This window comes from Psychromonas sp. B3M02, assembly GCF_003318165.1.
In the GTDB taxonomy this organism is placed as follows: Bacteria; Pseudomonadota; Gammaproteobacteria; order Enterobacterales; family Psychromonadaceae; genus Psychromonas.
In genome coordinates this window covers 1-56,247 of the sequence record NZ_QOCB01000021.1, presented here as the reverse complement: position 1 = coordinate 56,247, position 56,247 = coordinate 1, and the positions used below count along the sequence as shown (strand labels likewise).

Genomic DNA, 56,247 nt, shown 5'->3' with positions numbered 1-56,247 from the left:
ACTAAAGTGGGTGAGCATCAGTTACCGTCGTTTAAACTTGTTATATTACGTGACACCCGAATGGATACTAGAAAATGGTGGAAATTTTGAACTATGGGATGCAAAGGTCACTGTTCCTGAGACAATTGTTGCTAAGTTCAATCGTTTATTAGTGATGGAAACGAACGATAGATCATGGCATTCGGTGAGCCCAGTTGTGACTGATACACCACGCTGTTGTGTTTCAAATTATTATTTCTCGGAAATATCTCCTAGTGGTTTAGACTCTTTTCATGTGACCTCCTTTACAGGTCGACCGGGCGAATACTGGAAAAGAAAGGTAGGGGTTATTGATAATTTCCTGCGTAATACCATCTCAAAAACCATTAAAATAGGCCGAGGTAAAAACCTGATCAATAAAACCAAATAGATAGCGCCTATAAAACGGTTAATTTTGCCTTTTTAAGTTAATCGTAAGAGGGCAATATTGATAAGTTACTTGGTTATAGTACGTAATCACTCGCTATCCTGATTTTTATTAACTTATCTAGTGGTGCAAGTCATTCCCCATTTAAGTGCGAATAAGTGCTTATCCAATTTAATTTACTTGGTTAAAAATGATGTCAGTAGTCCCTCCTTATTATCATAGCCTCTAGTTATTACTCGCTTGCAAGTCGTCATAGATTGAATTCACCCCCTAATTTCAGCTTTCACCTTAAGCTGGTATAGATTGTGCTTTTATTTGTCCGATCGGATTAATTGTTTGTGTTCCATGAATAATTGATTTGATTAAATAGGATAAATATTGAAATTGAACATTGGAAAGTTAATTTAAAATAAATATGAGGATAAGTGGGTATGGGGCATTTGAGAGTAATAAAAACGTTGTTAGTGGCAGGGGTAGCGTTATTTGCGGGGTTAGTTTCTTATAATAACATTGTGGATTATGGCTCTAATTATGCCTTTGTAGAACATGTACTTACCATGGATACAACCTTTGAAGGTAATCAGTTGAAATCGCGCGCCATTGAGTCAACATTTTTACATAATCTGTTTTATTGGTTGATTATTGCGAGTGAAGGACTGGTTAGTTTGTTATGCCTTTTAGGCGCAATCAACATGCTTAAAACCTTGACCCAAGATAAAGCTCAATTTAACCAGGCTAAAAAGTTAGCGAATATAGGGTTATTTGTAGGGATTATTTTATGGTTTACTGGTTTTATGACAATTGGTGCGGAATGGTTCTTAATGTGGCAATCACCTATTTGGAATGGGCAAGAGGGAGCATTTCGATTTATTGTTATTTTGTTTCTGACATTAGGGTTTATTAATCAATATGAGGATGCTTCAAACTAAGTGAGATTGCTGCTTAATATTGTAGAAAGGCATCACCTTTACTAGGTTTCGCGCCTAGCAAAGGTGAATGTTCATTTTGCCTTTTTAAATGCTAAAAAGGTGCGTAGCTATCGGCTACACTGTGTACTTCTGTCCAACGTTCACTTGCTGGTATGCTTGGTCTTTCAATATTTGGGTACGGAACTTGTCCTCTATCACCAAATAACCACATTACAAAGTTAGTTCGTTCACCACTTCTGATCGGTTGTGCTGTGTGAACAACAGATCCTCGGTGTAACATCGCGCTACCCGGTGTAAATTTAAGCGGTACTAATTGACGGGTGTTTTGGTCATAAAAGTCCACGCTTGAACCAGTAAACTCTTCTCCTGGTACATTTAAATTTACGTTTAATGTAACAGCTGATGCGTCCGAATGTGGGCGAAGAGAGCTATCAGTCGTTGGTTTATAGTTAATAGAAAAACCAAATGTTTGTGTATCAAACCCGATTATTTCAGGGAATAATAGGCGCGAAATTGGTCGCATATAAACATCTAACACCTCTTGATAAAAAGCTTGGAAGCTCGGTGCTGCAAAGTAACCTTCAGAGCGTTTATCTAACATTGCCCCACCACGGTTTAAAGCAATACCGTAAGGTGGTCGTAATGGAATTTGTGAATTCCACGCGCTTTCTAAATACGCTCTTAATTCCGCTAATTTTGTAGGGTCAAACAATTGTAATTGATACACGTCTGGCGCTACTTCTGTTAGTAGATCTTTAACTGCTAATTCTTTGCTAGGGTCTTGCCAAGCTTGAGTGACTGCTTCACATAACTCTTTATCAAAAAGACTACCGTTTAATAGGAATAAACTTTCCTCTGTTTTTTCCCATTCAGCCCAGGCATCAACTAAGGTTGATTTATTAGTATCCCAGAAATGTTGTACTGAAGATTCTCTGTATAACATTGCTGCTTGAGAAGGTAATCTAAGTTCTTGTGCTCTTTGTAATTGCATTGCAGACATAATATTTACTCCACTATTTAGGTCGCCTTTATTGGCGTTGAAGTTAATTTATTCCAATTGCTTTTGTTGATAAACAGGACTTATAACGAAACAGATTCAAGGTTTTGTATATAATGGCGGGTGTTAAGTGGTTTCTGTTTTTATAACTACAATAAGGCAATATATTTAAAGCATTCATTTAACACTGTATTCTGTACTATGAGCAACATAGTCATATTAATATTAAAGGGTAAACATGGTTCAATTATTTATAGGCGGTGTACGCAGTGGTAAAAGTGACGCTGCAGAAGATCTGTTATTAGAATTGACTAAAAACAATGCATTGAAGCCTGCTTACATCGCCACTAGTATTGCCTTTGGTGAAGAAACTATTGAACGTATCAAACTACATCAACAAAATCGTGAGTTGCGTTTTGGACAACCAATCACCACCCATGAATTGAATTATCAAACATTAGATCTGTTATCGGTTTTAAAATCTTTAGATAAACCCGACAATATTGTTTTAATTGAATGTTTATCCACTTGGGTTGGCTGGTATCTATCATTGGAAAATACACTTCAGGAAAACCTAGCAATCATGGCTGAGCAACAAACGGCCTTATTAGCATTTTTGAAAGATGCAAAATGTCATGTGATTATAGTAACGGGTGAGGTTGGTTGTGGCTTGATTGGCGAAACACCATTACAAAGGCGATATGCGGATCAGTTAGGTAAATTAAATCAGAAAGTAGCTGCGATATCTGAGCAGGTATATTTATTAACCGCGGGCTTAAAACAACAATTAAAATAAAGAATTAAGATAGATTGTCTTTGTTTTTTAAGGGATTTTTAAATTTATTTAAAGAAAATGTATTTTTTTTATGGTTTTCCCTTTAAATCTTATTTTTGTTCCCCATATAATTAGTAACATCGATGGGGAAACCCAAAAATTCAATTATATAAGAGAATAATTATGTCTGAATATACTACTCAAGAGCAACAAGCAAGTTACGGTATCGGTTTACAAATGGGTGAGCAACTTGCTTCTAATCCTTTTGAGGGTTTAGATATCTCTGCTGTTTCTGCTGGTATTGCTGATGCTTTCGCTGGTGCTGAAAGCAAGGTTTCTCAACAAGACCTTCAAGCAGCTTTCCAAGTAATCTCTGAGCGCATGCAAGCAGCTGCTGCTGAGCAAGCTAAAGTATTAGGTGCAGCTGGTGAAGCATTCCTAGCTGAAAACGCTAAAAAAGATGGCGTAACAGTAACTGAATCTGGTCTTCAATACGAAGTTATCGCTGAAGGTGAAGGTGAGAAACCAACTGCTGAATCTACAGTAAGTGTTCATTACCACGGTTCTTTAATCGACGGTACAGTCTTTGATAGCTCTGTTGAACGTGGTCAACCAGCTGAGTTCCCAGTTGGCGGTGTTATCGCTGGTTGGACTGAAGCCCTACAATTAATGTCTCCAGGTGCTAAATACAAACTAGCTATCCCAGCTGGTCTTGCATATGGCGAACGTGGCGCAGGTGCTGCAATCGGTCCTCACGCAACATTAGTATTTGAAGTTGAACTACTAGCAATTAAATAATTTTATTTAATTCGTTTTAGTTTATAAACCTTCTCTGGCGACAGAGAAGGTTTTTTTATGCCTGTTGATTTATCTCAGCCTGCTTGTTTGATTATGTGATTAGAAGCTGACGCCACATCTTTGAAGGGGCGGTGGCTTTAGCCAGCTTGTTTTGATGTTATGTTTTTCAGGGGGAGAGTCGCTTCGCTTTGAAATACTTTTATCGATGAAAAATATGAAACAGGTTTTAGAGGCCTGCTTGTTTGATTATGTGATTAGAAGCTGACGCCACATCTTTGAAGGGGCGGTGGCTTTAGCCTGCTTGTTTTGATGTTATGTTTTTCAGGGGGAGAGTCGCTTCGCTTTGAAATACTTTTATCGATGAAAAAGATGAAACAGGTTTTAGAGGCGTGCTTGTTTTGACTTTGCTTTCACCTTTCACCTTCCCCGCTACTGGCTAAAATGCTCTAAAATCTGCGGAAGAAATTCATAACCACTGATGCAGACCAACCAAAACCAGGCACTTAAACTAATTCGCTGAATCGCTAAGCTTACTTTTTCCGCATTCGGTTGTTGGTCAAACCCGATACTGGCATAAGTTACCTTTTGCGCTTCGTATAAACGCACGCCACCTAATTGAGTTTCTGTGCTCAAACCAAAACTGCTTAATAACAAACCTGATGAAAAGTGATGCCAATCTGCCCCTTGTTTAAATTTCTTAAACAGGTTTTTTATTGGTTTGTCATATAAAGCAAAGGTAAAGCTAACCACAATATGAACAGGAATTTGTAACAAGCTAGTGATTAAAGAGGGTAATTTACCGAGCGCATTATATTTTGGTAATTTGCAATTCCATTGTTGGGCACAAATATGCATTAACTGGTAAAACAGTGCGCCGTATATACCTGTAGCCAAATACCAAAAGACCACGGCAAACCAACCATTAGTTAATTGCAATACCAGTGATTCAATAGCGGCTTTGTGTGTTCCTAACTGCGATAAAGGCTTTGTTTCCCTCAGTGTAAGCTTATCTAATAATAACTTAGCGGTGGCTAAACTTTCATATTGTAAATCATTGTCTATCTGTTTATAGACATGCATTTTATCATGCCAAGATAACAGCAAATAAATGGCGACTAAATCGATGATAAAAGGTTTGAAAGCCACCACGTAAAGTTGGCTAATGATTAATACAATAGGAAAGAAAATTAACGAAAAAGCTAACATGCTAGCGAGGCGTTTATAACCATCATTACGCTCAGGCAGGTTTACTTTAATAGCAATACGTTGAAAAATCAGTGCAAAAGCGGAAAGGGGATTGAGATCCTTGGGTAATGAAAAACAGAACGAGCACAAAGCCGCAGTTAAAAAACTGAAAAAAGCTGCGTGCTGTTCCATTAACATTAAAAGGGTTTGCATTAATTCAGTCTATCGACAATGGCTTCTACTAATACAGACGCATTTTTTGCAGCAACCGGTAAGAACTCATCAAATGATAGCTCTGACTTTTTACCAGCAATATCAGATAAAGAACGAATAATCACAAACGGTACAGAGAATTGGAAACAAACTTGTGCAATCGCAGCGGCTTCCATTTCACATGCAGCCATGGTTGGGAAGTTGTTACGTGCTACTTCTGCTTTTACTGGATCAGCCATAAAAATATCACCGGTACAGATTAATCCTTTGATGATGTTTAAACCCGGTAACATTTTTGCTGCATCTTCTGCAATGTCCACTAAAGAAGCGGTTGCTTCAAAAGCAGGAGGCAGTTGCGCCATTTGACCAATTTCATAACCAAACGCAGTTAGGTCTACATCGTGGAATCTTACTTCCGTTGAAATAACAATATCGCCCACGTTTAATGCTGTGTCGTAACCGCCAGCTGAACCTGTGTTAATAACAACATCTGGAGAAAACTGATCCAGTAATAGCGTTGTTGCAACCGCTGCAGCAACTTTACCTATGCCTGATTTAGTTAAAATCACTTGTTTACCGTTAAGGTCACCTTGGTAAAATTCGCAACCTGCGACTTTGCTTGTAGTAACGTTTTCCATCGCCGCTTTTAAGATGCTAACTTCTTCATCCATTGCACCAATAATGCCTATTTTCATCTGTTTATCTCTTTGTTATACCAATAAAAGTGCAATGCTATCATATTGTTGACAATATCTTCACTCTAAGGTTTTTTTGTGGTCAGTAACTGTGTAAAATCCTAGCCAATTATTGCTAGTAAACCAGGAAAAGTAAATGAATGCCTTAATAGAAGATTTAAAAGCCCGTGGCTTAATCGCTCAAACAACCGCTGATGAAGAGTTACATGAACATTTATCAAGTGGAAGTCGTACTTTATATTGTGGCTTTGATCCGACAGCTGATAGTTTACATATTGGTAGCCTAGTACCCTTATTAATTTTAAAACGTTTCCAAGAAGCAGGTCATAAACCATTGGCATTAGTCGGTGGCGCGACAGGTCTTATCGGCGATCCAAGCTTTAAAGCTGCTGAGCGTAAACTTAACAGTGATGATATCGTTGCTAACTGGGTTGATTCAATTAAAAAGCAGGTAAGTGCTTTTATTGAATTTAATGACCAAGAGAATGCAGCAGAAGTGGTTAATAACCTAGATTGGATCAGTAAAATGGATAGTATTTCATTTTTACGTGATGTAGGTAAGCACTTCAGTGTTAACGCTATGATTCAAAAAGAATCTGTTAAACAACGTATTGACCGTGAAGGCGCGGGTATCTCATTCACAGAGTTCAGCTACATGCTGCTACAGTCTTATGATTTTGCAGCCTTAAATAAAGAGAAAAGCTGTACGTTGCAAATCGGCGGTTCTGATCAGTGGGGTAACATTACGGGTGGTATCGACTTAACGCGCCGTATGAACCAAGAGAAGGTATTTGGGTTAACCATGCCACTAGTAACCAAAGCAGATGGCACTAAGTTTGGTAAAACGGAATCAGGTACTATCTGGTTAGACCCTCAAAAAACATCCCCTTATGCTTTCTTCCAATTCTGGATCACTACACTAGATGCTGATGTTTACAAATTCCTACGCTACTTCACATTCCTAACAGTGGAAGAGATTGCAGAGATTGAAGAAACAGACAAAAACATTAAAGGCCGTCCACAAGGACAAGGTATTTTAGCACGTGAAGTAACCCGTTTAGTGCATGGTGAAGAAGGCTTAGCATCGGCAGAGCGTATTACAGAAGCATTATTCTCAGGGAACTTAAATCATCTAAGTGAGTCTGACCTTGCACAATTAGCACAAGATGGTTTACCAGCGACGGATGTGGCTAATGACAGTGCTTCAATTGTTGAGTTATTAACAAGCTGTGAGTTAGCGGCTTCGAACAAGATGGCTCGTGAATTTGTTAATAATGGCGCGGTAATGGTAAATGGTGAGAAAATAACCGATACTGAAGCAACTATTACAAAAGCTGATGCATTATTCTCACGCTACACGTTAATTAAACGCGGTAAACGTTTATTTAATCTATTTATTTGGAAATAAAAGAGAATCATATGATTTTAAAAAAATGTGTTTTAACCGCTTCGGTTGGTTCATTATTAAGTCTGTCTTCTTTATCGGTATTCGCAGCAGACGAGGATGTTACATTTTCTGACGAAACACCTGCAGTGACTGATTCTGTGCCATTAACGGAAGCTGAAAGCGACCCAAGTACGTGGGTTGATATGAGTGACCCAACGGCTATCTATTCTCACGCAAGTATTGGTGGTGGTAATCAAGGTGTTGATTTATCGGCGACTTATGGTGGCTACTTAAGTGGTGTTTATAAGCATAGCTTTACACTTGCGGCACGTGAAGACTTAGAGCATTACGAAACCAACTACTTTATCTTAAACTCTGCTTCTAACTCAGGTGTGGCATTTGATAACAGCTGGAGTGAAGACATGCGTGTCGATCATACTGATTATGATGACCTAAATGACAACTCAATTGGTTTCTTCGCTAAACTGCCATTTATGGAAGATAAAGTAAGATTCCACCCTAAAGTAAGCGTTGGTTTTATTTGGGGCGATGATTTTAGCGATACTACATACGTTAAATTCGATGCAACAACACGTTACCGTTTTGACCACATGTACTGGGTAGGTGTGACACCAACTTATGCTTACGGCTTCAAAGGTGAAGATCTGAACGAATGGACTGCAACAATTGATGCAGGTGTACAGATTTCTGATGTATTTGGTATCAGTGCTAGTGTTAACGATGATAAAGATTTCCTTGCGAACGTTACTTTCGCATTTTAATCTTATGACTACGTTTAAAGTAATCTTGTCTTGTTAATAGATAGCGATTATTAGAGTAGGCCAGACGCGTTATGCTTCTGGCCTTTTTTGTAACTGAAGGGAGGTATTTTATTGAAATAGAAGTAATTTATAAACATATAAAACCTAATTACGATCGTGTTTATGCTTATCTTTTCTACCGCCATCTTACTTGATGTTGTATCTGCCTTTAATCACTTAAAGAGCAAAAAAATGCACACTTATTTTTAATAAAAAGAAAAAATCATAAGTGCTTAAACATAATTAAATAAAGGGCTCACTACTATTTACTTGACATCGTTTGGTTAAATAAATCACAATACGAATCTAAATTATTATCATTTGACATAATATGTAAGATAATGGTTTTTTACCAATCAATTTTTTTACTTAATACTTTTTGGAACATTATTAATGAAGTTCACCCGTATTTTTTTCCTTTCCTCATTTATTGCTCTCATGACATTTAACTCATTAGCTTTTGCTAGCGAAGCAGAAAATACAGCACAACTAGATGCTGATGGTTTTAGTGTAGAAATGAATGACCCTCGTTATACAAAATTAAAAACTTACCTTGTTGAAATGAAAGATGGTGTTTTAACACCAGCTAAATTAGTGGTACCAGAAAAAACCAAATTTCGTCTGGTAGTACGTAACCTCGGTAATAAACCTGCTGAATTTGAAAGTAACCAATTACGCCAAGAGAAAGTGCTTTTTATGGGCGCAGAAACAACATTAGTGATTATTCCTCTTGATGTGGGTAGTTACGATTACTTCGATGATTTCGCACCAACAACACACGGTAAAATAGTCGTTAAAGCTAAGGATTAAAAGATGGGACAAACAATTTTTGTCGTCTGTAGAGAGAGCATTGAAGCACTCTTAGTGATCGGAATTCTTTATGCTTGGATGGATGGAAGAGCGGATGCAGCAACCGGTAAAAAATGGTTGCTGGCAGGAGTAGTAGCTGGTTTTGGTTTAGCTGCATTATTAACATTAACCTTAATTGGTGTATCAGATTTATTAGGCGGTGAAAGCCGTGCTTGGTTTGAAATCGGCATGTTAACGTTTGCTAGCGCATTGATTGTACAAATGGTGCTGTGGATGCGAGTTCATGGTCGTACATTGAAGAAAGAGTTGGAAGCTGGTTTAGAGAAAAGCTTACAGGGCAAAAAAAGCTGGTGGGGTGTATTTTTCCTCGCCATGATTGCGGTAGGTCGTGAAGGCTCTGAAACTGTGATGTTCCTATATGGCTCATTATTACAGCTGGGTAGCGTTGCTTCTTACGTTAGCTTCTTTTCTGCAGTCGCCATTGGTCTTGCCTTGGCGATGGTACTGTTTTATGCCTTGCAATTAGGTGGCAAGTTCATTTCTTGGAAATGGTTCTTCAAAGTCACTGAAATTATGTTGTTATTCCTTGGCTCTGCGTTGTTCTTAGCAGCTTCGGAAAAATTACTAGGTGGACCACTTGCTGCAACTGATTTACCAGCTTGGTTATATAGCAATGTGTGGGATATGAGCAGTGTATTAAGTGATAGCTCTGTATTTGGTAACTTATTAGCATCACTGTTTGCTTATCGCTCACAGCCAATAGGTTGGGACCTTGCAGTATTAGGGATTTACTGGGTTGCGGTACTCGCCATCTTAAAATGGCAAGCAAGTGAAAAAGCGACTCCCGTTGCTCAGGTAACGGCTGAACACGCTTAACCAGTAACAGATAGTAGAAAATTTAATAATAAATTGCAGAACACAATTTACAGAGTTGCAGGAAGCAATTATCAACTTGAGCTTTATAGATAATAAAGCTCTTAACGTTTTAAACGTAAAACCAGGAGTAAAAAAGTGAAAAAGACAATGTTAAGCACTGTGATTGCAGGCGCACTATTAGTTTCAGCATGTAACACTGAAGCAGAAAAGCCTGTAGCACAAAATGAAACAACTGCAGTGGAAGCAGTTAAAAGTGAAGTAGTTGCAGCAACTGGTTTAGCAGAAAGCAGTCAATTAGCAGCACTAACAACTTACGCAAACATTGCAACAGCTAACTACAATGATGCTGTTAAAGATGCAAAATTGTTACAAGTAGCAATCAGTGCTTTTGTAGCGGCGCCAACTGAAGCGACATTAAAAGCAGCTAAAGATGCATGGTTAGCGTCTCGTGAAAGCTACGGTACAACAGAAATCTTCCGTCTATCTAACGGCCCTATTGATGCTGAAGACGGTTGGATCGCTGACGCTTACGGCGCACGTGAAGGTGAGTTAAACTCTTGGCCACTAGATGAAAACATGATCGATTACACTGTGAACGCAAATAACGAGCGTACAAGCGGTAACATCATCGACACTAAAGGTACATTTACACCAGGCGGTGAAGATGTAACTGCAGTTGACGTTTCTTCATTAACACCTGAAGTATTAGGTGAATTAAACACTAACGGCGGCGACGCAAACGTAGCAGCTGGTTACCATGCCATTGAATTCATGCTTTGGGGTCAAGATCAAGACTACAACAACATGATTGAAGATACGATCACTCATGGTGCAATGACTGCTGGTCAACGTCCATTAACTGACTTCACCACTGATAAACTAGCTGAACGTCGTCTTGCTTACCTTGATGCAGTAGCTGAAAAAATGGTTGAAGATCTAGAAGTAGTTGCAAGTGCTTGGGATGTGCAAGTAAGTGGTAACGATGGTCTTTACCGTGCTGCTTTATTAGAGCAACTAACGGGTGACCAAGCGTCTAAAAATATTGAACTAACAACGGCTCTTAAGCAAATCTTTGCTGGTGTTGGTGTATTCTCTAAATCAGAACTAGCGAATGAACGTATTGCTGTTGCAGTACTAACGCCAAGTGAAGAAGATGAGCACTCATGTTTCTCTGATAACACTCACCGTGATATCGCGCAAAACTACCAAGGTATCAAAAACGTATTACTAGGTGAATACAAAGGTCAAAAAGTAGGTCCTGCATTTATTGATCAACTTTCTGATGCAGAGCAAGCTGTTATTACTGATTTAATGACTGATATCGAAACACGTATAGATACAATCAATACATTAGCAACAACTACTATGCACTTTGATTACCAAATTCACCCAGAAAACGAAGAAAGTGTACAAAACATCGTAACGCTTAAAAACCAATTACGTCGTTTAGGCGATCAAATGGTTGTTGTGTCGAAAGCTTACGGTATTTCACTGACGACAAATGATGTAACGGATGCTGAAGAAACTCAGCTGTAAGTCCTTATATCGCTGTAATACAGCAATGTAGTTCAGCTATGAAATAACAAACGCCACTTACCGTATTCGGTCGGTGGCGTTTTGCGTTATCTGTTTAACTAAAGGCACACCATTCATTTTGAAAGTGATTTATGAAAAGTAATTATTACCAGGCCTCGAAGCACATGCTTTGCGGCGTTTTTTTGTTTTTGGGTTTAAGTAATATTAGCTATGCTGAAAACAGCCAGTTTAATGCAGATGAGTTTACTAATGCCAAAGGCAGTAAGCCTTTTTCACACCCCATTAAAATGGATGATGAAGCCTTTGATCAATACATACTAGGTCGTTCATTCTTTTCCATTCCTTGGGTCGAAGCGCCAAGTGCGACCACCGCACGTGATGGTTTAGGTCCGCATTTTAGTTCTAATACCTGTGTTAGTTGTCACGAAGATAACGGTAGTGCACCGACACTTAGCAGTAAAAACCAACCCTTAAGAGCATTAGTCTTTAAATTAACACAACCGAGCAAACACACGAGCCGTTGGTTAATACATAATATCGATACCCCCATGCACGACAATGTGCCCGATCCTGTTTACGGAACGCAAATATCGATTAGAGGTAATGGTAAAGTTAAACCAGAAGCTCAAACACGTTTGAAGATTGAGTCGATCCCTTTTACGTACCCGGATGGTCAATCGCTTACCTTAACAAAATTTATCCCTTATTTAGATAAACTCGGTTATGGGCCATTAGCCGAAGAGACAACCATCTCTTTGCGACAGCCTCCTACATTAGCGGGTTTAAGATTAATCGAACAAGTCTCTGCTGAAGATATTTTGGCTTGGGAAGATCCCGATGATAAAAATGGCGATGGCATCAGTGGCCGAGCTAACTGGTTAAACTCGCCGGATCAAGGTGAAAAAATACTGGGGCGTCTTAATTGGAAAAGCAGCGCAGCGGACATTGAAAACCAAACCGCTAACGCCGCTGCCCATGATTTAGGCTTAACAAATCCCTTTTTCACCGAAGAACGTTGCCAACCTGCACAAAAAGATTGTTTAGCTGCGCCTAAAGGGGATAATACGCCGCTTGGTAGTTTAGATTTACCTATGTTGCGCTTAAAAGCAATCAGTGCGTTTATTCGTGATCATAAGGCGCCACAAACAGTGCGCTTAGATAAACAAGCACAACAAGGTAAAAAACTATTTGAAGAAACTGGCTGTGTCGCTTGTCATAGGGCAAGCATGAGCACTAGCGAAGGTGTCGAATTCCACCCTTATAGTGATTTATTACTGCATGATATGGGGGATGCATTACAAGATGGACGCCCTGAATTCTTAGCCAGTGAGCGCGAATTCCGAACAGCGCCATTATGGGGTGTTGGCGCAAGAGTTAGAGCGAAACATCGTTTTTTACATGATGCTCGCGCAGCAACACCGGAACAAGCCATTCTTTGGCATGGTGGTGAAGCAGAAACGGCTAAATCAACATTTATTAAATTAGACCAAGATCAACGCTTGGCCTTGCTACACTTTCTGGAGCAATTATGAAAACTATGAAACACTTGTCACTGATTTGTTTACTTAGCACACCGATGTTAAGTCATGCTGTGCAAAAAGACCCTTATGCCTCAATTTATGATAATGTGCTGCAGCAAAACGCTGATAATGCAGTGCAATATTGTGCAGATTTACAAGGTGCGTTAGACAGTGATTCAGGTGAAGTACGCCATCAAGCCTTTGAACAACTGGCAAAAGGGTGGGGACAAGTACAAGCTAGTTACATCCTAGGTGGTTACGACATGAATGCGATGGACTACCCGTTGATGGTGGATTTCTTCCACAGTGGTAATGAGGATATCCATGCCAGCCTTGAACGTTTAATTGGTCGTGACTCAAAACCAGCTTCTGCATTATATAAAAACTCTTATAAAACCATGACTGCCATCGACTCTGTGATGTTTACAGGTGAATGGACCGAGAGAAGAAAAGCCTTTGCTGAAGTGATGGTGGCTAACGTATGTAAACGATTCACACAAATCAGCGATGGTTATAAAGCAAACCGTGATGCATTTTTGTTTGATGTAGACAAAGGGTTGTCATTAGTGGTTAATGCGCAAATCGAACACATTTACAAAACCCGTGATTGGCGTATTGCGCAAGTGAGTGGTTTAACTAAAGCTAACTTAGGAGTAACGAAGCCTGAACTACAGCAGTTTCCATACAGTGAAGCATCATGGGCATTTATTGGTGGTGTTTTAGAAACCAACCAACAACTATTAAGTGAAGATAAACAGCCTAACGTAGCGACTATTGCTTACGAAAAACATGGTAGCGAAGGGATTAAAGCAGTACAAAATGCACTGACTGCATCAGTTGAAGCGTATAACAATACACCGGCAGACCATAACTTTAACCTGAATGACATGATCCCACTCTTTCAAGGTCTATTGGATGTACAAAAAGCCTTTTACAGAGAGTTAGTAAGCCGTATTGGTGTATCAGCGAACTTAATCGATGCCGATGGCGATTGATTCTCCATTAGCGCTGTTTCTTAACGGTAGCCAACGTATATTTTGGGGGTACCTAATTACCAGCGCGGTAATAGCGACAGTGTGGTATGTGTGGCAAGGGCGTAAGCTTTCTGTCGCCAACATGAAAGCGTATTGGTTGAATGCTGATGCGAAGCTCGACTATCGCTATTTTTTGGTCAACTGGCTATTAAAAAAGCTGCTGATCATTCCACTGTTTTTATCAGGGCAAACAGTGGCTCTGTGGGTATTAAACTATTTAAACTCAAACTATGAACCACTGTTCTTATCTTGGTATTATCGCGATATCGTTTTTTCTTATACCCTGTGTTTATTTGTGCTTGGGGATTTAAGTCGATATTGGTTACATAGATTAATGCACACGAATCGTTGGTTGTGGAAGTTTCATGAGGTACATCATAGTGCAGAGTCATTAAACCCGTTAACCTTCTATCGTTTACACCCAGTGGAGATATTACTATTCGCACTACGTAACGCCATTGTGGCAGGTGTAGTGACAGGTGTTTTCATCTTTTGTTTTGGTGCGCGCGTTGATTTATATACTGTGTTAGGTGGCAACCTATTTGTGGTCGCATTATTCTCATTTACTGGGAACTTAAGACACAGTCATATTCGTTTAAGCTATGGGCGTTGGCTAGAGAGATTATTGATCTCGCCAGCACAGCATCAAGTGCATCATCAACAAGAAAGTATGCGAAAAAACTACGGTAGTGTATTAGCTTTATGGGATTGGTTATTTGGATCTTTAAGGCTAACCAAGGATGCAGCTACTGTACAAAAATTTGGTTTAGGGGAAGGCAAAAGACAAGATTTTGATAGTGTTGTCAAAATTATGATTCGGCCTTTTTTTAATGTAATGACAAGTATTAAACGGACACTAAAGTGAAAAAACTTCTTTATATATTATTAATCGGGCTTACCAGCTATCAGGCGAATGCAGCTCAATTGACAGAAGCGCAACTAGGGAAGATTTTGTTTCTTGACCCAAGTTTCTCTGTGAATAGAACTATGTCATGTGCAACCTGTCATGAGCCTTCAACGAGTTTTAGTGATCATCGTGAAAACATAGGGCTTACTATGGTGTCACTGGGCGATGATAGTAAATCTCTTGGGACGCGCAATACGCCAATGGCAGCATATGCGAATACATCGCCTTCATTTCATTTCAATGAAGAGTTAAATGAGTATGTTGGTGGGCAGTTCTGGGATGGTCGTGCCAATACCTTAGCTGACCAAGCAATGGGACCGCCATTAAACCCTGTTGAAATGGGTTTTCCTGATGCTGAAACGGTAGTGCAGCGCATCAAAGAAAATCCATTTTACATTGATAACTTTAAACGTATTTATGGTGAAACAGTCTTTGAGCAGCAAGCTAAAAAAGATGGTGTTTTACCTGCTTTCAATGGTTTTGCTCGTGCTATTCAAGCATTTGAACAAACTGATGAGTTTGCAACTTATGACAGTAAGTATGACCGATTCTTAAAAGGCGAGTATGAGCTAACAGTGTTGGAAGATTTAGGTCGTACTTTATTCTTCTCTAATAACAATGTGAGCTGCAATAGTTGTCACATGTTGAAAACAGAAGATAGTGAAAAAGAACCGTTTACTAACCATCAATACCGTAACATTGGTGTTCCTTCGAATGCTCAATTGATTGCGTTAGGCCACGTACAAGATGACTTTATTGACCATGGTTTATTAGAAAACCCTGCGGTAGACGATCCTAAATACGATGGTAAATTTAAAAATCCATCATTACGTAATGTCGCAGTTACAGCCCCTTATATGCATAATGGTGTATTCAAAGAGCTACGTACAGTGATGGAGTTTTATGATCATTACAATAACCCCAAACGTACGATTAATCCTGAAACAGGTAAACCTTGGCGTACAGCTGAAGTCCCTAACACAATCGATGTTGAAGACCTAAAAGCCCAAGCAATGACGGACCGTAAGATTGATGCATTGATAGCTTTTATGAAAACATTAACCGATAAGCGTTTTGAACCTTTGCTGGAAAAACAAGAAAAGCTGGAAAAAGAGAAAAAAGCAGCCCAGTAACGTATTTACAGTTAGCGAGTTAAAACACATTAATAGAGGATCAGGATTGTAGGGCATTCGTCTATTCAATTCTTTTTCTCTTCAACTTCAAACTTCTCTCACCCACATACACTGTAAGGTGTCGGTTTTATTAACACTTTGTTAGTTTTATTTTTCTATAATTATTTTATTCCTTTATAATCAATGTGTTTTAGTTTTGGTATGATTAGTGCTTAACATGCTTCTTTATAGGTATTTTTGCCTAATTTAATTTTTACAGGAATAGATTCATGAGAAAAATCATCTCAATATTAGTGCCGTTATTATTTTCAATGGCGACACAAGCAACAGTGATTAACCATAGTACAAGTGGCCAGTATACCTCTAGTGTTAACAGCATCGGTAATGTACAAACATTTCAAGATTACACACTGATCTACTCTACTAATGGTAAGAGCGATAGTAAAGTGAGTGCTTTTGCAGGCGTAGATAAAAATGCTTTTGACAATATTTCAACGGGTAATGCCAAATCTGGATCTGCGTATCAAAATAGTGTAACCGTTGATACAGGCTCAGTATTTTCATTTGATTGGTTGTGGTACAGCGCTGAAAATTCAAATTCATACTTTAATGATTTTGCATTTGTTAACTTAAGCCTAGGTGATCTTAGTTGGATTGCCGATACATCAACACCAGACTGGACAACGGGGTCTTTCGAATGGACTGCTACTGAGTCAGGTCTATTAACCTATACGGTAGGGGTGTTCAACGTTAATGATAATTTAGAAAAGTCGAAATTAATTGTAAATAACTTTTCAGTGTCCGCTCCAGTTGCAGTCCCTGCACCTGCTATGTTGGGGCTTTTTGCTTTAGCGGTACTGGGCTTTTCTATTAGCCGTCGTAAAAAGGTCAGCTAATCTTTAAGTAAATAAAACTTAATGCATAAAAAAACCATTCAATTTGAATGGTTTTTTTGTTTTACGCTTATTATTTTTAGTTTAACTAATACGTTTGTACTTCACACGCGTTGGTTCAACTGCAGCTGCACCTAAGGTTTTCTTCAACCATGCTTCGTAATCCGTGTAGTTACCTTCGTAGAAGTTAACTTGGCCTTCATCGCGGTAATCGATGATGTGTGTTGCAATACGGTCTAAGAACCAGCGGTCATGCGAAATAACCATAGCACAACCCGCAAAGCCTAGTAGCGCATCTTCAAGTGCACGTAAGGTTTCAATATCTAAGTCATTGGTCGGCTCATCCAGAAGTAATAGGTTACCGCCAGATTTAAGCAGTTTAGCTAAGTGTAAACGACCACGCTCACCACCAGATAAATCACCAACAATCTTAGATTGGTCAGAACCTTTAAAGTTGAAACGACCTAGGTAAGCACGGCTTGGGATTTCAATGTTACCTACCTGGATAATATCACTGCCGCCAGACACTTCTTCAAATACAGTTAACTTGTCATCCATGTGATCACGGAACTGATCAACACTCGCCATCTTAACTGATTCACCAACAATAATTTCACCTGAGTCAGGTTGTTCTGTGCCACCTAACATTTTAAATAACGTTGATTTACCTGCACCATTGGCACCGATAATACCGACAATCGCGCCTTTAGGGATACTGAAGCTTAAATCGTCAATTAATACACGACCATCAAATGATTTAGTTAAGTTATTAACATCAATGACTTGATCACCTAAACGCTGACCCGTTGGAATGAATAGCTCGTTTGTTTCGTTACGTTTTTGGAAGTCTTGATTATTAAGTTCTTCAAAGCGAGATAAACGTGCCTTACTTTTAGATTGACGACCTTTAGCGTTTGAACGAACCCATTCCAGCTCTTGTTCAATTTGACGTTGGCGCGCTTTCTCTTGTGATGCTTCTTGTTTTAAACGCTCATCTTTTTGCTCCAACCAAGAAGAGTAGTTACCTTCCCATGGAATACCGTAACCACGGTCTAACTCTAAGATCCAACCTGCTACATTATCTAAGAAGTAACGGTCATGAGTGATCGCCACAACAGTGCCTTCATAGTCATGTAAGAAGCGCTCTAACCAAGCCACAGATTCAGCATCCAAGTGGTTAGTCGGTTCGTCGAGTAATAACATATCTGGTTTTTCAAGCAGTAGACGACATAACGCAACACGACGACGTTCACCACCAGACAATACTTTTACAGGTTGATCCCAAGCTGGAAGGCGCAGTGCATCAGCAGCACGCTCTAGTTGGTTATCAAGGTTATGTCCATCATGGGCTTGGATAATATCTTCCAATTGACCCTGGCGTTTTGCTAGTGCATCAAAATCCGCATCTTCTTCAGCGTAAGCAGCGTAAACCGCATCTAACTCAGTTAATGCTGATTTAACTTCAGCAACCGCTTCTTCAACAACTTCACGCACACTCTTTTCAAGGTCTAATACTGGCTCTTGCGGTAAGTAACCGATTTTAGTGCCTGTTAATGCACGCGCTTCACCTTCAAATTCTTGATCAATACCCGCCATAATGCGTAATAAGGTAGATTTACCAGCACCATTTAGACCAAGTACACCAATTTTAGCGCCTGGGAAAAAGCTTAATGAAATATCTTTTAAAATCGTACGCTTAGGTGGAACTACCTTAGAAACGCGCGACATAGAATAAATGAACTTATCAGGCAATGCTTGAGCCATGGGGAATCCTTTATAATGAATAAAATAATTGCCAGCTATTGTAAGTATCTACCGAACAACAAGCAACAGAGTGATATGGCCTAGGTGAGCAAAAATGCGAAAAGAAACAAGCATTGGAATAGAAAAAGAAAAATAACACTTATTTAGAAATTGAATACAGATAATAATTATCGATTGATAGTGTAAGGAATCGGCAGTCATGATTTTCTCTCATGCTGTATAAATGTAGACTTTATTTTTGGAAGGTATTCGACTGAGGCAATAGATATTGATAGAAAATCAAGGTTATTTAATTCTATTAGTTTTTTATCTGCTCCAAGAAAACATTATAAAATTTGTATGTACTTTTACATAAATTCAAAGTCCTTTTGTTAACCAGACATGCAGATGCTTTCTCATCTTTGATACTCAATATCGGCTGCATATTTTGATGGGGGTCAGACAATCTTCTGTAAAAATATATTGCGAGGGCTGTTGATTAATTTCCATCATTATTTTTAATAAAATTCTTCATAACCCCTAAAAAAATTGTGAATAATATGTTATAAAGCAGAATACCATGAATCATCCTCCTACTGGTTGTCAATCACCAGTATCAGCCTGAATCTTCTTCTTAAAAAATCAAAGTATCAAGGGTTAGTAATGAGTACAAAGTCCTATCAGTATGTTAATCGACAACGTTATCGATTAATGCCCGAGGGAGATATTGATGTGTGCTTGAGTGAAGATGTCGTGATCAGTGAAGAGCCGTTAAACATCGTATTACATTGGACGTGTAAAGAAACTCAACAACCATTAGAAAAAACATTTATGGTAACCATGAGAACACCTGGGCAAGATGCCTTACTGGTGACAGGGTTACTACTTTCCTATGCAATTATTCAAGACAAAAAACAGATAAAAGCCATTGAAAACGAAGAGTTTAATCAATGTGATGTCCTTTTAGATGATGATGTAGAGCTAGATTGGTCATCATTAACACGACAATTTGTTAGCCATTCTGGTTGCGGTATTTGTGGTGCCAACGATGTAAAAAAGTTAGCGCATACTTTTGACCTGAATATTGACCAAACGCCTGAATGGTTGCCGATTCAAAAAGTACTGACTTTCTCCTCTCAGTTAAGAGAACAGCAAACATTATTTTCAGCAACGGGTGGCGTACATAGCGCGGGCGTCTTTACGTTAAACGAATGTTTAGCAGTGCATGAAGATGTTGGGCGTCATAATGCCGTGGATAAGGTAATTGGCGAGTTGGTCACCAAAGACTTATTAAGTAAGCAAAATATATTAATGCTCAGCGGACGAGTTAGTTTCGAATTAATGCAAAAAGCGGTTGCCGCTAAAATGGCTGTGGTAGTGGCGATTGGCGCACCCTCGAGTTTAGCGGTAGCCGTTGCAAAACAATTTAATATCACCTTAATAGGGTTTGTGAGGGATCATACTTGCAACGTCTACCATGGTGATTTTCGTTTAAAAAAGACTCATTAAAACAATAGGTAGGCAATCATGACCGTTAAAAAATATAAAGGTGCCGCTGGTGGTTGGGGTTCACTTGTTAGTACCGGTAAACATTTATTACACAGTGAAAATGTTGCAAAAAATGTATTAAATTTATTAAAGACCAATCAAGACCATGGTTTCGATTGCCCGGGTTGTGCTTGGGGTGAAGAAGGTAAAAAAGACCGCTTTAAATTTTGCGAAAATGGTGCAAAAGCAGTGAACTGGGAAGCCACATCTCGTCGCTTAACACCAGTGTTTTTTGAGCAATATTCAGTGACTGCGCTGCGTACTCAAACAGATTACTTCTTAGAAGACCAAGGTCGTTTGTCAGTACCTTTAATGTACGATGCAGAAACCGATAAATATACAGAAATAAGTTGGGAAGGGGCCTTTGAGTTAATCGCTAAACACTTAAATGGTTTGGAAAGCCCTAATCAAGCTGAGTTCTATACTTCGGGGCGAGCAAGTAATGAAGCTGCATTTTTATACCAGCTATTTGTAAGAAAATTCGGTACCAACAATTTCCCTGACTGCTCAAATATGTGCCATGAGGCAAGCGGTATAGGGCTTAAACAAGCCATTGGGATTGGTAAAGGCACGGTTACTTTAGACGACTTTGAACATGCCGATGCTATTTTTGTATTTGGACAAAATCCCGGTACAAATCACCCTCGTATGCTGCATACGTTAAATCATGCTGCACATCGTGGCGCTAATATTGTCACCTTTAATACATTAAAAGAGCGTGGTTTAGAACGATTCGCGAACCCACAGTCTCCAGTAGATATGATGTTTGGTAGTTCAACTAAACTAACTAGCCAATATTTCTCACCTAATTTAGGTGGTGATATGGCCGCAGTACGCGGTATGGTTAAAGTCTTATTAAAACGCCATGAACAAGCCGTTGAAAATGGTGACCGTGTGTTTAATTTAAAATTCATTGAAAAACACACCAGTGGTTTAGAAGCATACTTAGCAGAGGTTAAAGCAACACCTTGGTCATTAATTACCGAGCAATCTGGTTTATCTAAAAATCAAATAAAATCAGCGGCGACGGTTTTTCAAGATGCTAAACGCGTGATTATTACCTGGGCAATGGGGATTACGCAACACAAGCATTCTGTGGCAACGGTTAATGAACTGGCTAATTTGCAGTTATTATTTGGTCATATTGGTAAAAAAGGGGCGGGGTTATGTCCTGTCCGTGGTCATTCAAATGTACAGGGTGATCGCACCATGGGCATTGATGAAAAACCACCACAAACATTATTAGACAACATAGAAAAAGCCTTTAACTTCAAGCCACCACAAGCGCATGGCCATAATGCGGTACAAGCGGTAGAAGCGATGTTGCGTGGTGACAGTAAAGTGTTTATTGGTTTAGGTGGTAACTTCGCTGCAGCGATGCCAGATACAGAGGTTACTAGACAAGCCATGAGTCGTTGTAATTTGACTGTTAATATCGCGACTAAATTAAATCGAACACATTTATATCCAGGTAAAGATGCGCTAATCCTTCCTTGCTTAGGTCGAACAGATATCGATTTACAACAGGGTAAGCCGCAAAAAATCACAGTAGAAGATTCATTCTCAATGGTTCACGCCTCTCAAGGTGTGGTGAAAAGTGATATCAGAAAGATGCGTTCAGAGCCTGCTATTATTGCTGGTATTGCTCATGCTACATTGGGCAATGAACCTGTAGATTGGTTAGCGTTAATAGAAGATTATGATCGTATTCGTGATTTAATCAGTCAAACTATTCCTGGTTTTACTGATATGAACAAACGACTTGCAAATCCAGGTGGTTTTTATTTAGGTAACTCAGCGGCGGAATACAAATGGAATACCAGTGATCAAAAAGCACAATTCCATCGTGCGCCTTTGCCTGAAGCAATCGTGCCAGCCTCTCAACGAGCATTAAGTAAAAACCCCGTATTTGTTTTACAGACGCTTCGCTCACACGACCAATACAACACCACTATCTACGGCTTTAGTGACAGGTACCGAGGTTTAAGTGGTGACCGTCATATTATCTTATTAAATGAAAAAGATATTAGTGCGATTGGATTAACTTCAGGTGACAAAGTGGATATTGAAGCATTATGGGGCGATGAAGTAGTCAGGAAAGTGACTAACTTTACGGTATTAGCATACGATATTCCAATGGGTAATGCTGCGGCTTACTATCCTGAAACCAATCCACTAGTGGCATTGGCTAACCATGGTGATTATACCTTCACGCCAAATTCAAAATCGATAGCTATTGTAATCACGCCTGCACATGATCCCGTTCCTGAACGCATCGTATAATCTTTATATTGTGCTAAAAACTGCTTGGTTATTAACCTTTTTATCAATAACCAAGCATTTGCTTTTAATTATTACCAATCTTCACGTTGAGTAACGATATATTTCACGTCATTGCTCTATGCAATAGCGTAAAGTTTGCGTAAAATGCGCACCATAAATTGACTTATACTTTAAATTCCTACCAGGAGATGCACATGTTTAACCGAGATATGAATATTGCTGATTACGATCCAGAATTATGGAAATCAATGACGGATGAAGTTCAACGCCAAGAAGATCACATTGAGCTGATTGCGTCAGAGAACTACACAAGTCCACGCGTGATGGAAGCGCAAGGTAGTCAATTAACAAACAAATATGCTGAAGGTTACCCAGGTAAGCGTTACTACGGCGGTTGTGAGTACGTTGACGTTGCTGAATCTCTAGCAATCGAACGTGCTAAATCTTTATTTGGTGCTGATTACGCAAACGTACAACCACACGCTGGTTCTCAAGCAAACAGTGCGGTTTACGCTGCATTATGTACACCTGGCGATACTGTTTTAGGTATGAGCCTTGCTCACGGTGGTCACTTAACACACGGTGCATCTGTTAGCTTCTCTGGTAAAGTTTACAACGCTGTTCAATACGGTATCAACCCAGATACAGGTGTACTGGATTACGCTGAAGTTGAGCGTCTAGCTGTTGAACACAAACCAAAAATGATCGTTGCTGGTTTCTCTGCATACTCAGGTATCGTAGATTGGGCTAAATTCCGTGAAATCGCTGACAAAGTAGGTGCTTACCTTTTCGTTGATATGGCACACGTTGCTGGTTTAGTGGCAGCGGGTCTTTACCCTAACCCAGTACCATTTGCTGACGTTGTAACAACAACAACACACAAAACATTAGGCGGTCCTCGTGGTGGTCTTATCCTTGCTAAAGCTAACGAAGCAATTGAGAAAAAATTAAACTCAGCTGTATTCCCAGGCGGCCAAGGTGGTCCATTAATGCACGTTATTGCTGCTAAAGCGGTTGCATTCAAAGAGTGTGCTGAACCAGCATTTAAAGCATACCAAGAGTCTGTATTAGCAAACGCTAAAGCAATGGTTAAAGTATTCCAAGATCGCGGTTACAAAATCGTATCTAACGGAACTGAAAACCACCTTTTCCTCGTTGACTTGATTGCTCAAGACATCACTGGTAAAGAAGCTGATGCTGCATTAGGTCTTGCTCACATCACTGTGAACATGAACTCTGTACCAAATGATCCACGTTCTCCATTTGTTACATCTGGTCTACGTATTGGTACACCTGCGTTCACTCGTCGTGGTGCGAACACTGAAGATGCAACTGAACTAGCTGGTTGGATTTGTGACGTACTTGATTCAATCAAAGACGAAGAAAAACTAGCTGCTACTATCGAAGCAGTAAAAGTGAAAGTAGCTAAATTCTGTGGCGCACACCCAGTGTACGCATAATAGTTAATTATCTGCTTTAAAGAGTCCGTGTTTGTTTTTAGCAAACACGGATTTTTTTTGTCTTTAATTTGTTGAATTATCAAACTACCTCTGTGTTGATAGATGCAAAAAGCAGGCGTATTATACCAATTAAATAGCTAATCTAGTCTATTCGACATCACTTAAAACGTTACGCGAAAGTGATCTGATTTTTATAACGGGGTTTTTTATGAAGCATTCAAAATTACTAGTGTTAAGTGTCACGCTGTTGACTACAGTAGGGATGTCAGCTTGTGCTCCTTTATTTCACGGTGGTCCAGGTGGCGGTGGCGGTCCTAGATTTGCCAATGAGCAACTCAATACAGATAAAATCATTGAGCAACAAAATATAGATAAAGCATTGACGGCATCCATTAATTAAAGTGCTTACTGCCATCAGCTTATCGTACTTATCTAATCTAACTAACCAAGGCATTGGTTAACCGATAAGTACGACCATTTTTTAACACTGCTTTGTAATGACATAGTCTCTATAGTGTTAATGATTATGTCGTACCTACCGCTATTTATTTGCTCTCATTGAAGTCACCAACACACTGGCAAGAATTAATCCGCCGCCAATCATCTGCAATACAGTAAATGACTCATTCAACCAAACTACTGCAAATAAAGCCCCGAATAACGGTTCGCTACCCATCAACAAAGATACTTTAGTAGGCGATATCTTTCTGATTGCGTAGTTTTGAATACAAAAAGCAAATAAAGTACAACACAACACAAGGTAAGCCATAGTTAACCAAAATGACATGGCACTGGGCAAGTGAATATCACTAAAAGGCTGTGTTATAAAACATAAGGTAAGCGCACTGAACGCAACAATAAATGACTGAATAGCAGTCAGCGTAGAGGTAGTAATATCTTTACCTTCAGTTAATCGCTTAGTCACAGTGACCATCACAGCACGCAAGATAGCTGCACATAAAATGAAATAATCGCCTGTGTTGAGCGTTATTGTTGCAGAGCCAGAGTGAGTTAAACAATAAACGCCTACAATAGAGCAGATGGCTAACCAAATTAATGAAGGTGAGATCTTAGAGCGGTTAATTAAAGGCTCAAAAAAAGCCGTTAAAATGACCGATAAACTAATTAAAAAAGCCGCGTTAGAGGCTGATGTTTGCGAAATACCATAAACTTCAAATAAGAAAATAGCAGACAAAATTAGGCCGCTTGAAATCGCCACTTTCCAATCTTTATTTCTACCAGCTCGGCACTCTTTAAACACAACCGGTGCCATACATAAACTGGTCAACGAGAAACGAATGGCAATGAACAACAATACGCTAGTAAAGATAAGCGCCTCTTTGGTTAACCCATAACTTGTTCCCCAAAAAATAGCGACCAATAGTAACAACATTTCAGTTAATGGAAATTTAGGTAAATACTCGGTGAAAATGAAACCTGAACGCTTATCTACCGCGTTGCTTGCTGTACTGTTTAGTGTGTTCATAACGACTCTTTCTAATAATGATTTTGACAAGCAGAGTATTAATAATTAACTTATATGAAACAATACTAATAAATGGAAAGGATAATTGCGCTGTGGACATTAATAAATTGATTCCGCTTCTCTCTGAAATGGCTATTTTTGTCAAAGTAGTGGAGTCTGGTAGCTTATCTCAAGCGGCTCAAGCAATTGGCGTTTCACCCTCATCAATCAGCCGCAGTGTGGCGCGTTTAGAACTCGCTATTGAAGAAAAATTGCTAGAAAGAACTACCAGAAAAATGCGTTTAACCCCTACAGGTGAGCAAGTCTTTATACAATGCCGAGACATGCTAGCCTCTGCCAAAATGGCTGTTTCAGCAGCACAATCTAATGAGACAGATATTACAGGATCGCTACGTATTGCTGCCCCTAAAGCACTGTCACGACAAGTATTGATGCCAATGGTCATGGATTTTTTAAAGCTCTATCCAAAAGTATCCTTTCACTTTAAAGTGGCCGATCACATTATTGATCCGATTGGTGATGAAGTAGACTTAGTTATTCGCATTACAGATAGTCCAATAGAAGGGCTGGTGGCTAAAAAATTAGGTCATTGCAAACAGCTATTATGTGCCACGCCCGCTTATTTAAAAGAACACGGCACACCGTTACACCCGAAGGAATTAAAAGATCATAATTGCATCGTACTCGGTGAGGTGACAAAAGATCGTCAATGGAAGTTCCAGCATGAAAAACAGGTGTGTGAAATAAACGTTCAAGGCACATTTACTGTTAATCATAGTGAAATTCGTAGAGAGGCAGTACTTCAAGGTATTGGTATTGCACTGTTTCCTGATTTCTCAGTGGCTAAAGAGATTGATTCAAAGCAACTTGTACAATTGCTACCTGAATGGAGGACATTAGGTAATTATCAAGGCGGTATTATTGCACAATATCCACAGTCGAAGTTTATTCCCAGTCAGCTAAAAGCCTTTGTCAATTATTTAGCGGAGGCACTTAAAGATAGGTGATATGTGATAGTGTCAGCTTTCACTTAACGACGTAATAAAAGCCCTGTGACGGCAAATACGCTAAGGTTTAGGCTTTGTTACAAAGACACTAGACAAGTTAAAAACTTATCTAGTGCTCAGTTGTATTCGCTCAGGCTAAGCGATCAATTATTAATGGTTTGCTTTTTTCAGCATTGTTAACAGTGCTGAAGTGCTCTTCCCGTCAACACGAATGTTGTGTTGCTTTTGAAAGCGTTTAATCGCTTCTCGTGTGTTTTTACCCATTAAGCCATCCGCGCTACCCGCTTTATAACCAAGACGGTTTAATTGCTGTTGTGTTTGCAATACTAAAGAGCGTCCTGAAACTGCTTTTGTCGTCGTTTTATGCGTTGTGGTTACCGATTTTTGTTGTACTTTTTGCGGTGTATTTACAGCAGTTTTTGATGAGTGTGCTGTTGTCTTAGAGGCTTGAGTCGAAGCTTTTGAGCCATTACTCACTTTCTGCTCTGTTGTGACGGTCGTTTTAGTGGTTGTTTGAACAACGCTTTTTGAACCTTGTTGATTCACGTTGTTTTTGTTATTAGTGGTATTGTTAGTGGCTGTACAGGCTTTGTTATTATTTGCGTTTTGTGAGTGGCAATCAGAGGTGTTTTTCCCATTATTTTGTGCAAATGCCTGTTGTGTAAAGACTAATCCACATACCATGATTAACGTTGAAAATTTCATTTAGGCTTTCCTTTCTAGAGAGTTAATTACTGTCTTTGAGTCAACTATCAACAAGATAAGTTCACATTGTTCTGTTTCGCATTGGATATTTATTGATAGGGGGGATTTCTATTTCTTAAAAGTTTAACGATTGATTAGATGGTTTCTCGTCTGCGCTCGTCAGGTCATTTAGTAGATTATTTACTGAGGTTTATTTGGGGCGCTGGGAGAGTTAGCCGATAGACTAGTATCACGAGCGGAAGAGCTCTGCGATTCCTTTTTTTAGCCTGCTTGTTTTTAATATTTACATTAGTTGAAAGCATCTGAATAAGCTTCGTCTGCGCTCATCAAGTCAGATCGTTCTTTATTAACTTTCTATTCGCCCTGTCGGCGAGTTCATTTTCTGTATACGACCAAAGAAAACAGAACCAAAAGAAAGTCGCCCCAATTCGTTTTTTATTCTAAATGAATGAGTACCTTCTTAACGCACCGCTCATACGCCACGTCCATGTGGCGAACTGAGCTAGCAACGGCAAAGGGCACGCAGAGCTTAGCCCGCTCATTAACTATGCTGTCGCATAAATCGCTCCATGCCTTACCTTGCTAAAGTCACTCATTAATTCAGAAAAACTCAACGGGGAAGTGGACGTAGCCATCTTGAGCAACGTTTTATTGTAACTGTGTGATCTTAAATATTTAAATTTTTGGCTGCTCAGTACTTTTTTCTTGCGGAGTATCCATGGCTAGAACGAGCCTAAGCCAAACATCCTGTTTGGCATTTTCTAAAAGCAATGAATGATTTAGGAAAGTTCAACGGTGTAGGAATTACAACCATATTGAGTAAGGTTTATTTGGGGCGCTGGGAGAGTTAGCCGATAGACTAGTATCACGAGCGGAAGAGCTCTGCGATTCCTTTTTTTAGCCTGCTTGTTTTTAATATTTACATTAGTTGAAAGCATCTGAATATGCTTCGTCTGCGCTCATCCAGTCATTTTGTAGATTATTTACTGAAGTTTCACCCTTTCGGCGACCTCCTTTCTTTTACCAGAACAGAAAGGAGGCAAAGAAACTGGCCACCGAATCACTTTCTTATCCAAATCCTTCATTGTTTTTTAACGCAGCGTCTCTTGCTGGCCATCCATGGCCAGAACGAGCCTAACCCAAACATCCTGTTTGGGTTTGCTAAAAGCAAAGAATGATTTGGGAAAGTTCAACGGTGGGGGAGTTGCAGCCAAATTGAGTAAGGTTTTATTGTAACTATTTGATACTTATTGTTTTCTCAGTATTTTAAATTGCATGAGTAGGTTTTTTCTCTTGAAAGATAATTCAAAATGAAAGACTTGACCCCCATTTTTCTCAGTACTTTTTAATTAGCTTCACAAACGTCTTTATAACTCAACTTAATCAGTCATTTATTGAAAAATCAATAAACTATTTGAATCTAAATTAAATATAAAATACTGTGTTTGCATAATTAAAATTCGAGGTGAGAATGATAAATTCTTCAGCCTCGTTAGGCTAAAGGAAAGATATGGAAGATAAGAACTATTCCTCTGATTCACCGATATACGAAGAAGATCAAGATAGATTTTCCCGCTGGAACTTCTCGCAAAGAATTGCACAAGTAATTTCAAAGCGAAGCGATCCAAGTAGTATTGTTATTGGACTCTATGGCATATGGGGCGACGGCAAAACATCTGTACTCAACTTTATCGAAAAATCTCTTGAAACTGATGAAAATGTAATATGCATAAAATTTAACCCTTGGCGTTTCGGAACAGAAGATGAATTGCTAACAGGTTTTTTTTTTGATATCGCTGAGGCGCTAGATGCAGAACTTATTAAAACAGGTGACAAACTTAAGGATTTTGTTAAAAAGGCAGCTCCTGGGGCTGGTGCAATTGTAGGCGCAAAGGGAGCTGGAGATGCATTTAGTTCATTTATCTCAGGCCCGGGCATTGAAGAGCTGAAGAGGAGAATAGAAAGTGAGTTGGAGTCAGCCAAAAGGCGAGTTCTTATTCTAGTCGATGATGTAGATAGGCTAGAGAAAACAGAAATACATGCTCTTTTTAGATTGGTTAAGTTAACGGCAGATTTTAAATATACATCATATATCTTGGCTTTTGATAAAGATGTAGTCGCTGCATCTTTGCAAGACCGTTACTCTAGCTCAGCTGAGGATGCAGGAGAAGCATTTCTAGAAAAGATTATTCAGGTGCCTCTGCATTTACCAGCTGTTGAAAAACAAGTACTTCGAGAATTCTGTTTTCAGGGGGTAGATGAAGCAATAAGTATTGCAGGGATCACAATCTCACAGCAGCAAGTTCAAGAATTTGTTCGCGACTTTAGCTCTGCGTTCGATGACTGCTTAACAACTCCTAGAAAAGCTAAGCTTTACGGAAACACCTTAATGTTTTCTTTGCCAATTCTACAAGGTGAGGTAAATCCGATAGATTTAATGCTTTTAGAGGGGATAAGAGTATTTTGCCCTTCCTTATATGAGGCACTAAGATCAAATAAACCCCTATTTACAGGCACTTTTCGAGACAGCCAATACTCGAACAATGATAAAGAAAAGGAACATATAAGAAACCTTATAGATAAAGCCCTTAACTCTGGTAAAAACATTAACAAAGAAGGTTTCATCGAACTATTAAAAAATATGTTCCCAAAACTTAAATCTGTCTATGGGAATATGAGCTATGGTGCCAGCTGGTATGAAAAATGGAATAATGGTCAGCGAATCTGTTCTGAAAACTATTATTCAAGATACTTCACATATGCTATCCCTAGAGGCGATATTTCAGATAAAGCTATTCAGGATATAACTAATAATAGTGAAAAGTGGGATAAATCTTACCAACCAGAAAGTAATCCTTTGAATAAAGTGGTAAGTGTATCAACAGCTGAAAAATTAATTAAAAAGCTTAGGAATAAATTAGGTGAGATAAGTCCTGAAGCTTCAACGGCACTGGCTGTTGCTGTGGCACAGAAGAGCGATATCATTCCTAATCCTGATGTTTTATATAGCTGGACAACACCGTTTACTCAGGCGGCTATGCTAGTGAGCGATTTAATACAAAATATAGAAAAAAAGGATCGAGTGCCATTATCTAAGTGCTGTATTGATTGCTCACCTTCGTTAGAATTTAAACTTGAAATATTCATGTGGTTAAAACGAGAAGAGGAAGACAAACCTGAGAAAGATGCATTTTCCAATTCATGTGTAGATGACATTGGTAAGCATTTGGGTAATCTCCTATCCGAGAGGCTTGGAGAAAGTGAAGATGTAACAAGATTAGCACCTAAGTCCATACCGACAATTTTCTATACGCTAAATAAATTTGTTCGGGATAAATATGTTGATGATTATGTAAAAAGATTAATTGCAATTGACCCCGAAACTCTGATCAGAATATTGGATTCATATGTTCTAACTGCGTGGGGTATGGAGTCTGGTGTTTCTCATAAATCAGACTTCGAAAGGGAACAATATAATAGTTTAACAAGCGAGTTGGATGCAGAAATAATAGTAAACACAATCCAAGAAAGTTTCCCTAAAGCAATGAACATCCCTGATGAGTTCCCAAGATTATACGATGATGATGCAGAAAAAGGTCAGCTATTCTTGGAGCAATTTGTATGGCTTCATAATTACGCACTAAAAGAATTGGAAAATGAAGAAAATACTAGTGACCCTGATGAAAAAGTCTAGCAACGCGCTACTGGGAGGTAATTTCCCTTCTTCACTCGCAAATTGCTGCAGAGCGAGGCGTTAAATAATAATTAGTTGTCCATGCATTTTAGAGCTTTCTTATATACGTCGCTACGTTCGCGTGTTCCGATTGCTAATACGATACTGTTATTATGTTATCTCCGACTTTATATATTAGGGAAAAAATAGTGGATATCCATAAAATTTTGTTGGTCTATTTCAGACGCGCTTGATGAATATATCCAATAAATGATCCCTGCAATAATGGTGATAGCAAATGAAGTAGTTCCAATAACAGGGCAGTGGAAACTTAGTCAAAATCAACCAGAGGTGAACCAACGCGGTATTGTTGAGGTTCTTTCATGCAGTACAAATTTAAACATGATGCAAACGGCCTCAATGATCAATTCAAACCTTATTAAAGTAGGCGAATAAGTCATTTCATTTCCATTTGATGTGGCGTTCTATACCTAGAGAGAATATTAAGTGAAAGATTCAATCCCCGAACTAATTACCGATAACCTTATTATTACTGTGCTTAGACCAGATAATTCCTCCCTTTTGATCACTTACGAAAATAATAATCGAGTTCATTTGTCAAGATGGGAACCAAAAAGATCAGAAAATTATTTCGCTGAGGAATCTGTTAAAAATCGCGTAGCGTTGAGTCTTAAAAGCTTTCAGTCTGGCACATCTATTCCACTTGTTGGCCTTGATAAAAGTCGCTCTAGCGTTATATGCACTTGTCATTTTTCTAATGTCGTTCATGGAGTATTTCAGCATGTAATTTGGGTTATTTAGTTAACGTTCAAGATCAAGGTAAAGGGTTAATGTTTGAAATGCTTCAAGAGTCGATTGAATATGCTTTTATTACAGCAGATCTTCATAGAATCATGGCAAACTATATGCCGTCAAATATTCGTAGTGGACACCTTTTAACTAGGCTTGGTTTTGAAAAAGAGGGACTTGCAAAATCATACCTTAAAATAGCTGGTTCGTGGCAAGATCATGTTTTAACATCAAAGATTAACCCGAATCATGCCAGCAAATAGCAAATGATTAGCAGGACTAGAGCTGTTGTTCACTTCTCTTTTTTCTTTTCAGTGATTAGTGGTTACTAGCGTTTATCAATAGTGTAATGAATGCCGTATTTATATGATGTTGAATCGTCTAGTTCATTCTATAGATTTATTGTGCATTCATTTATATTACAGAAAGTACTAATGTGCTGCTTACAACCCCAACCCAATGATTAAATTTACCTTTTTCATCACTCTGTTAATTACTCTAATGATAGTTATGCTATTTTAGGGTTACTAAGAAAAACCAGATTAAGAAATCTCAGTTTAGCAAAACAACTTTCTCAAAAGGTGGTGCGTGTGTTTCAAGTTTATCACTCTAATCAAATCAGCTTGCTTAAAGACTTATTGTTGGCGCTGATCAATCAATCTCCATTAAGTAACCCCTTTGAAAATGAAACAATATTAGTACAAAGCCCGGGTATGGCGCAGTGGTTGCAGTTAGAAATTGCACAGTCTACAGGTATTGCGGCGAATATTGATTTCCCATTACCGGCGAGTTTTATTTGGCAGCAGTTTAAACATGTATTACAGGATGTGCCGGATAACAGTCCCTTTAATAAACAGTCGATGACTTGGCAGATAATGAAGCTATTGCCTGACTGTTTGGAAGATGAAGATTTTAGTGCGTTAAAAGAGTACCTGCAGGATGACACACACCTGCGTAAGCGTTTTCAGTTAAGCGGTAAAATCGCCGATATTTTTGACCAATATTTAGTGTATCGCCCTGAGTGGATTGATAATTGGGAAACCCTGCAAGATAGCCAAGTGAGCTTAGAACACTTGCAGCCTGAATGGTTGAATACGCATCTTTGGCAGGCCAAGTTATGGCGTTTATTGGTGGCGAGTATTAAACAAGGGTTTCAATCGCAGGGTAAGGCTTATCACCGTGCGGGTTTATACCAAGACTTTTTAAGTACTTTAGCCACTAAAACTACTGACCAATTGACTCATTTACCCAAACGTATTTTTGTCTTCGGGATCTCTTCATTACCTGAGTCATATTTGCAGGCGCTATTGGGTTTAGGTGAACATTGTGATGTGCATTTTCTATTAACTAATCCTTGTCGTTTTTATTGGGGGGATATTGTTGATCCGAAATTATTAGCCAAGCGTTTTGCGCAGTCTCGTCCTAAGGTGAATGTGCAAGGGGGTGAAGTGAATGTCTTAACTGACTCCAGTTGGCAAAAGGATGAACAGCATTTAGCCTGGGCAAGTAGTGGTGATGTAGAAAGTGAAGTGGGTAACCCATTATTAGCGTCCATGGGTAAAATGGGACGCGACTTTTTATACCAACTATACAGTTTAGAGCAGCAAGAGATTGATGCCTTTGTGGATATTGACCGCGATAGTTTGTTACACAATATTCAAGCGGATATTTTAGAGTTACATGATAGCTCCTTGAGCACCTTAAATGATGTATCGCAACGTATTGAAGTGGCCGATGACGATAACTCAATTAGCTTGCATGTTTGTCATAGTGTGATGCGTGAAGTGGAGGTGTTACATGATAATTTGTTGGCGATGTTTGAGCAAGATCCTACCTTAACGCCTAAAGATATGATTGTGATGGTGCCGAATATTGATGCCTATGCACCTTATGTGGAAGCGGTGTTTAGTCGTACTAGTAGCCATGTGTCGATTCCATTCTCTATTTCCGATGTCAGTGCGCAACAAGAGAATCCTATTTTAGCGAGTTTTTTACAGTTATTAAATCTACATCAAAGCCGTTATACCCGTGAAGATATTCTCGCCCTGTTAGAAGTACCTGCGATGTTGAATCGTTTTGGTATTAAGCAAGCAGAGTTTGACCTGTTACAGCATTGGATCACCGAAAGTGGCATTCGTTGGGGGTTAAATAATGAGTCAGCAACCCAGTGGGAGTTACCCGCTTTGACTCAAAATAACTGGCTGTTTGGTTTGAAGCGTATGCTGCTTGGCTATGCCATGAGTGATGAGCTGTTTGAAGGTATTGCGCCTTATGATGAAGTGCAAGGCTTGCAAGGGGATTTGTTAGGGCGGTTTATTGAGTTTATTGATACGCTGATTATCTTAGAGTCTAATCTGCAACAGGATTTAAGTTGTGCCGATTGGCAATTGTTTATCAACCAGCTGATTGATGATTTTTATTTAGAAGATGAAGACAACAGTGTGCTGTTTAGTCAGATTCGTCAACAGATGCAAACGCTGGTGGAGCAAACTGAACAAGCTAAGTTTGAGCAGCCTTTATCGTTATTGGTGTTGGTTGAATACTTACAGGAGCACTTATCTAGCCAGTCTAATAGCCAACGCTTTTTAGCAGGACAAGTGAATTTCTGTACCTTGATGCCGATGCGTTCTATCCCCTTTAAAGTGGTATGTTTGTTAGGGATGAATGATGGTTTGTATCCACGTTCGTTATTACCAATGGGCTTTGATTTAATGGTCGGTCATCGAAAACGTGGCGACCGTTCACGCCGAGATGAAGATCGTTATTTATTCTTAGAGGCAATGCTGTCAGCGCAGTCGCAGTTTTATATCAGTTACATTGGTAAAGATATCAGTGATAACAGTGAAAAAATGCCTAGCGTGTTAGTGAGTGAGTTGCTTAACTATATTCAGCAGAGCTTTAGGTTAACCAGTCAACTGGATTTAACTTTAGATGATGGTCAATTAGAAAAAGAACTATTGTCAGCTTTTACCCATCATTACCCAATGCAAAGCTTCAGTGAGCAATACTTCCAAGGTAAACAGGTGACTTATCAGCAAGGCTGGTGGGAAGCGATTAATAAAGCGGTGAGTAGTGAAGATGAACTATTTACACCTTTGCCTTTGATACAAAGCGAGCAAATAGAGTTAAGTGCGCTGATTCGTTTTTTACAGAACCCTTGTCGTGCTTTCTTTAACCAAGGTTTAAATGTGTACTTTGAGATGGATGATATCGACCAAGAAAACGATGAACCCTTTGCCTTAGATAATTTACAACAATACTTATTAAAAGCGGAACAGTTTAAACATGGTTTGGACGACCAAGCCTTAACCGCTTTATATATTGGATTACAAGCGCAAGGTAAGTTACCTGTTGGTGAGTTTGCTACACTTATTTTTAATAAAGATTTACAGGTGATGGTGGATTTAGCGAGCATTTATAGTAGTTACTTTATTGGTGATATTGAACAGATTGCCGTGGATATTCCGTTTAATGATAAACGCTTAGTCGGCGCGTTAGATGACCATTGTGAAAATGGATTAGTACGTATTAAACCGGGTAATATTAAAGGTAAGGATCTGCTTAAACTGTGGGTAGAGCATTTGAGTTATTGTATTGTCCACGGCCAACACCTTAATGCGACCTTGTTTGGTCAAACCAAAGGCCATTATTTTGAGGAGATCCCGGCGGATTATGCACACCAACGTTTAGCGGAATTAATTGCATTATATGAACAAGGTTTACAACAAGCACTACCTTTCTTTATTGAAAGTGCGTTTCAGTGGTGTGAAGCGGTGTGTAAATTAGAGCCGAGAGTGTATGTGTTAGATGAATTAAGTTTTGAAACACGTGCGGCAGGGCAGCAAGAAGCGCTTAAAACCTTTAATAATAGCCGTGGTTATTCAGAAGCAAACGACCCTTATATCAACCGTGTTTATGAAAATATTGAAGACCATTGGCAACAGTTTGAAACCATTGCATTAAAAGTGTTTATGCCATTATTGTGCAATTTAAATGACTTAATTTACGAACAATGGGGAGAGGCATAATCATGACTGAAGAAACACAATTATCATTGATTGAAGCTGATAACCTATCAGCACCTGCGTCTTTGCAAGATAGCACCAGTTCACCTGCTGGTTGCATTGCGGTCACGCCTTTACAAGCACTGACTTTTCCGTTGTTCGGGCGTCGGTTAATTGAAGCCTCTGCGGGCACGGGTAAAACCTATACGATTGCCAGTTTATTTATTCGCTTGTTATTAGGTCATGGCACACAGGCTGATGCCAATGATGCTGATTTAACTGGGCAAACCGCGCACCAAACGCCTTTAACCGTGGATAAGATTTTAGTAGTAACTTTTACTGAAGCAGCCACAGCGGAATTAAGAAGTCGTATTCGTGATCGTATCCGTGAAACGCGTTTAGCCTTTGTGCGAGGCAGCAGTAAAGATGCTTATTGTCAGCAGTTAATTGACGATAGTACTAACCTTGAACATGATATTCGCTTATTACGTTTTGCAGAATTGCAGATGGATGAAGCCTCTATCTTTACTATTCATGGTTTCTGTCAGCGTATGTTGCAACAAAATGCCTTTGAATCAGGCAGCTTATTTCAGCAAACCTTATTAGAAGATGATGCAGATATTTTAAGCCAAGCCTGTAATGATTTTTGGCGTGCACATTTTTATCAATTATCAACGCCCTTAACCGCGATTATTTACAGCTACTGGGCACACCCTGAAGCGTTGAAAAGAGAGTTGCAGCAATGGTTATCACGTAATGATTTAACCTTTATTCCGAACATCACTGATTTTGATTTCCAAAGTAAATATGAGCAAGGCTTAAATGCTATTGCTAAGGTGAAACAAGCTTGGAATGCCGATAAAGATGATTATTTAGATATTATTGAATATTCAGGTATCGATAAACGCAGTTACAGTAAACGATATTTACCGAAGTGGTTTGAGCAAGTCTGTGAGTGGGCGGCAACGGAAAGCTTTGATTTAACCTTGCCTAAAAATCTGCTGAAGTTTTCACAGTCGGAGTTGATCACTAAAACCAAAAAAGGCGAGCCACCGACGCATGCTACTTTTGCCTTAATTGAGTCTTTGTTAGCGCAGGATATCTCCCTTAAAAATACCTTGCTGATTAAAGCCACGCATTGGGTGCGAGACAATCTGCAAAAAACTAAACAGCAACACATGTTATTAGGTTTTGATGACTTACTGACGCGTTTGGATGTAGCGTTACAAGGTTCTGCTGATGGGCATTTAGCCGAGCAGATAAAGCAGCAATATCCGATTGCCTTGATTGATGAGTTCCAAGATACCGACCCAGTGCAATACCGTATTTTTGATACGATTTATCAGCAAGCTGAAACGGTGGTTAATGAGGAGTCTGATCCAGTTAGTCCAGCAACCGCTTTTGGTTTGTTTATGATTGGCGATCCTAAACAGGCGATTTATAGTTTCCGTGGTGCAGATATCTTCACCTATATGAAAGCGCGTAATGCGGTGTCCGCCCATTACAGTTTGGATAATAACTATCGTTCTAGCGCAGAGATGATTGATGCGGTGAATGGTTTTTTCCAACATAAAATTGCACCCTTTATTTACGACCAGGATATTCCTTTTCATCCTGTACAAGCGCCACCGATTAAACGTAAAAAGTTAGTGGTGAATAATCCCGATGATGATCAGCAGACTGCATTACAGTTCTTGCATGTAAAAGGGGCCTTGAGTAGTGATGCTTTTCGCCATGAAAGTGCACAGGCAACAGTCAATGAAATTAAAGCCTTGCTTTTGTTGTCGCAACAAAATCAGGCTTATTTAGAAGACACAGACGGTAATCATCATCCTATTCATGCTAACAATATATCAGTGTTAGTGAGAACCGGTAATGAAGCCAATATTATTCGTAAAGCGCTATTGGAAGAGAATATTAATAGCGTGTATTTGTCACTTAAAGAGAGTGTGTTTGCCAGTGTTTTAGCGCAGGATTTATTACGTGTTTTAAACGCTTGTTTACACCCAAGTAATGAACGTTATTTACGATCAGCCATTGCCTGTAAGCTGTTTTCGCTGACCCCTTTAGAAGTACATAATACTTTCTCTGAAACGGCTAGTTGGGAAAGCAAGATTGCCGACTTTGCCCGTTATAAAACCCTGTGGGAAGAGAGTGGCATTTTAGTGATGCTGCAACAATGTTTCCATGAGCAAGGTATTAGTGCGCATTTGTTAACACAAAGCCAAGGTGAACGTGCTTTAACGGATTTATTACACCTTGCTGAATTATTGCAAAAAAATAGCATGGTCTATGAAGGGGCATTTGCTTTAGTACGTTGGTTTAGCGAGCAAATTAGCAATGCTAAAAACGAACAAGGTGAACAAAAGCAACGTTTAGAAAGTGAAAAGTCGTTGGTGCAAGTCAGCACGCTACATAAATCGAAGGGGCTGGAATACGATATTGTATTTATTCCTTTTAGTGGTTTATATCGTGAACCCAAAGAGTACTTATTTCATGATGAAAAGCAGCGTTTGGTGTTTGACCTTGATGGCGGTGAAACCAGCAAAGAGCATACTGAAAAAGAGCTGCTAGCAGAGGATATCCGTTTGTTATATGTAGGCTTAACACGCAGTGTTTATCGTTGTTATTTAGGCATTGGACCTTATAAAAAAGGTCGAACGAAAGCCTCGCCATTAACCAAAAGTGCCTTGGGCTATTTGACCATTAAAGCGGGTGAAGAGTTACAAGCCGGTGATGACCAAAGCTTGGTACGTTTATTACAAGGTGTGTGTCAGCAGTCGGATAACATTGGTATTCGTCATGCACCAGAGTTACCAAGTGAAACCTATCAAGTGGCCACGCAATCGCCCGATCAGTTAATTGCACCTAAGCAGTTTGCTGGTGTGATTGAAAAAAACTGGTGGGTAACTAGTTACTCTGCTTTATCGCGTTTTCATACGGCACCTACGATAGAAGATAAACAAACTAAAAAAATTCCAGAAGAGCGTGCTGAATTGCCAGTGGTTAGCAATGAATTACCATTGTTAACGCCTGAAGTGCCAGAAAAGAATGTGTTTAGTTTCCCGAGAGGGGCAAAGCACGGTACGTTTTTGCATGAACTTTTTGAAGAGATAGATTTCCAAGACAGTCCATCTGAGCAGTTGATTCCTTGGTTACAGGAACGATTGACGGTCAATAATTACGAAGATCCTGAACAGTGGGTTCCTATTGTTAGCCAGTGGATTGAGAATATCTTAGCGCATCGATTAACGCCGGATCTTTACCCTGATTTATTCTTATCTCAGTTGAGTGAAGCGCAGAAAAAGGTCGAGATGCAGTTCTTTATTCCAATGAAACCTATTGAAGCGAGCTCAGTTAATCGTTTAATTGCACATTACGATCCTTTATCTGCACAGGCAGGGTCATTGCAGTTCAATCAAGTGCAAGGCATGTTAAAAGGGTTTATCGATTTAACGTTTGAGTACCAAGGCCAATATTTTGTACTCGATTATAAATCAAACTATTTAGGGGATGAGTTGGCAGATTACAGTCAACAAGCGATGTCGGAAGCGATTATTGAACATCGTTATGATTTCCAATATCAGCTTTATACTTTAGCGTTACATCGATTATTACGTTCTCGTTTAGCTGATTATGACTATGAAACACATGTGGGCGGCGTGTTTTATACCTTCTTGCGTGGTATGCAAGGTGATAAAGACGCAGGTGTTTATTTCACTAAACCTAAGTTTGAGTTAATTGATAAATTGGATAAGTTATTAAGCGGCGAACTAACGGCTGAGATGTTGCAGGAGGAGTTGTCATGTTAGAGCAATCAATACCATCAAGCCCAGAATCGGCAACGGTGATGCCAACGGAACATAGTATGTTAACGCTGTTAAAAAAGTGTCAGTTAAATCAGCAAATTCGACCTATCGATTTTCACTTTGCCAAGTTTATGGCGGAATTAGGCGCTGATAATTTGATGCAATTAGCGGCGGCACTGACCAGCCAACAGCTAGGTGGCGGTCATATCTGTTTACCTATTGATAAAATGGGCGGATTGTTCCATCAACACTGTTTGCAATTAGCGTTGGACTCACAACAAGAAAGTGAGCGTTTAAATGTGTCCTGTATTTTCCATGATCAACAACAAGCCCATTATCAATTAAACGAGAGTCTGTGTTGTGGAGATGACGCGCCATTAAGGTTGCAATATTCAGCATTATTTATGGCCCGTTATGCGGAATTTGAACAATTGATTTCCGATAAATTACTGCAACCAATTCCTATTCAAGTGGATGTCGCAAGTAAAGGTTATTTAGAAAAACTGTTTACACCACAATATGGATTTATATGGGATGCATGGCAAACCGATACCCATCAATCCATTCAAATGTTATGTGAAAAATACCTGGATGTTGTTGATAGCACATCTGTTGATTGGTCTGCAGTTACACAATGTTTTCATCATGCAGGTTCAGCAAAAGATTTAGTGTTATTGGAATCATTAATCCCGAATAAAGTACGCTGTGATTGGCAAAAAATCAGCGCAGCATTAGCGTTAACTTCGGCACGTTGTATTATTTCAGGTGGCCCAGGGACCGGTAAAACCACCACGGTTGTTAAATTATTAGCGCTACTATTAAATGCCCAACCTGATTTGATGATTAAGATGGTTGCACCAACAGGTAAAGCGGCGGCGCGACTAACTGAGTCGATCACCAATGCCTTAGAGGAGTTAGATTTAGGTAATCTCATGGATGGTCAGAAAGCCCCTAATATTCCAACGGATGCCAGTACTATCCATCGATTATTAGGTGTGCGCAATAACAGTGCGCATTTTCGTCATCATGCAGGCAATCAGTTAACCTTGGATTTACTGCTGGTGGATGAAGCCTCGATGGTTGATTTACCTTTAATGGCAAAATTGCTTAGTGCGTTACCGGACCATGCTCGTTTAATTTTGTTAGGCGATAAAGACCAGTTAGCATCAGTGGAAGCAGGGGCTGTACTAGGTGATATTTGTTCGTTTATTGAATTAGGTTACAGCCAACAAAAAGCGCAACAATTAGCAGAGTTAACCGGCTTTGATTGTTTATTATCACAGGGCAAACATGCGCAAGCGACTATGTCTGATAATTTATGCTTATTGAGAAAAAGTTACCGATTTGATCAATTTTCTGGCATTGGTTATTTAGCCAGCGCAGTGAATAAAGGAGGTGTCACTGCGGCTAAATTATCAGCCTTATGTGAACAATATGATGACCTTGCTTATTATGCCAACGATGCAGATAACGCTGCTGATTTTGAACGTTTAGTCGTGGAAGGCTATAAGCCATACCTCTCTGAGTTATGCGTCATTCACCAAGGTAACCGTGATAAAGCCAAAACCTTGTTGAATGCTTTCAATGATTTTAAAATATTGTGTGCGACTCGTGAGCAAGAATGGGGGGTGGATACATTAAACCATCGCTGTGAAAAATTATTACAAAAAGCAGGTTTACTGATGCGCCGTTTTGATATGACACAAACCTGGTATGTGGGGCGTCCAGTGATGGTGACCGAAAACAGTTATCATCTTGGTTTGTTTAATGGGGATATTGGTTTGTGTTTAGAAGATGAACACGGGCAGTTAAGAGTTTATTTTGTGATGCCCGATGGCAGCGTTTCTGATTTTCAGCCAAGTCGTTTACCTGCACACCAAACAGTATTTGCGATGACAGTGCATAAAAGCCAAGGCTCTGAGTTTAAGCATACCTTGTTAGCCTTACCTGATTATGCTTTACCTGTCATGAATCGAGAGTTAATTTATACGGGTATTACGCGTGCTAAAAAACGTTTAACATTGATCGCTGACTTAGCCTTAGTAGCAAGCTCGGTAAGAAATCGAGCAAGCAGAAATAGCCGTTTAACAGAGCGATTATCTGCTCATTGAATAGGGATTTATTGACGTTAGTATCAATAAAGTAGAGATAGGGAATAATATGACTCCAGCAATTAAAGTGGCTGAAAAACATAATATCAAGTTCCAAGTACATCAATATAAACATGACAAAAAAAATGAGTCTTATGGGTTAGAAGCCGCTGAAAAGATGAATGTGGATCCACATCAAGTCTTTAAAACGTTAGTGGTGGAGGTTGATAAGCAGTTAGTTGTTGCCATCTTACCTGTGACCAAACAGTTAAATTTGAAAGCTGTTGCAAGTGCGTTAAAGGGCAAGAAAGCGCAGATGGCGAATAAAAATGATGTGCTTCGTTCATCGGGTTATGTATTGGGGGGCGTCAGCCCTTTAGGTCAGAAAAAACAACTACCCACTGTGATAGATGAAAGCGCGAATGCCTTTTCTGATATTTATGTTAGTGCTGGTAAACGTGGTTTGGAAATTCAATTAAATGCGGAAGATCTAGCATCGATAGTATCAGCTAGTTTTGTGGCCTTGACATAGCTTTAGTTAACTCAAGGCCATTAAACGAAACACCTTTAAAGGGGCGCTGGGTGAAATTAGCCGACAGGCTAGTGTATTGAACGGAAGTACTCTGTGGTTCCTTTTTTCAGCTTGTCCTAGCTAACTCAGTGCAATTAAACGAAATATCTTCTTAGGGGCGCTGGCTTCAGCCTGCTTGTTTGGAATTTTTATGTTTTACGTAACATACTGGTTGCTTTGCTCATCTTGGCTTATACCTGCCTGCGATGACTCGCATACAGGAAGGCTAAAGCCTTCGCCCCAAAATACTTAAACGAAACACCTTTTACGGTGCGCTGGGTGAAATTAGCCGACAGGCTAGTGTAATGAACGGAAGCACTCTGTGGTTCCTTTTTTCAGCCTGCTTGTTTTGAATTTTTATGTTTTGAGCAATATATTGGTTCGTTTTGCTCATCATGACTTACACCTGCATGCGATGACTCGCATACAGGAAGGCTAAAGCCTTCGCCCCCAAAACAATTAAACGAAACATCTTTTACGGGGCGCTGGGTGAAATTAGCCGACAGGCTAGTGTATTGAACGAAAGTACTCTGTGGTTCCTTTTTTCAGCCTGTCCTAGCTAACTCAGTGCAATTAAACGAAATATCTTCTTAGGGGCGCTGGCTTTAGCCTGCTTGCTTTGAATTTTTATGTTTTACGTAACATATTAGTTCGTTTTGCGCATCTTGGCTTATACCTGCATACGATGACTCGCCTACAGGAAGGCTAAAGCCTTCGCTCCAAAATCAAGCTTCGCTTAATCGCTGTCGCTTTTGGTATTGATTAACGATGAAAGTCATTTTAAAACTACGAAGCATCTTTTACGGGGCGCTGGGTGAAATTAGCCGACAGGCTTGTGTATTGAACGGAAGCACTCTGTGGTTCCTTTTTTCAGCCTGCTTTTTTTGAATTTTTATGTTTTGAGTAACATATTGGTTCGCTTTGCTCATCTTGGCTTATACCTGCATGCGATGACTCGCATACAGGAAGGCTAAAGCCTTCGCCCCCAAAATCAAGCTTTGCTTAATCATTGCTGTTTTTGCAATCTGTACTTCAACTTGGGTTTAATCACTTCTATTCACTTTCTTTTAAATAATTAAAGATCTTGCAAATCACTCTGTGTTAGCATCGCGCTGAAAATTCCTAGCGTTGTGTTTAGGTTAACTTTTAATTGCAAATGAGAATGTAGATGGAACAGTTTATTACCCTTTATTTAAAACTTTTTTTTATGATGACACCATTTTTTGTGTTGTCTGTATTTTTGATCTTGAGTAAAAGCCTTAACTCAAGTGAAAAGAAGCGGGTGATTTTGAAACTGAGTATTACAGTATTGATTATTAGCTTAGTCTTTTTGATTTTTGGTCAATATATCTTTAGTTTATTTGGTATTACCTTGGATGCCTTTAAAATAGGTGCAGGAACTGTGTTGTTTTTAAGTGCCTTAGAAATGATTAAAGGCGATACAGAAATGCCTGAGGGGACTAATAAGCGTGGCGGTGATTTTGCGATCGTACCCTTAGCGATTCCTGTTGCTATTGGCCCTGGTGTGATTGGTATTTTAATGGTGATTGGCGCTGAATTAGAAAGCTTTACTGATTTTATGAGTGTAATTGCTTCGCTTATTGCTGCTGTTATATCAATTGCAGCCGTATTGCTCTTTTCCAACAAAATTCAACAGCTACTTGGGCAACAAGGGCTGGAAGTCTTGCCTAAAATCACTGGATTATTTGTATCTGCAATCGGCGCTCAAATTGTCTTTTCAGGTGTAAAAGGCTTCTTTGTTGACTCGCTTTTATTACACTAAGCTCTTCACTTATATTGAGCATTAACAAGATTTAATCTAAATCGATTAAATCTTGTTTTATTTATTAATATATCACTGCGCGATAATCTCATCTTTTTTATTGGTTAAACAGTACTTATCAATTCCCTTTGAAACCCTTTTTTATCATCAATATTCGAACGGTTTTAGCTAGCATTTTCACGTTTTACTGGCGTCAAAATAAGCACTTTTGTATAACTATTGAACAGTTGTTAAGTGCTGATAAACATCAATTTAATCCGTTAATCTTATTAAATCACTTAAAATTGTGCGAAATAAGCGCGGATCTATTAAAAATAGCGGGTGCATGTCATTTTTCCTGTGGACTGCCTATCGACTATCGCCATAACAGTGTCTATAATGGCGCGTCTTAAATTTCACCATAGAAATTACAAACTAATTTTTAATTAAGGTGTCATTTTTATAATGCGGTAGTCCACGCAATTACACCTTAGTGATGAAAGTAATGGATATTACTTTTGTCAGTAAAAACAATTTTTAATGTAAAAGATAAAGGAAATACAATGCAAGTTTCTGTTGAATCTACACAAGGTCTAGAGCGCGTATTAACAATTACTGTTGCCGCTGAAGCATATGATAAAGAGTTTGATGGTCGTATCCGTCACCTATCTAAAACACAACGTGTTGATGGCTTCCGCCCAGGTAAAGTACCTGCATCAGTTATCGCTAAGCGTTTCGGTGCTGCTATCGAGCAAGAAGTTGGTGGCGAAGTAATGCAGCGTAACTTTTACGAAGCAATCGTAGCTGAAAAACTAAACCCAGCTGGCGCACCTGCTGTTGCACCACAACCGCGTAAAAAAGGCGAAGACTTTGTTTTCACTGCTACATTCGAAATCTACCCAGAAGTAGCACTTAATGCATTAGAAGAGCTAGCTGTTGAAACAGTATCTACTTCAATCGAAGATGCTGACCTAGATAACATGTTAGTTACGCTACAAAAGCAACACGCTGAGTGGAAAGAAGTTAAACGTAAATCTAAGAAAGATGACCAAGTAACGGTTGATTTCGAAGGTTCTATCGACGGTGAACTATTCGAAGGCGGTAAAGCTGAAGGCTTCCAAATCGTACTAGGTAGTGACCGTATGATTCCTGGTTTTGAATCTGGTATTCTTGGCCACAAAACAGGTGAAGAGTTCTCAATCGACGTAACTTTCCCTGAAGATTACCATGCTGAACAGTTAAAAGGTAAAGTTGCACAATTCGCAATCAACCTAACTAAAGTTGAGCAACAAATTCTTCCTGAACTAACTGAAGAGTTCGTTAAGAAATTTGGCGTTGAAAGCGGTGACCTAGAAGTACTAAAAGCTGACGTTAAGAAAAACATGCAACGTGAACTTGATCAAGTAGTTAAAAACACTGCTAAAGATAACGTATTAACTGCATTAGTTGAAAACAACGAAGTTGAAGTACCAAAAGCATTAGTTGAAAGCGAAGTGAACGTTTTACGTAAGCAAGCTATGGAACGTTACGGTAAAGAAATGGATCCAAACAACTTACCTGAGCTACCAGCAGAATTATTTTCTGAGCAAGCTGAAAAGCGCGTAAAAGTAGGTCTACTATTAGGTGAAGTGATTAAAGTTAACGAATTAAAAGTTGACCAAGATAAAGTTTCTGCATTAATTGAGAACGCTGCATCTGCTTACGAAAACCCTGCTGAAGTTGTTGAATACTACAAAAATAACAAAGAGCTAATGCAAAACATGGAAAATGTTGCATTAGAAGAGCAAGCAGTTGATTTTATCATTGAAAAAGCTAAAGTAACTGAAGTGAAAAAATCGTTTGATGAAGTGATGAACAAACCTGCTGCTTAATAGTTTTCAACTATTAATTCAATTGGTTATATATTTCAATGGCTCGAGTGATTTCACTCGGGCCATTTTCATTTTTGGTAGACACAATAAATAATTATAATTTAGGATGGAATATGACTAACCCATTTGCTGGAAATACGGAACAAATTAGTAACGCACTTATCCCTATGGTTGTTGAACAAACGGCAAAAGGTGAGCGTTCATATGATATCTATTCTCGACTATTAAAAGAGCGTGTTATCTTTTTAACGGGCCCTGTAGAAGATCACATGGCAAACTTGATCTCTGCTCAGTTATTATTCTTAGAATCTGAAAGCACAGAGAAAGATATTTACATCTACATTAACTCACCAGGTGGTTCAATCAGTGCTGGTATGGCGATTTACGATACTATGCAGTTTATTAAACCTGATGTAAGTACTATTTGTATGGGGATGGCAGCAAGTATGGGCGCATTCCTATTAGCAAGTGGTGCAGAAGGTAAGCGTCATGTATTGCCTAACGCTAAAGTAATGATCCATCAACCTTTAGGTGGTTTCCAAGGTCAAGCATCTGACTTTGAGATTCATGCCAAAGAGATTATTGCAACAAAACAACGTATGAATGAGTTATTAGCATTCCATACTGGTAAAGATATTGAAATTATTGCGCGTGATACAGACCGTGATAACTTTATGCGTGCACAAGAAGCAGTGGACTACGGTATTGTAGACTCTGTTTTAACGCGTAGAAAATAATTGAGAGGTATAGATAACTATGTCGGATAAAAATAACAATGACGCTAATAACAGCAGTCTATTGTATTGTTCGTTCTGTGGTAAAAGTCAGCATGAAGTTAAAAAACTGATTGCAGGACCTTCTGTGTACATCTGTAATGAGTGTGTTGACCTGTGTGACGACATCATTAAAGAAGAGATCGCAGAGTTAACAAGTACTACTGATACAGAAAGCAGTAAGAAAAAATTACCAACGCCACATGAAATTCGTGCCTCTTTAGATGATTATGTTATTGGTCAAGACCTTGCTAAGAAAGTACTTTCAGTAGCAGTTTACAACCACTACAAACGTTTAAAACATGGTGATGTTGCAGACGGTGTTGAATTAAGTAAATCAAATATCTTGCTGATTGGTCCAACGGGTAGTGGTAAAACACTATTGGCTGAAACCATGGCGCGTTTATTAGATGTGCCTTTCACTATGGCTGACGCAACGACATTAACTGAAGCGGGTTATGTGGGTGAAGATGTTGAGAACATCATTCAGAAGTTATTACAGAAATGTGATTACGACCCTGAGAAAGCACAGCGCGGCATTATTTACATCGATGAAATCGATAAAATTACGCGTAAATCTGAAAACCCATCAATTACTCGCGATGTATCAGGTGAAGGTGTCCAACAAGCGTTATTGAAATTGATTGAAGGTACAGTTGCTTCTATTCCTCCACAAGGTGGGCGTAAGCATCCAAACCAAGAGTTTATCCAAGTGGATACCTCGAAGATCTTATTTATCTGCGGTGGTGCATTCTCTGGTTTAGATGGCATTATCGAACAGCGTATTGATACTGGTGCTGGCATTGGTTTTGGTGCAACTGTTAAAGATAAAGACAACAAAGAATCATTAAGCGATACTTTCAAGAAAGTTGAGCCTCAAGATTTAGCGAAATACGGTCTTATTCCTGAGTTCATCGGTCGTTTACCAGTTGTCGCGACGTTGACTGAATTAGATGAAGAAGCATTAGTTGAAATTTTAACTGCACCTAAAAATGCAATTACAAAACAATATGCGGCTTTATTTGGCTTAGAAGATGTTGAGCTTGAGTTCCGTCCTGAAGCATTGACTGCAATGGCTAAGAAAGCTATGAGTCGTAAAACCGGTGCACGTGGTTTACGATCTATTGTTGAAGCTGTGTTATTGGATACCATGTACGATTTACCATCGGTTGAAAACGTAACGAAAGTTGTCGTAGATGAAGGTGTGATTGTAGGTGATTCTGCGCCATTATTAATCTATTCTGAAGATGAAGCTAAACGCGTATCGTCTGATAAATAAGCAGTTAGTTACTGTAAATTAAAAAAAGGGAGCTTTTAGCTCTCTTTTTTTGTTTATATGCTTGAAAAAAAACAAATCATCCCCAATATTATTCTTACTTACGATTTTTTATAGCGAGTTGAGCTGTGTCATTTTTCGACTTGTCATTATTTATCTATCCATTTTCAATACTTTTTCCGGGGACAATATGAAATTAGAAACAGATCAGCTGTTGACATTACCTGTCTTACCACTTCGTGATGTTGTCGTTTATCCGCACATGGTTATCCCATTATTTGTCGGTAGAAAAAAATCAATCAGCTGCTTAGAAGCGGCTATGGAACAGGGCAAAAAAGTCCTATTAGTTGCACAAACTGAAGCAACCTTAGATGACCCTAAAATTGAAGACTTGTACCCAGTGGGTACAGTGGCGAATATTTTACAACTACTAAAACTACCAGATGGTACGGTAAAAGTATTAGTAGAGGGGGTGCAACGCGCTAACATCGTTCGTAATATCGATAATGAAGAGTATTTCTTTTCTGAAATTGAATTGTTAGAAAGTGAAGGTGTTGACGAAAAAGAGGAAGAGGCGCTAGTTAGAAGCGTACTGGGTCAGTTTGAGTCATACATTAAACTAAACAAAAAAATTCCACCTGAAGTATTAGCATCAGTGAACGGAATTGATGAGCCTGAGCGTCTTGCAGACACGATTGCTGCGCACATGCCATTAAGCTTAGAAGATAAACAAGCTGCATTAGAATTAACCAATGTAACGGAACGTTTTGAATACCTGATGGGTATGATGGAAAACGAAGAAGATATTTTGAAAGTTGAAAAGCGTATCCGTAGCCGTGTTAAAAAGCAGATGGAACGCAGTCAGCGCGAATATTACCTTAACGAGCAAATGAAGGCGATTCAAAAAGAGTTGGGTGATAACGAAGAAGGTCAAAGTGACCTTGACCAACTTGCTGAAAAAATCGAATCAGCTGGTATGTCTGCTGAGGCAAAAGAGAAAGCGTTATCTGAACTTAAAAAGCTAAAAATGATGTCACCAATGTCATCTGAAGCAAGTGTTATCCGCACTTACATCGAAAGCTTAGTGAATGTGCCTTGGAAGAAACGTAGCCCAGTTAAAAAGAATTTAGCAAAAGCACAAGAGATCCTAGACCAAGACCATCATGGCCTTGAAAAGGTCAAAGAGCGCATCTTAGAGTACTTAGCGGTGCAAACACGTATCAATAAGTTAAAAGGGCCTATTTTATGCCTTGTAGGGCCTCCTGGTGTGGGTAAAACCTCTTTAGGTCAGTCAATTGCGCGCTCAACTGGTCGTAAATATGTGCGTATGGCATTAGGTGGTGTACGTGATGAAGCAGAAATTCGAGGTCACCGTCGTACTTACATCGGTTCATTACCGGGTAAACTGATTCAAAAAATGACCAAAGTGGGTGTTAAAAACCCATTATTTTTATTAGATGAAATCGATAAGATGGCGTCAGATATGCGTGGCGATCCGGCTTCTGCATTGTTAGAAGTGTTGGATCCTGAGCAAAATAATAGCTTTAATGACCATTACCTTGAAGTTGATTATGACTTGTCTGACGTTATGTTTGTGGCAACCTCTAACTCAATGAATATTCCTGGCCCATTATTGGACCGTATGGAAGTGATCAATCTTTCTGGTTACACAGAAGATGAAAAGTTAAACATCGCTAACCAACATCTTTTAAGTAAACAGATTAAACGTAATGGCTTAAAAGAGAGTGAAATTACCATTGATGACAGTGCAATCATTGGTATTGTACGTTACTACACGCGTGAAGCGGGTGTGCGTGCTCTAGAGCGTGAAATCTCTAAAATCTGTCGTAAAGTGGTGAAAGATATCTTATTAGACAAGAGTCTGAAAAAGATTGATGTGACCATCGATAACTTGAAGGATTACCTAGGTGTTCGTCGTTATGACTTTGGTAAAGCAGATTCTGCTAACCAAGTTGGCCAAGTGACTGGCTTAGCATGGACATCTGTGGGTGGTGATCTATTGACCATTGAAGCAACCTCTGTGCCGGGTAAAGGTAAGTTAACTTATACCGGTTCATTGGGCGATGTGATGAAAGAGTCTATTCAAGCAGCGATGACAGTGGTCCGTGCTAAATCAGAAGAGTGGCGCATTAACAGTGACTTTCATGAGAAGCGTGATATCCATGTACACGTTCCTGAAGGTGCAACACCTAAAGATGGCCCAAGTGCGGGCGCAGCAATGTGTACTGTGCTTATTTCAAGCCTAACGGGTATTCCTGTACGAGCTGATGTGGCGATGACAGGTGAAATTACGTTACGTGGTGAAGTACTGCCTATTGGTGGTTTAAAAGAGAAGTTATTAGCAGCGCGTCGTGGAGGTATTAAAACGGTATTAATTCCGTTTGAAAATACACGTGACTTAGAGGAAATCCCTGATAATATTAAAGACCAACTTGAAATCAAGCCCGTACGCTGGATTGATGAAGTATTAGAAGTTGCCTTACAAGATAGTATCACCGGTTTTTCTGTTGAAAAAAACGCCAAATAGGTGATTAATCGCATACAATACGGGCTAGTTCGCTAATTTTATTGAAATTTACTTGCTTGAATTTGAATAGAGAAGTAGCCTAGCTCAAGTTTTTTACAATGTGCCACTCAAGATGAAGATAGCACCAATTATTATAAACAGGGGATTTACAAATGAATAAAGGACAATTAATCGATAACATCGCTGAAAGCGCAGACATTTCTAAAGCGGCTGCTGGCCGTGCATTAGATGCATTTATCGAAAGCGTAACAACGGCTTTAGTTGAAGGCGACAGCGTATCTCTAATCGGTTTTGGTGCTTTCTCAGTTAAAGAACGTGCTGCTCGTACAGGTCGTAATCCACAAACTAACGAACCAATCGAAATCGCAGCTGCAAAAGTACCTGCATTTAAAGCGGGTAAATCATTGAAAGATGCTATCAACGCTTAAGCGTTTATTAGCTCTTCCATGTATTAAGCGCGTCCTATGATGCGCTTTTTTTGTTTTTAGTCTTAAAGAGTAAAATATTATGTTAGAAAGAATGCGCGAAGGGTCGCAAGGCGTCGTCGCTAAAAGTATTTTAATTGTGATCATCCTCTCTTTTGCTTTAGCAGGGGTGAGTAGCTATTTAGGTACGTCATCAGTGGATGCTGCTGTGACTGTCAATGGCGAAGATATTTCACAACAAAGTGTCGAACAAGCTTATCAAAATGAAAGAGCGCGCTTACAACAACAATACGGTGAGCAATTTGAACTATTAGCCTCTAACCCTAACTTTGCACAACAAGTACGTGCGCAAGCGACACAGACTTTGATCACTGAACGTCTAGTGGCACAGGCTGTTGCGGATATGGGATTACGTGTTGGTGATGAGCAAGTTAAAGAAGCGATTCGTAACATGCCTGATTTTCAAGTTGATGGTAAGTTTGATAACAATCTTTACCTTTCTCTGTTACGTAATAACAATCTGTCACCTGCACAGTTCAGCGCTAACTTTAAGACTGATTTAGTACGTGTACAGTTGTTACAAACATTAGTAGGCAGTGAGTTTGTTTTACCTTCAGAAGTTGCACAAACAAGCAAATTACAAGGTCAGCAACGTGTTGCTCGTATCTTAAATGTTGATAGTGCTGATTTTGTAGCTGATGCAAGTGTAACGGACCAAGATATTGAAGCGTATTATGCTGACAATAGTCAAGCATTCCAAAGCCCTGAGCAAGTGAATGTTGAATACATTTTATTAGACGCTGATACATTAACGTCTGAAGTGAATGTGACTGAGCAAGATATTCAAGATTACTACGACTTACACAAGTCTGATTACCAACAAGTAGAGCGCCGTAAAGTAGCGCACATCTTTATTGAAGGTGATTCTGATGAAGCGAAAGCTAAAGCAGAAGCTATTTTAGCTGAAGTGAAATCTGGTGCTGACTTTGCTGAATTAGCAAAAACTAAATCAGAAGATGTGTACTCTGCTAAGAATGACGGTGAGCTAGATTGGTTTGAGCGTGGTGTAATGGATCCTGCTTTTGATTCAAGCGCATTTGCTTTAACTGAAGCATCGCCTATTTCAGATGTTGTTAAATCTGAGTTTGGTTACCACATTATTAAGTTAATTGATGCACAAGAGAATACACCTCGCCCATTAAGTGAAGTGCAGTCTCAAATTGAAGTTGCATTGAAAAATGAAAAAGTGAGAAGCATTTTTGACGATCTATACCAACGTCTAAGCGAAGTGGCTTTTGAGTCTCCTGATAGCTTAGAAGAAGCATCTGCTGAAGTGGGTGTTGAGATCCAAGAGAGTGGTTTATTCTCAAGTGCTAATGTGCCAAGTGAACTAGATTCTCGTGACCTATTAAGCCAAGTGTTTGATGAAAACTTCCGTGCTGAAGGTCTGAACTCTGAAGTAATTGATATCTCTGACTCTAAAGCGATTGTGGTACGTGTGAAAGATTACCAAGAAGCTGCAACAAAACCGCTTGCTGAGGTAACTGAGCAAATTACTGTACAGTTAGAAGAGCAGAAGTCGGCTGAAGCCGCGAAGCAATTTGTTGAGTCTTTAATGACTAAACTGAATGCGGGTGAGTCAATTGATAGTGATTTACAAGCTAAAGACTTAGCCTTTACAGCACCACTGACCTTAGCGCGTTACAGCCGTGATTACGACACGCAAATTATTCAACGCTTATTCCAACTAGCAAAACCTGAAGCAGATCAGGTTACACGTGATTATGTTGGTACGGCACAGGGTGATTTTGCTGTGATTGAGTTATCTGATGTGATTGAGCAAGACGCGGATCAAGTAGAAGAAGAAACGCAAACGCAGCTAACAACTATGTTACAACGTAGTACGTCAGATGCAACATACCAGGCGTTAATTACTTCATTACTGAACAATGCTGATATTACATACGCAGGTCAATAATCTATATTGATGCTAAGGCATCTTATTAAGTGATTTAGAAGCGGCTTTTATAAGCCGCTTTTTTTATGCCTTTAAGTTAAACCAATCACACTAAGTAACTGATCTATTTTGCTTGTTAAAATAACTTACTTCTTCGTTGTAATTTTCGCCTTGAATTAAGTCATTTCTCCTGCGCAAAATTACTTAATGCAATTGGTCTTATTTATCCCAGAACTCTTTTCTGAAGTGTTTACGGCATACGGAGACATAAGTTTCGTTTCCGCCTATCTCTACTTGTGCACCTTCATGCATTACATTACCATTGCCATCCATACGTAAAATCATATTGGCTTTGCGACCACAGTGACAAATAGTTTTTAGCTCTATTAATTTATCTGCCCATGCTAGTAAATATTGGCTACCAGGAAATAACTCTCCTTTAAAATCGGTTTTTATGCCGTAGCATAGTACTGGGATGTCTAAAATATCCACCACATAGGTGAGTTGTCTAACTTGTTCTTTACTGAGGAATTGAGACTCATCAATTAAGATACAGTGTTGTTTATTTTGTTGATGCACTTCTGCAATCATTTCAGCTAGATTGTCTTGTTCATTAAAGATATGAGCATCACTTTCTATACCAATACGCGACGATACTTTACCTACACCTGATCGGTCATCAATTGCTGCTGTTAATACATAGGTATTCATTCCTCGCTCTCGATAGTTATAAGAAGATTGGAGTAAAGAAGTCGATTTCCCTGCATTCATTGCAGAATAATAAAAATAAAGTTGTGCCAAAACATGGTCCTATGAATAATTAAATAGCCCCCTTGATTGATTAATAACAGTTTTTTATGGATAGTAGGGGGAATAGCCCATGATAACATTAGCAAGTGAATTTTTATTCTAATCATTTTTATGTGCTTCATGTTTTACGTCAAAATATGATCGATGTGCTTTTTTCAAGTTGCATTGGTTGATAAGGAGCAACTATGAATCAAGCTGTTTTACACTATGTTTACGACCCTATGTGTAGTTGGTGTTGGGGATTTAAGAAAACCTGGTTACAACTAGAGAAAATGCTAACAAAAGATGACATTGAGATAAAATACCAACTAGGTGGATTGGCACCGGATAGTGACCAGGTGATGCCTGTGGAATTGCAACAAACACTGCAAGGTATTTGGCGCACTATTCATACTAAATTAGATACTGAATTTAACTTTGACTTTTGGACTGAATGTCAGCCTCAACGCTCAACTTATCCTGCTTGTCGTGCTTGTTTAATTGCAAGAGAAGAGGGTAAAGAACAAGAGATGCTGTTAGCTATTCAACAGGCTTATTACTTACAAGCTAAAAATCCTTCTTTAAGCAGTACGTTAATCGCATTGGCTGAGCAAGTTGGTTTGGATAGTGAACGTTTTGCAACTCAATTAATTAGCCAAGAGGTTAATGCTAAATTAATGGAGGAAATTTCAGGGAGTAGGGCGATGCCGATCCAAGGTTTTCCCTCTTTAGTCTTAACAGTAGCGGGAGAAGTTTTTCCGATTGCAATTGATTATAGCGACTGGCAAAAGACCTATATGCAAATCAAGCAGTTAATAAACGATAAATAGAAAGCTTTAGACTTTAGGTAATAAAAAGCCCATTGATAGCACTGTATCAATGGGCTTTAAATTTTAAGTGTTAAGCTATTTTAAGCTGCGTTTTCACGTGCTTCAATAAATGCTATAGCACGTGAGATACGAGCAACACTTCGCTCTTGGCCAATTAAGGCTAAGGTTACATCAAGAGATGGCGATTGACCTGCACCTGTAATAGCAACACGTAAAGGCATACCTACTTTACCCATACCTACTTCTAATTCAGTTGCTGTGTCTTCAATGATCTTATGTAAATTTTCCATTGACCAGTCATCAGTTGCTTGTAGTTTACTTTGTACTAAAACTAACGCTTCTTTAGCCACTGGACGTAGGTGTTTTTTAGCCGCAGTAGCATCAAATTCTTCGTAGTCTTCATAGAAGTAACGGCTTGAGCTTGCTAATTCAACCAATGTTTTTGCACGCTCTGCTAATGCTGTCACTACTTCTGTTAAGGCTGGGCCATTACTTGTATCAATATTTTGCTGATCCATGTGCCATTGAAGGTGTTCTGCTACATAAGCTGGATCAGATGTTTTGATATAGTGGTTGTTTAACCATAATAACTTATCAGTATTAAAAGCTGATGCTGATTTACTCACGCCATCTAGGCTGAATAGGTCAATCATCTCTTGTTCAGAGAATACTTCTTGGTCACCGTGTGACCAACCAAGGCGCACGAGGTAATTATTAAGTGCATTAGGTAAGAAACCTTCATCGCGGTATTGCATTACTGAAACTGCACCGTGACGTTTCGATAGCTTCGCACCATCATCACCTAGAATCATTGAACAATGTGCAAAAGAAGGTACGGGTGCACCTAGTGCTTCATAGATGTTGATTTGACGAGGTGTATTATTAATATGGTCTTCACCACGAACAACGTTAGTAATGCCCATGTCCCAATCATCAACCACTACACAGAAGTTGTAAGTCGGTGAACCGTCACTACGACGAATAATCAAATCATCTAGTTGATCATTAGCTATTTCGATTTTGCCACGGATCTCATCCTCAAAAACAACAGATCCTTGTTTTGGATTACGGAAACGAATAACACAGTCTTGATCTTCCGTTGCTGCTGCATTTACAGCAACAATTTTAGGATGGTTAGCATCGTAACGAGCCATCTCTTTATTCGCTTCTTGCTCGGCACGAATTTCATCTAATAATGTTTTAGGTGCATAACATTTGTAAGCTTTGTCTTCTGCTAATAGCTTTTCAACCATTTCGTTGTAACGGTCGAAACGTTTAGTTTGGTAGTAAGGACCTTCATCCCAATCTAAACCTAACCATTTCATGCCTTCTAATATTGCATCAACAGCTTCTTGAGTAGAGCGTTCAATATCCGTATCTTCAATACGTAATACAAATTGACCACCTTTACTTTTAGCGTGTAACCATGAATATAGTGCAGTACGTGCGCCACCAACGTGTAAGTAGCCGGTAGGGCTAGGGGCAAAACGAGTTTTAACAGTCATTAAAAAGCTTCCTTATAATACAGCTTGAAGAATAGTGCGCATATTTTAACGGAAAGCTATCTAATTACATTAACTATTTGCCAACAAACCAATTTTGCCCCATAAAATGCTATAATTTACAAATATTAAGCGTTTGTTGTTTACCCTTTGAGCAGTCAGTTAAAAAAGTACAATTTTATTCAAAAAGGTCTTGACTGAAAAAAGGCTATCCCTATAATACGCCCCACAAACAACGGCAGAGCAGTAAAGCAGTTGTTATAAGTAATATGGGCGATTAGCTCAGTTGGGAGAGCATCGCCCTTACAAGGCGAGGGTCACTGGTTCGAACCCAGTATCGCCCACCATATTACTGGTTCCTCATAAGAACTAAAACTATGAAACTTGAAGTGGGCGATTAGCTCAGTTGG

General features: G+C 39.2%; 41 protein-coding genes and 1 tRNA gene. 34 read left to right on the top strand and 8 right to left on the bottom strand.

The window, feature by feature from the left end:
- Together DS885_RS03000 and DS885_RS02995 are read left to right on the top strand one after the other, a co-directional pair.
- On the top strand, positions 1-409 hold a 409-nt coding region (locus tag DS885_RS03000), incomplete at its 5' end, for a 2OG-Fe(II) oxygenase (protein WP_181817687.1).
- Between the two features lie 428 nt (positions 410-837).
- A complete protein-coding gene (locus tag DS885_RS02995) occupies positions 838-1,335 on the top strand; it encodes a DUF2165 family protein (protein ID WP_113817922.1) in 498 nt (165 codons plus the stop codon).
- A 91-nt stretch (positions 1,336-1,426) separates the two neighbouring features.
- Here the strand turns inward: DS885_RS02995 and DS885_RS02990 are convergent, their stop codons facing one another.
- Positions 1,427-2,335 (bottom strand): 2OG-Fe(II) oxygenase family protein, encoded by a 909-nt coding sequence (locus DS885_RS02990; RefSeq protein ID WP_113817921.1) that lies wholly within the window; start codon positions 2,333-2,335, stop codon positions 1,427-1,429.
- Between the two features lie 235 nt (positions 2,336-2,570).
- On the opposite strand from DS885_RS02990, the gene DS885_RS02985 reads away from it, so the two are divergent.
- Both DS885_RS02985 and DS885_RS02980 read left to right on the top strand, forming a co-directional pair.
- Positions 2,571-3,128: a bifunctional adenosylcobinamide kinase/adenosylcobinamide-phosphate guanylyltransferase gene (locus DS885_RS02985; RefSeq protein ID WP_113817920.1), complete on the top strand. Its 558-nt coding sequence runs from the start codon at positions 2,571-2,573 to the stop codon at positions 3,126-3,128.
- A gap of 162 nt (positions 3,129-3,290) precedes the next feature.
- A complete protein-coding gene (locus tag DS885_RS02980) occupies positions 3,291-3,905 on the top strand; it encodes an FKBP-type peptidyl-prolyl cis-trans isomerase (protein ID WP_113817919.1) in 615 nt (204 codons plus the stop codon).
- 429 nt (positions 3,906-4,334) lie between these two features.
- Here DS885_RS02980 and DS885_RS02975 read toward each other — a convergent pair whose 3' ends face one another.
- Positions 4,335-5,303: a cobalamin biosynthesis protein gene (locus tag DS885_RS02975; RefSeq protein ID WP_113817918.1), complete on the bottom strand. Its 969-nt coding sequence runs from the start codon at positions 5,301-5,303 to the stop codon at positions 4,335-4,337.
- Positions 5,303-5,998 carry a 5'-methylthioadenosine/S-adenosylhomocysteine nucleosidase gene (gene mtnN, locus DS885_RS02970; RefSeq protein ID WP_113817917.1) on the bottom strand — a complete coding sequence of 232 codons (696 nt, stop codon included), beginning with the start codon at positions 5,996-5,998 and terminating at the stop codon, positions 5,303-5,305. The genes DS885_RS02975 and mtnN overlap by 1 nt, the downstream gene beginning before the upstream one ends.
- Positions 5,999-6,134: 136 nt before the next feature.
- Here mtnN and tyrS point away from each other — a divergent pair, with 136 nt between their 5' ends.
- The 10 genes from tyrS to DS885_RS02920 all read left to right on the top strand — a co-directional run bounded on the left by tyrS (position 6,135) and on the right by DS885_RS02920 (position 16,918).
- The gene (gene tyrS / locus DS885_RS02965) at positions 6,135-7,406 is read left to right on the top strand and encodes a tyrosine--tRNA ligase (RefSeq protein ID WP_113817916.1); all 1,272 of its coding nucleotides are present in this window, start codon (positions 6,135-6,137) and stop codon (positions 7,404-7,406) included.
- A gap of 11 nt (positions 7,407-7,417) precedes the next feature.
- A complete protein-coding gene (locus DS885_RS02960) occupies positions 7,418-8,167 on the top strand; it encodes a hypothetical protein (protein ID WP_113817915.1) in 750 nt (249 codons plus the stop codon).
- A 432-nt stretch (positions 8,168-8,599) separates the two neighbouring features.
- Complete coding sequence (locus tag DS885_RS02955; RefSeq protein WP_113817914.1) at positions 8,600-9,016, top strand: cupredoxin domain-containing protein; 417 nt, start codon at positions 8,600-8,602, stop codon at positions 9,014-9,016.
- A 3-nt stretch (positions 9,017-9,019) separates the two neighbouring features.
- Positions 9,020-9,892: an FTR1 family iron permease gene (locus DS885_RS02950; protein ID WP_113817913.1), complete on the top strand. Its 873-nt coding sequence runs from the start codon at positions 9,020-9,022 to the stop codon at positions 9,890-9,892.
- Between the two features lie 135 nt (positions 9,893-10,027).
- On the top strand, positions 10,028-11,428 hold the full coding sequence (locus DS885_RS02945; protein WP_220149633.1) for an imelysin family protein: 1,401 nt from the start codon (positions 10,028-10,030) through the stop codon (positions 11,426-11,428).
- 131 nt (positions 11,429-11,559) lie between these two features.
- The gene (locus DS885_RS02940; protein WP_113817911.1) at positions 11,560-12,960 is read left to right on the top strand and encodes a di-heme oxidoredictase family protein; all 1,401 of its coding nucleotides are present in this window, start codon (positions 11,560-11,562) and stop codon (positions 12,958-12,960) included.
- Positions 12,957-13,943, top strand: coding sequence for a hypothetical protein (locus DS885_RS02935; protein ID WP_113817910.1), 987 nt, complete (start codon positions 12,957-12,959; stop codon positions 13,941-13,943). The genes DS885_RS02940 and DS885_RS02935 overlap by 4 nt, the downstream gene beginning before the upstream one ends.
- Positions 13,933-14,847, top strand: a complete 915-nt coding sequence (locus DS885_RS02930; RefSeq protein WP_181817686.1) for a sterol desaturase family protein — start codon at positions 13,933-13,935, stop codon at positions 14,845-14,847. Before DS885_RS02935 ends, DS885_RS02930 begins: the two co-directional genes overlap by 11 nt.
- The gene (locus DS885_RS02925; RefSeq protein ID WP_181817685.1) at positions 14,844-16,022 is read left to right on the top strand and encodes a cytochrome-c peroxidase; all 1,179 of its coding nucleotides are present in this window, start codon (positions 14,844-14,846) and stop codon (positions 16,020-16,022) included. Before DS885_RS02930 ends, DS885_RS02925 begins: the two co-directional genes overlap by 4 nt.
- Before the next feature lie 269 nt (positions 16,023-16,291).
- Positions 16,292-16,918 carry a PEP-CTERM sorting domain-containing protein gene (locus DS885_RS02920; protein ID WP_113817908.1) on the top strand — a complete coding sequence of 209 codons (627 nt, stop codon included), beginning with the start codon at positions 16,292-16,294 and terminating at the stop codon, positions 16,916-16,918.
- Positions 16,919-16,999: 81 nt separating this feature from the next.
- On the opposite strand, the gene ettA is transcribed toward DS885_RS02920, so the two are convergent.
- Positions 17,000-18,679 carry an energy-dependent translational throttle protein EttA gene (gene ettA / locus DS885_RS02915; protein ID WP_113817907.1) on the bottom strand — a complete coding sequence of 560 codons (1,680 nt, stop codon included), beginning with the start codon at positions 18,677-18,679 and terminating at the stop codon, positions 17,000-17,002.
- A 642-nt stretch (positions 18,680-19,321) separates the two neighbouring features.
- Between ettA and fdhD the strand changes: the two genes are divergently transcribed.
- The 4 genes from fdhD to DS885_RS02895 all read left to right on the top strand — a co-directional run bounded on the left by fdhD (position 19,322) and on the right by DS885_RS02895 (position 24,349).
- Positions 19,322-20,167 carry a formate dehydrogenase accessory sulfurtransferase FdhD gene (gene fdhD, locus DS885_RS02910; protein WP_113817906.1) on the top strand — a complete coding sequence of 282 codons (846 nt, stop codon included), beginning with the start codon at positions 19,322-19,324 and terminating at the stop codon, positions 20,165-20,167.
- 18 nt (positions 20,168-20,185) lie between these two features.
- A complete protein-coding gene (locus tag DS885_RS02905) occupies positions 20,186-22,489 on the top strand; it encodes an FdhF/YdeP family oxidoreductase (RefSeq protein WP_113817905.1) in 2,304 nt (767 codons plus the stop codon).
- Between the two features lie 194 nt (positions 22,490-22,683).
- Positions 22,684-23,949: a serine hydroxymethyltransferase gene (glyA, locus tag DS885_RS02900; protein ID WP_113817904.1), complete on the top strand. Its 1,266-nt coding sequence runs from the start codon at positions 22,684-22,686 to the stop codon at positions 23,947-23,949.
- A gap of 208 nt (positions 23,950-24,157) precedes the next feature.
- Complete coding sequence (locus DS885_RS02895; protein ID WP_113817903.1) at positions 24,158-24,349, top strand: hypothetical protein; 192 nt, start codon at positions 24,158-24,160, stop codon at positions 24,347-24,349.
- Positions 24,350-24,490: 141 nt separating this feature from the next.
- Here the strand turns inward: DS885_RS02895 and DS885_RS02890 are convergent, their stop codons facing one another.
- Positions 24,491-25,435 carry a DMT family transporter gene (locus tag DS885_RS02890; RefSeq protein WP_113817902.1) on the bottom strand — a complete coding sequence of 315 codons (945 nt, stop codon included), beginning with the start codon at positions 25,433-25,435 and terminating at the stop codon, positions 24,491-24,493.
- A 92-nt stretch (positions 25,436-25,527) separates the two neighbouring features.
- Here DS885_RS02890 and DS885_RS02885 point away from each other — a divergent pair, with 92 nt between their 5' ends.
- A complete protein-coding gene (locus tag DS885_RS02885) occupies positions 25,528-26,442 on the top strand; it encodes a LysR family transcriptional regulator (protein WP_113817901.1) in 915 nt (304 codons plus the stop codon).
- Between the two features lie 150 nt (positions 26,443-26,592).
- Here the strand turns inward: DS885_RS02885 and DS885_RS02880 are convergent, their stop codons facing one another.
- Positions 26,593-27,147 (bottom strand): peptidoglycan-binding domain-containing protein, encoded by a 555-nt coding sequence (locus tag DS885_RS02880; protein ID WP_113817900.1) that lies wholly within the window; start codon positions 27,145-27,147, stop codon positions 26,593-26,595.
- A 1,510-nt stretch (positions 27,148-28,657) separates the two neighbouring features.
- Here DS885_RS02880 and DS885_RS02875 point away from each other — a divergent pair.
- The 13 genes from DS885_RS02875 to ppiD all read left to right on the top strand — a co-directional run bounded on the left by DS885_RS02875 (position 28,658) and on the right by ppiD (position 52,737).
- On the top strand, positions 28,658-30,841 hold the full coding sequence (locus DS885_RS02875; RefSeq protein ID WP_113817899.1) for a KAP family P-loop NTPase fold protein: 2,184 nt from the start codon (positions 28,658-28,660) through the stop codon (positions 30,839-30,841).
- An 830-nt stretch (positions 30,842-31,671) separates the two neighbouring features.
- Complete coding sequence (locus DS885_RS17715) at positions 31,672-31,893, top strand: GNAT family N-acetyltransferase (RefSeq protein WP_258546831.1); 222 nt, start codon at positions 31,672-31,674, stop codon at positions 31,891-31,893.
- 327 nt (positions 31,894-32,220) lie between these two features.
- Entirely contained in the window at positions 32,221-35,658 is a 3,438-nt protein-coding gene (gene recC, locus DS885_RS02860; protein WP_113817897.1) for an exodeoxyribonuclease V subunit gamma, read from the top strand.
- 2 nt (positions 35,659-35,660) lie between these two features.
- Entirely contained in the window at positions 35,661-39,446 is a 3,786-nt protein-coding gene (gene recB / locus DS885_RS02855) for an exodeoxyribonuclease V subunit beta (protein WP_113817896.1), read from the top strand.
- A complete protein-coding gene (gene recD, locus DS885_RS02850; RefSeq protein ID WP_258546830.1) occupies positions 39,440-41,554 on the top strand; it encodes an exodeoxyribonuclease V subunit alpha in 2,115 nt (704 codons plus the stop codon). The genes recB and recD overlap by 7 nt, the downstream gene beginning before the upstream one ends.
- 49 nt (positions 41,555-41,603) lie before the next feature.
- Entirely contained in the window at positions 41,604-42,065 is a 462-nt protein-coding gene (ybaK, locus tag DS885_RS02845) for a Cys-tRNA(Pro) deacylase (RefSeq protein WP_113817895.1), read from the top strand.
- Between the two features lie 1,207 nt (positions 42,066-43,272).
- On the top strand, positions 43,273-43,887 hold the full coding sequence (locus DS885_RS02840) for a MarC family protein (RefSeq protein ID WP_113817894.1): 615 nt from the start codon (positions 43,273-43,275) through the stop codon (positions 43,885-43,887).
- Between the two features lie 542 nt (positions 43,888-44,429).
- A complete protein-coding gene (tig, locus tag DS885_RS02835; protein ID WP_113817893.1) occupies positions 44,430-45,737 on the top strand; it encodes a trigger factor in 1,308 nt (435 codons plus the stop codon).
- 113 nt (positions 45,738-45,850) lie between these two features.
- Positions 45,851-46,474, top strand: a complete 624-nt coding sequence (clpP, locus tag DS885_RS02830; protein ID WP_113817892.1) for an ATP-dependent Clp endopeptidase proteolytic subunit ClpP — start codon at positions 45,851-45,853, stop codon at positions 46,472-46,474.
- A gap of 19 nt (positions 46,475-46,493) precedes the next feature.
- Entirely contained in the window at positions 46,494-47,789 is a 1,296-nt protein-coding gene (clpX, locus tag DS885_RS02825; protein WP_113817891.1) for an ATP-dependent protease ATP-binding subunit ClpX, read from the top strand.
- A 187-nt stretch (positions 47,790-47,976) separates the two neighbouring features.
- A complete protein-coding gene (gene lon, locus DS885_RS02820) occupies positions 47,977-50,334 on the top strand; it encodes an endopeptidase La (RefSeq protein ID WP_113817890.1) in 2,358 nt (785 codons plus the stop codon).
- Positions 50,335-50,486: 152 nt separating this feature from the next.
- Positions 50,487-50,762, top strand: a complete 276-nt coding sequence (locus tag DS885_RS02815) for an HU family DNA-binding protein (RefSeq protein WP_113817889.1) — start codon at positions 50,487-50,489, stop codon at positions 50,760-50,762.
- Between the two features lie 79 nt (positions 50,763-50,841).
- Entirely contained in the window at positions 50,842-52,737 is a 1,896-nt protein-coding gene (gene ppiD, locus DS885_RS02810) for a peptidylprolyl isomerase (protein ID WP_113817888.1), read from the top strand.
- 198 nt (positions 52,738-52,935) lie between these two features.
- Here ppiD and DS885_RS02805 read toward each other — a convergent pair whose 3' ends face one another.
- On the bottom strand, positions 52,936-53,517 hold the full coding sequence (locus DS885_RS02805; RefSeq protein ID WP_113817887.1) for a thymidine kinase: 582 nt from the start codon (positions 53,515-53,517) through the stop codon (positions 52,936-52,938).
- A gap of 194 nt (positions 53,518-53,711) precedes the next feature.
- Here DS885_RS02805 and DS885_RS02800 point away from each other — a divergent pair, with 194 nt between their 5' ends.
- Positions 53,712-54,335: a DsbA family protein gene (locus tag DS885_RS02800; RefSeq protein WP_113817886.1), complete on the top strand. Its 624-nt coding sequence runs from the start codon at positions 53,712-53,714 to the stop codon at positions 54,333-54,335.
- Between the two features lie 80 nt (positions 54,336-54,415).
- On the opposite strand, the gene gltX is transcribed toward DS885_RS02800, so the two are convergent.
- Positions 54,416-55,840 (bottom strand): glutamate--tRNA ligase, encoded by a 1,425-nt coding sequence (gene gltX, locus DS885_RS02795; RefSeq protein ID WP_113817885.1) that lies wholly within the window; start codon positions 55,838-55,840, stop codon positions 54,416-54,418.
- A 268-nt stretch (positions 55,841-56,108) separates the two neighbouring features.
- Here gltX and DS885_RS02790 point away from each other — a divergent pair.
- Positions 56,109-56,184 (top strand) — tRNA-Val (locus DS885_RS02790).
- Positions 56,185-56,247 lie beyond the last annotated feature (63 nt).

Bases quoted from the DNA above. Each gene is read 5' to 3' on its own strand.
- DS885_RS02960 (WP_113817915.1), top strand. From the start codon at position 7,418: ATGATTTTAAAAAAATGTGTTTTAACCGCTTCGGTTGGTTCATTATTA.
- DS885_RS02895 (WP_113817903.1), top strand. From the start codon at position 24,158: ATGAAGCATTCAAAATTACTAGTGTTAAGTGTCACGCTGTTGACTACA.
- fdhD (WP_113817906.1), top strand. From the start codon at position 19,322: ATGAGTACAAAGTCCTATCAGTATGTTAATCGACAACGTTATCGATTA.
- DS885_RS02890 (WP_113817902.1), bottom strand. From the start codon at position 25,435: ATGAACACACTAAACAGTACAGCAAGCAACGCGGTAGATAAGCGTTCA.
- DS885_RS02840 (WP_113817894.1), top strand. From the start codon at position 43,273: ATGGAACAGTTTATTACCCTTTATTTAAAACTTTTTTTTATGATGACA.
- DS885_RS02905 (WP_113817905.1), top strand. From the start codon at position 20,186: ATGACCGTTAAAAAATATAAAGGTGCCGCTGGTGGTTGGGGTTCACTT.
- recB (WP_113817896.1), top strand. From the start codon at position 35,661: ATGACTGAAGAAACACAATTATCATTGATTGAAGCTGATAACCTATCA.
- clpX (WP_113817891.1), top strand. From the start codon at position 46,494: ATGTCGGATAAAAATAACAATGACGCTAATAACAGCAGTCTATTGTAT.
- gltX (WP_113817885.1), bottom strand. From the start codon at position 55,840: ATGACTGTTAAAACTCGTTTTGCCCCTAGCCCTACCGGCTACTTACAC.
- DS885_RS02920 (WP_113817908.1), top strand. From the start codon at position 16,292: ATGAGAAAAATCATCTCAATATTAGTGCCGTTATTATTTTCAATGGCG.
- lon (WP_113817890.1), top strand. From the start codon at position 47,977: ATGAAATTAGAAACAGATCAGCTGTTGACATTACCTGTCTTACCACTT.
- DS885_RS02800 (WP_113817886.1), top strand. From the start codon at position 53,712: ATGAATCAAGCTGTTTTACACTATGTTTACGACCCTATGTGTAGTTGG.
- DS885_RS02930 (WP_181817686.1), top strand. From the start codon at position 13,933: ATGGCGATTGATTCTCCATTAGCGCTGTTTCTTAACGGTAGCCAACGT.
- DS885_RS02815 (WP_113817889.1), top strand. From the start codon at position 50,487: ATGAATAAAGGACAATTAATCGATAACATCGCTGAAAGCGCAGACATT.
- DS885_RS02875 (WP_113817899.1), top strand. From the start codon at position 28,658: ATGGAAGATAAGAACTATTCCTCTGATTCACCGATATACGAAGAAGAT.
- DS885_RS02980 (WP_113817919.1), top strand. From the start codon at position 3,291: ATGTCTGAATATACTACTCAAGAGCAACAAGCAAGTTACGGTATCGGT.
- ybaK (WP_113817895.1), top strand. From the start codon at position 41,604: ATGACTCCAGCAATTAAAGTGGCTGAAAAACATAATATCAAGTTCCAA.
- DS885_RS17715 (WP_258546831.1), top strand. From the start codon at position 31,672: ATGTTTGAAATGCTTCAAGAGTCGATTGAATATGCTTTTATTACAGCA.
- ppiD (WP_113817888.1), top strand. From the start codon at position 50,842: ATGTTAGAAAGAATGCGCGAAGGGTCGCAAGGCGTCGTCGCTAAAAGT.
- tyrS (WP_113817916.1), top strand. From the start codon at position 6,135: ATGAATGCCTTAATAGAAGATTTAAAAGCCCGTGGCTTAATCGCTCAA.
- recD (WP_258546830.1), top strand. From the start codon at position 39,440: ATGTTAGAGCAATCAATACCATCAAGCCCAGAATCGGCAACGGTGATG.
- mtnN (WP_113817917.1), bottom strand. From the start codon at position 5,998: ATGAAAATAGGCATTATTGGTGCAATGGATGAAGAAGTTAGCATCTTA.
- DS885_RS02935 (WP_113817910.1), top strand. From the start codon at position 12,957: ATGAAAACTATGAAACACTTGTCACTGATTTGTTTACTTAGCACACCG.
- DS885_RS02880 (WP_113817900.1), bottom strand. From the start codon at position 27,147: ATGAAATTTTCAACGTTAATCATGGTATGTGGATTAGTCTTTACACAA.
- DS885_RS02940 (WP_113817911.1), top strand. From the start codon at position 11,560: ATGAAAAGTAATTATTACCAGGCCTCGAAGCACATGCTTTGCGGCGTT.
- DS885_RS02955 (WP_113817914.1), top strand. From the start codon at position 8,600: ATGAAGTTCACCCGTATTTTTTTCCTTTCCTCATTTATTGCTCTCATG.
- tig (WP_113817893.1), top strand. From the start codon at position 44,430: ATGCAAGTTTCTGTTGAATCTACACAAGGTCTAGAGCGCGTATTAACA.
- DS885_RS02995 (WP_113817922.1), top strand. From the start codon at position 838: ATGGGGCATTTGAGAGTAATAAAAACGTTGTTAGTGGCAGGGGTAGCG.
- DS885_RS02950 (WP_113817913.1), top strand. From the start codon at position 9,020: ATGGGACAAACAATTTTTGTCGTCTGTAGAGAGAGCATTGAAGCACTC.
- DS885_RS02990 (WP_113817921.1), bottom strand. From the start codon at position 2,335: ATGTCTGCAATGCAATTACAAAGAGCACAAGAACTTAGATTACCTTCT.
- clpP (WP_113817892.1), top strand. From the start codon at position 45,851: ATGACTAACCCATTTGCTGGAAATACGGAACAAATTAGTAACGCACTT.
- ettA (WP_113817907.1), bottom strand. From the start codon at position 18,679: ATGGCTCAAGCATTGCCTGATAAGTTCATTTATTCTATGTCGCGCGTT.
- DS885_RS02985 (WP_113817920.1), top strand. From the start codon at position 2,571: ATGGTTCAATTATTTATAGGCGGTGTACGCAGTGGTAAAAGTGACGCT.
- glyA (WP_113817904.1), top strand. From the start codon at position 22,684: ATGTTTAACCGAGATATGAATATTGCTGATTACGATCCAGAATTATGG.
- DS885_RS02975 (WP_113817918.1), bottom strand. From the start codon at position 5,303: ATGCAAACCCTTTTAATGTTAATGGAACAGCACGCAGCTTTTTTCAGT.